62 protein-coding genes and 1 riboswitch (1 of these 63 running past the window's edge) are annotated in these 57671 nt (G+C 34.7%); of the genes, 8 read left to right on the top strand and 54 right to left on the bottom strand.

Translation table 11 applies throughout. From position 1 onward, the window contains the following. The 25 genes from BCR24_RS12915 to BCR24_RS12800 form a co-directional block, all read right to left on the bottom strand. Positions 1-775: the 5' portion of a conjugal transfer protein gene (locus tag BCR24_RS12915; protein ID WP_069640936.1), read on the bottom strand. It extends 254 nt beyond the left edge of the window; 775 of the gene's 1029 nt are visible here — the first part of the coding sequence; its start codon is at positions 773-775; the stop codon falls past the left edge of the window. Between the two features lie 3 nt (positions 776-778). After that, the gene (locus tag BCR24_RS12910; RefSeq protein WP_069640935.1) at positions 779-988 is read right to left on the bottom strand and encodes a hypothetical protein; all 210 of its coding nucleotides are present in this window, start codon (positions 986-988) and stop codon (positions 779-781) included. 23 nt (positions 989-1011) lie between these two features. Next, positions 1012-1194, bottom strand: a complete 183-nt coding sequence (locus tag BCR24_RS12905) for a hypothetical protein (protein ID WP_069640934.1) — start codon at positions 1192-1194, stop codon at positions 1012-1014. After that, positions 1194-1655, bottom strand: coding sequence for an RNA-binding protein (locus BCR24_RS12900; protein ID WP_069640933.1), 462 nt, complete (start codon positions 1653-1655; stop codon positions 1194-1196). The genes BCR24_RS12905 and BCR24_RS12900 overlap by 1 nt, the downstream gene beginning before the upstream one ends. Next, positions 1645-2211 (bottom strand): hypothetical protein, encoded by a 567-nt coding sequence (locus BCR24_RS12895; RefSeq protein WP_069641068.1) that lies wholly within the window; start codon positions 2209-2211, stop codon positions 1645-1647. The genes BCR24_RS12900 and BCR24_RS12895 overlap by 11 nt, the downstream gene beginning before the upstream one ends. A 66-nt stretch (positions 2212-2277) precedes the next feature. After that, positions 2278-2802, bottom strand: coding sequence for a Phi-29-like late activator (locus BCR24_RS12890; protein ID WP_239574109.1), 525 nt, complete (start codon positions 2800-2802; stop codon positions 2278-2280). A gap of 111 nt (positions 2803-2913) precedes the next feature. Further along, on the bottom strand, positions 2914-4197 hold the full coding sequence (locus BCR24_RS12885; protein ID WP_069640931.1) for an XRE family transcriptional regulator: 1284 nt from the start codon (positions 4195-4197) through the stop codon (positions 2914-2916). A 297-nt stretch (positions 4198-4494) separates the two neighbouring features. Beyond that, complete coding sequence (locus tag BCR24_RS12880) at positions 4495-4926, bottom strand: hypothetical protein (RefSeq protein WP_069640930.1); 432 nt, start codon at positions 4924-4926, stop codon at positions 4495-4497. 91 nt (positions 4927-5017) lie between these two features. After that, positions 5018-5254, bottom strand: a complete 237-nt coding sequence (locus BCR24_RS12875; protein ID WP_069640929.1) for a DUF3850 domain-containing protein — start codon at positions 5252-5254, stop codon at positions 5018-5020. A gap of 20 nt (positions 5255-5274) precedes the next feature. After that, positions 5275-5790, bottom strand: coding sequence for an ATP-binding protein (locus BCR24_RS12870; RefSeq protein ID WP_069640928.1), 516 nt, complete (start codon positions 5788-5790; stop codon positions 5275-5277). Between the two features lie 5 nt (positions 5791-5795). Further along, the gene (locus tag BCR24_RS12865) at positions 5796-6173 is read right to left on the bottom strand and encodes an ASCH domain-containing protein (RefSeq protein ID WP_069640927.1); all 378 of its coding nucleotides are present in this window, start codon (positions 6171-6173) and stop codon (positions 5796-5798) included. After that, positions 6151-7209 carry a hypothetical protein gene (locus tag BCR24_RS12860; protein WP_069640926.1) on the bottom strand — a complete coding sequence of 353 codons (1059 nt, stop codon included), beginning with the start codon at positions 7207-7209 and terminating at the stop codon, positions 6151-6153. Before BCR24_RS12860 ends, BCR24_RS12865 begins: the two co-directional genes overlap by 23 nt. Positions 7210-7498: 289 nt before the next feature. Beyond that, positions 7499-7894, bottom strand: a complete 396-nt coding sequence (locus tag BCR24_RS12855) for a hypothetical protein (protein WP_069640925.1) — start codon at positions 7892-7894, stop codon at positions 7499-7501. A gap of 27 nt (positions 7895-7921) precedes the next feature. Continuing rightward, on the bottom strand, positions 7922-8161 hold the full coding sequence (locus BCR24_RS12850) for a hypothetical protein (RefSeq protein ID WP_069640924.1): 240 nt from the start codon (positions 8159-8161) through the stop codon (positions 7922-7924). A gap of 18 nt (positions 8162-8179) precedes the next feature. Next, positions 8180-9679: a cell division protein FtsK gene (locus tag BCR24_RS12845; protein ID WP_069640923.1), complete on the bottom strand. Its 1500-nt coding sequence runs from the start codon at positions 9677-9679 to the stop codon at positions 8180-8182. Between the two features lie 10 nt (positions 9680-9689). Continuing rightward, positions 9690-10004, bottom strand: coding sequence for a hypothetical protein (locus tag BCR24_RS12840; protein ID WP_069640922.1), 315 nt, complete (start codon positions 10002-10004; stop codon positions 9690-9692). After that, complete coding sequence (locus BCR24_RS12835) at positions 10005-10289, bottom strand: hypothetical protein (RefSeq protein ID WP_069640921.1); 285 nt, start codon at positions 10287-10289, stop codon at positions 10005-10007. Between the two features lie 161 nt (positions 10290-10450). Further along, positions 10451-10873, bottom strand: coding sequence for a hypothetical protein (locus tag BCR24_RS12830; protein WP_069640920.1), 423 nt, complete (start codon positions 10871-10873; stop codon positions 10451-10453). 6 nt (positions 10874-10879) lie between these two features. Continuing rightward, on the bottom strand, positions 10880-11212 hold the full coding sequence (locus tag BCR24_RS12825) for a hypothetical protein (RefSeq protein WP_069640919.1): 333 nt from the start codon (positions 11210-11212) through the stop codon (positions 10880-10882). Between the two features lie 101 nt (positions 11213-11313). Next, the gene (locus tag BCR24_RS12820) at positions 11314-13818 is read right to left on the bottom strand and encodes a SpaA isopeptide-forming pilin-related protein (protein WP_069640918.1); all 2505 of its coding nucleotides are present in this window, start codon (positions 13816-13818) and stop codon (positions 11314-11316) included. A gap of 139 nt (positions 13819-13957) precedes the next feature. After that, positions 13958-14743 carry a hypothetical protein gene (locus tag BCR24_RS12815; RefSeq protein WP_069640917.1) on the bottom strand — a complete coding sequence of 262 codons (786 nt, stop codon included), beginning with the start codon at positions 14741-14743 and terminating at the stop codon, positions 13958-13960. A gap of 52 nt (positions 14744-14795) precedes the next feature. Continuing rightward, positions 14796-15053, bottom strand: coding sequence for a hypothetical protein (locus BCR24_RS12810; protein WP_069640916.1), 258 nt, complete (start codon positions 15051-15053; stop codon positions 14796-14798). Positions 15054-15149: 96 nt separating this feature from the next. Continuing rightward, on the bottom strand, positions 15150-15329 hold the full coding sequence (locus BCR24_RS12805) for a hypothetical protein (RefSeq protein WP_069640915.1): 180 nt from the start codon (positions 15327-15329) through the stop codon (positions 15150-15152). Between the two features lie 18 nt (positions 15330-15347). Continuing rightward, positions 15348-15518: a DUF6906 family protein gene (locus BCR24_RS16930; RefSeq protein ID WP_167351685.1), complete on the bottom strand. Its 171-nt coding sequence runs from the start codon at positions 15516-15518 to the stop codon at positions 15348-15350. A gap of 104 nt (positions 15519-15622) precedes the next feature. Beyond that, positions 15623-16144, bottom strand: coding sequence for a hypothetical protein (locus tag BCR24_RS12800; protein WP_069640914.1), 522 nt, complete (start codon positions 16142-16144; stop codon positions 15623-15625). Between the two features lie 31 nt (positions 16145-16175). Between BCR24_RS12800 and BCR24_RS12795 the strand changes: the two genes are divergently transcribed. The 4 genes from BCR24_RS12795 to BCR24_RS12780 all read left to right on the top strand — a co-directional run bounded on the left by BCR24_RS12795 (position 16176) and on the right by BCR24_RS12780 (position 21363). Next, the gene (locus BCR24_RS12795) at positions 16176-16484 is read left to right on the top strand and encodes a hypothetical protein (protein ID WP_069640913.1); all 309 of its coding nucleotides are present in this window, start codon (positions 16176-16178) and stop codon (positions 16482-16484) included. 894 nt (positions 16485-17378) lie between these two features. Beyond that, positions 17379-17864, top strand: coding sequence for a helix-turn-helix domain-containing protein (locus BCR24_RS16540; RefSeq protein WP_083244404.1), 486 nt, complete (start codon positions 17379-17381; stop codon positions 17862-17864). A gap of 671 nt (positions 17865-18535) precedes the next feature. Next, on the top strand, positions 18536-19447 hold the full coding sequence (locus BCR24_RS12785) for a helix-turn-helix domain-containing protein (protein ID WP_069640912.1): 912 nt from the start codon (positions 18536-18538) through the stop codon (positions 19445-19447). A gap of 800 nt (positions 19448-20247) precedes the next feature. Beyond that, positions 20248-21363 (top strand): LPXTG cell wall anchor domain-containing protein, encoded by a 1116-nt coding sequence (locus BCR24_RS12780; RefSeq protein WP_069640911.1) that lies wholly within the window; start codon positions 20248-20250, stop codon positions 21361-21363. 192 nt (positions 21364-21555) lie between these two features. On the opposite strand, the gene BCR24_RS12775 is transcribed toward BCR24_RS12780, so the two are convergent. From BCR24_RS12775 to BCR24_RS12760, 4 genes are all read right to left on the bottom strand, one after another. Then, positions 21556-21870 (bottom strand): YbaB/EbfC family nucleoid-associated protein, encoded by a 315-nt coding sequence (locus BCR24_RS12775; RefSeq protein WP_069640910.1) that lies wholly within the window; start codon positions 21868-21870, stop codon positions 21556-21558. A 15-nt stretch (positions 21871-21885) separates the two neighbouring features. Beyond that, entirely contained in the window at positions 21886-23637 is a 1752-nt protein-coding gene (gene dnaX, locus BCR24_RS12770) for a DNA polymerase III subunit gamma/tau (RefSeq protein ID WP_069640909.1), read from the bottom strand. Between the two features lie 203 nt (positions 23638-23840). Then, complete coding sequence (locus tag BCR24_RS12765; protein WP_069640908.1) at positions 23841-24119, bottom strand: YiaA/YiaB family inner membrane protein; 279 nt, start codon at positions 24117-24119, stop codon at positions 23841-23843. A gap of 118 nt (positions 24120-24237) precedes the next feature. Further along, the gene (locus BCR24_RS12760) at positions 24238-25731 is read right to left on the bottom strand and encodes an AcpB/EbpR/MafR family transcriptional regulator (RefSeq protein ID WP_069640907.1); all 1494 of its coding nucleotides are present in this window, start codon (positions 25729-25731) and stop codon (positions 24238-24240) included. Between the two features lie 242 nt (positions 25732-25973). On the opposite strand from BCR24_RS12760, the gene BCR24_RS12755 reads away from it, so the two are divergent. Then, positions 25974-26978, top strand: a complete 1005-nt coding sequence (locus BCR24_RS12755) for an immunoglobulin-like domain-containing protein (RefSeq protein WP_069640906.1) — start codon at positions 25974-25976, stop codon at positions 26976-26978. A gap of 22 nt (positions 26979-27000) precedes the next feature. Here the strand turns inward: BCR24_RS12755 and BCR24_RS12750 are convergent, their stop codons facing one another. From BCR24_RS12750 to BCR24_RS12735, 4 genes are all read right to left on the bottom strand, one after another. Next, the gene (locus BCR24_RS12750) at positions 27001-27987 is read right to left on the bottom strand and encodes a LacI family DNA-binding transcriptional regulator (RefSeq protein WP_069640905.1); all 987 of its coding nucleotides are present in this window, start codon (positions 27985-27987) and stop codon (positions 27001-27003) included. Between the two features lie 4 nt (positions 27988-27991). After that, complete coding sequence (gene galT / locus BCR24_RS12745) at positions 27992-29485, bottom strand: UDP-glucose--hexose-1-phosphate uridylyltransferase (RefSeq protein WP_069640904.1); 1494 nt, start codon at positions 29483-29485, stop codon at positions 27992-27994. 145 nt (positions 29486-29630) lie between these two features. Then, positions 29631-30617 carry a UDP-glucose 4-epimerase GalE gene (gene galE / locus BCR24_RS12740; RefSeq protein ID WP_069640903.1) on the bottom strand — a complete coding sequence of 329 codons (987 nt, stop codon included), beginning with the start codon at positions 30615-30617 and terminating at the stop codon, positions 29631-29633. A 58-nt stretch (positions 30618-30675) separates the two neighbouring features. Next, complete coding sequence (locus BCR24_RS12735; protein WP_069640902.1) at positions 30676-31836, bottom strand: galactokinase; 1161 nt, start codon at positions 31834-31836, stop codon at positions 30676-30678. A gap of 159 nt (positions 31837-31995) precedes the next feature. Between BCR24_RS12735 and BCR24_RS12730 the strand changes: the two genes are divergently transcribed. Next, a complete protein-coding gene (locus tag BCR24_RS12730; RefSeq protein WP_010760505.1) occupies positions 31996-32163 on the top strand; it encodes a DUF3042 family protein in 168 nt (55 codons plus the stop codon). 806 nt (positions 32164-32969) lie between these two features. Continuing rightward, entirely contained in the window at positions 32970-33131 is a 162-nt protein-coding gene (locus tag BCR24_RS16925) for a hypothetical protein (RefSeq protein WP_157804670.1), read from the top strand. Positions 33132-33683: 552 nt separating this feature from the next. On the opposite strand, the gene BCR24_RS12725 is transcribed toward BCR24_RS16925, so the two are convergent. From BCR24_RS12725 to BCR24_RS12650, 15 genes are all read right to left on the bottom strand, one after another. Beyond that, the gene (locus tag BCR24_RS12725; protein WP_069640901.1) at positions 33684-35522 is read right to left on the bottom strand and encodes an FAD/NAD(P)-binding protein; all 1839 of its coding nucleotides are present in this window, start codon (positions 35520-35522) and stop codon (positions 33684-33686) included. A 26-nt stretch (positions 35523-35548) separates the two neighbouring features. Continuing rightward, positions 35549-35917 (bottom strand): DUF488 domain-containing protein, encoded by a 369-nt coding sequence (locus tag BCR24_RS12720; RefSeq protein ID WP_069640900.1) that lies wholly within the window; start codon positions 35915-35917, stop codon positions 35549-35551. 137 nt (positions 35918-36054) lie between these two features. Then, positions 36055-36453, bottom strand: a complete 399-nt coding sequence (locus tag BCR24_RS12715) for a rhodanese-like domain-containing protein (protein WP_069640899.1) — start codon at positions 36451-36453, stop codon at positions 36055-36057. Positions 36454-36468: 15 nt separating this feature from the next. Beyond that, complete coding sequence (locus tag BCR24_RS12710) at positions 36469-37440, bottom strand: ROK family glucokinase (RefSeq protein ID WP_069640898.1); 972 nt, start codon at positions 37438-37440, stop codon at positions 36469-36471. After that, entirely contained in the window at positions 37441-37659 is a 219-nt protein-coding gene (locus BCR24_RS12705; RefSeq protein ID WP_069640897.1) for a YqgQ family protein, read from the bottom strand. Positions 37660-37676: 17 nt separating this feature from the next. Next, entirely contained in the window at positions 37677-38387 is a 711-nt protein-coding gene (locus BCR24_RS12700; RefSeq protein WP_069640896.1) for a rhomboid family intramembrane serine protease, read from the bottom strand. Between the two features lie 9 nt (positions 38388-38396). After that, positions 38397-38936 (bottom strand): 5-formyltetrahydrofolate cyclo-ligase, encoded by a 540-nt coding sequence (locus BCR24_RS12695; RefSeq protein ID WP_069640895.1) that lies wholly within the window; start codon positions 38934-38936, stop codon positions 38397-38399. A 223-nt stretch (positions 38937-39159) separates the two neighbouring features. Continuing rightward, on the bottom strand, positions 39160-40092 hold the full coding sequence (locus BCR24_RS12690; protein WP_069640894.1) for an alpha/beta fold hydrolase: 933 nt from the start codon (positions 40090-40092) through the stop codon (positions 39160-39162). Positions 40093-40382: 290 nt separating this feature from the next. Then, positions 40383-42116 carry a Na/Pi cotransporter family protein gene (locus BCR24_RS12685; protein WP_069640893.1) on the bottom strand — a complete coding sequence of 578 codons (1734 nt, stop codon included), beginning with the start codon at positions 42114-42116 and terminating at the stop codon, positions 40383-40385. 280 nt (positions 42117-42396) lie between these two features. After that, positions 42397-43116 carry an MIP/aquaporin family protein gene (locus BCR24_RS12680; RefSeq protein ID WP_069640892.1) on the bottom strand — a complete coding sequence of 240 codons (720 nt, stop codon included), beginning with the start codon at positions 43114-43116 and terminating at the stop codon, positions 42397-42399. 1 nt (position 43117) lies between these two features. Beyond that, entirely contained in the window at positions 43118-44953 is a 1836-nt protein-coding gene (glpO, locus tag BCR24_RS12675; RefSeq protein ID WP_069640891.1) for a type 1 glycerol-3-phosphate oxidase, read from the bottom strand. 17 nt (positions 44954-44970) lie between these two features. Beyond that, entirely contained in the window at positions 44971-46479 is a 1509-nt protein-coding gene (gene glpK / locus BCR24_RS12670) for a glycerol kinase GlpK (protein ID WP_069640890.1), read from the bottom strand. Positions 46480-46791: 312 nt separating this feature from the next. Further along, on the bottom strand, positions 46792-48264 hold the full coding sequence (locus BCR24_RS12660) for a helix-turn-helix domain-containing protein (protein WP_069640888.1): 1473 nt from the start codon (positions 48262-48264) through the stop codon (positions 46792-46794). Further along, positions 48254-49588: an FAD-dependent oxidoreductase gene (locus tag BCR24_RS12655; RefSeq protein ID WP_069640887.1), complete on the bottom strand. Its 1335-nt coding sequence runs from the start codon at positions 49586-49588 to the stop codon at positions 48254-48256. Before BCR24_RS12655 ends, BCR24_RS12660 begins: the two co-directional genes overlap by 11 nt. Positions 49589-49756: 168 nt before the next feature. Further along, complete coding sequence (locus BCR24_RS12650) at positions 49757-50671, bottom strand: LCP family protein (RefSeq protein WP_069640886.1); 915 nt, start codon at positions 50669-50671, stop codon at positions 49757-49759. Between the two features lie 150 nt (positions 50672-50821). Then, positions 50822-50991, bottom strand: a riboswitch (M-box (ykoK) riboswitch). Positions 50992-51242: 251 nt separating this feature from the next. Between BCR24_RS12650 and BCR24_RS12645 the strand changes: the two genes are divergently transcribed. Then, a complete protein-coding gene (locus tag BCR24_RS12645) occupies positions 51243-51740 on the top strand; it encodes a DUF4303 domain-containing protein (protein WP_069640885.1) in 498 nt (165 codons plus the stop codon). Between the two features lie 164 nt (positions 51741-51904). Here BCR24_RS12645 and BCR24_RS12640 read toward each other — a convergent pair whose 3' ends face one another. The 6 genes from BCR24_RS12640 to BCR24_RS12615 form a co-directional block, all read right to left on the bottom strand. Further along, a complete protein-coding gene (locus BCR24_RS12640; RefSeq protein ID WP_069640884.1) occupies positions 51905-52297 on the bottom strand; it encodes a DUF4809 family protein in 393 nt (130 codons plus the stop codon). Between the two features lie 349 nt (positions 52298-52646). Then, the gene (locus tag BCR24_RS12635; RefSeq protein ID WP_069640883.1) at positions 52647-53408 is read right to left on the bottom strand and encodes an alpha/beta fold hydrolase; all 762 of its coding nucleotides are present in this window, start codon (positions 53406-53408) and stop codon (positions 52647-52649) included. A gap of 95 nt (positions 53409-53503) precedes the next feature. Beyond that, positions 53504-54421, bottom strand: coding sequence for a hypothetical protein (locus BCR24_RS12630; RefSeq protein WP_069640882.1), 918 nt, complete (start codon positions 54419-54421; stop codon positions 53504-53506). A 248-nt stretch (positions 54422-54669) separates the two neighbouring features. Then, on the bottom strand, positions 54670-54819 hold the full coding sequence (gene rpmG / locus BCR24_RS12625) for a 50S ribosomal protein L33 (RefSeq protein ID WP_002296119.1): 150 nt from the start codon (positions 54817-54819) through the stop codon (positions 54670-54672). A gap of 126 nt (positions 54820-54945) precedes the next feature. After that, positions 54946-57063: a penicillin-binding transpeptidase domain-containing protein gene (locus BCR24_RS12620; RefSeq protein ID WP_069640881.1), complete on the bottom strand. Its 2118-nt coding sequence runs from the start codon at positions 57061-57063 to the stop codon at positions 54946-54948. 172 nt (positions 57064-57235) lie between these two features. Then, positions 57236-57671: IS3 family transposase (locus BCR24_RS12615; protein WP_141707059.1), on the bottom strand; the 436-nt coding region annotated here is incomplete at its 5' end.

The raw sequence follows: 57671 nt of genomic DNA, 5'->3' as shown, positions 1-57671 counted from the left end.
TCTTATCACTGTTAGCATATTTCACAAAAAAGACTTTCAAGAATTTTGTAATAGCAGGCTTTTCTTTCTCTAATGCTTTATTTTCCTCTGTAATTCCTTTGGACTGTTCCAATCCTTTCGTTTTACCTAGAGGTGCTTTATCAGCTACAAAATAAGGTCTAGATATAACTGAAATTAACCGATCTTTAAACTGAAATGGTACAACTAAATCACTTTTAATTTCCTTTTTAGAAGGCACTTTTTTCTTTGTCTTTTCATCAACTTTTCCATTACTTTGCGTTAACGTATATGAAACTTGACAATGCGCCAAATAGAAATTTTCTTTCTCTTCAATTCCTACTAAATGATAGGAGTTTAATTTTCTTGACGTATCAATTGATAGGTTTTCAGCATTTTCAACCAAATCATAAGATACATAATTTTCTAAATTATCTAGTCGTTTTTGACCGTCTTTTGCTTCTTCACCAGTATTGATATAAACTGACACAAAATCGTTCATATATCGATTGACTAAACCATAATCAATCGTCTCTTCTACTGGTTCAGCATCTTTCTTTTTAACAGTCACTACTTCCTTTTTTATTTCATCTAACGTTGATCCAAAACTAATCGCTCGCATTGCTCCAAAAACAGATAGCCCAACGACTAAAACAACACCTCCAGTAACAAGAATGCTCGCTTTCTTCTTTGTCACTTGTTTTACTTTTGGTGCTGGTGGAACTTTCTCTTTTTTCTGAACATTATTTTTTGTGTCTTTGATTTTCTTAAAAATCATTCACTATCCTCCTTTTCTATTCCAGCGTTCACTACCAAAAACTGCTGATACATGTTGATAAGAAACCGAATCAACATCTAATACTTTTCCACTATGAAGATAAATTAAAAAACGAACACCATTTTCAGCATTCGCTTTCCTTAAAAATTCAACATTATCTGCATTTAGATTTAACCTTCCTAAGTTCTTTTCAGTTACTAGTACCGTTGCCACTTTCTCATCCTCCAATCAAGCTTCTATTTTTGACCTCTTAGATAAAGAACACCATTCTTAATTGCGAGTCCAATCAATAGTTGAGAATCTTCATCAATGATTGTTTGATCTCGTATGCGATTTTCTTTTCTCTCCTCTACTGCAATTCTAACTTCTAAACTATTATCTAATGCATCCAATAAATACCTTAAACTTTCTATATTCACTACTTGCTCCTTAATTCATTTTTTTTGAACATAATTGCTTGTTTTTCAAAAGTTCTCAAAAACGTTAATCTGGTCACTCGATCGGCATATATCCGCCCATTTACTTTTCTACCTGATGACAAGAAGCCTTCTTTATAGAAATAATAGAAATAGCTACCATACATTTTTTCACCAGTTAACGTTCGGGTATATCGTCCTTCTACAAAAACACTAGTTATAGCTGATAATGAGTATTCTGCACTAAATTCTTTTTTTACATTAAAAGGAACATCACTAAGTCCGATACGTTCTTGAATCATTTTCTTATGATCTTCAAAATGAACTATATCTTCATCATCAATAGGTGTTTCATCTACAATAAACCCATAATCTTTTAGCATTTTAACGACAGGTATTGGACCATATTTTTTATAAAATTCACTTCTCGGCTTCAAAATCGGCATAATATTTTTAAAGCTCATGCATACTATTCCCCCTTATATAACCTCTATAGAAGAAATTAAAACTCTCTATAAAATTATTGGCTAGCTTTTCTAAGCCACAATTAACCGCTGTAATCGATCGACTAATGATTAACTCCTCATAACCTTCTGGGTAATCATCATTCTTTCTAAAGTAGTCCCTAGCAAGCTTTTTCTCTCTTTCTAAAATATAAGAGTAGCCACCTTCTACAAAGATTTCTCGTTTCATTTCTTTCATTCTTTTTACTTGATCCACATGAGACAAAATAAAATGTTCTTCATCAATGACTTGCGCCGAACGTTTGAAAAAGTGTGATCGTTTCAAAAAATTTACTTTTACTTGTTCCAGCAAACTATCTTCGTCTGGCGCACGTCCATGTTGTTTTAGAAAAGAATCAAAGAACAGCTCACTAGATTTCTTTTCTAGCTCTAACAAAGATTCTTCACGAGCAGATAGTTTATTGGCATCACCAACTAATAAAATTCGTTTAAATGATTGGATATATTGTTTCACAAAATAGTCTTTATCCAGTTCTTCCGTTAAAAAACGAACCATCAAATAACCTCTCTTTCTAAAAGAAAAAAGTAGCCACTCAATCATGACTACTTCCTTCTATATTTTTTAATCTTTTGTTTCAAGCAATTCATTATTCGCAATTTCCCATTCAAACCATTCTGAAAAATCTTGTTTGAATCCATTTTGACTATATTTTCCTTGAAGTAAATATTCTTCATGATTATTGGCATCCAAATAAGTTGGCTTATCTTTTGGACGAGCATACACGCCAATCCATGTTGCATAATCACCTTCAAAATAACTATCTGGTACAAAATTTTTCGCTAACAACAGCTTCCTTACTTTCGCTTCCAGTTCACCTTTGTTTTTCGGCTGATAATGTTTATATTTTTTACGAATATCACAAAAATTAGCAACCCTAAAACTATAATATTTTAAAGTATTAAAATATTCCTCCCAAACTCCTTTATCTACATTCTGAATGTCTTTTTCATACACAGAGAATAAATGACGAAATCTCTTACTCTCTTTTTCGCGCTCTTCAATTTCAAAGAAGCAATTTTCAAATGTTTTTTTCAAAAACGGAATGGTCAAATCGTCTCCATCATCTAGAGTTTTGATATCTTCCATTGTCCTTTCCAATAAACTATTTGTCATTTTTACTAGCTCTACTTTTTGACGAACTTCTCGTGTAAATTTTGTAGCAAGTTCTTGACTCATAAATACCTCTCCTTTAATTTTTTAGAAAGCATATTCTTCTTCTAAATCGAACTCTTGGCTCATATACTCCCTCAAATCACTATTGCTTCCGTTCCCTAAAAGTAAATCTTTAGCATCAACACAAACCATGTCAATCATTTCTTCATGCTTTTCTTTTAGTTCTGCTAAATCAATACGTTCCATCAATTCATTTGTTCCCATATAATTATCAATCAGTTTGATCATTTTCAAGGACGGTGCCAGATAATTTGTTAACCAACGAAGTGTTTTTTCGATACTTGGTTTTTCTCCTTTGACAGAGAGTTTTAAACCCTCCATTTTATCAATGACGTTATACCAAGACTGACAAAAAACTTTTAAATCATTTTCAATTTCATATACAGTCAATGATGCGTTAATAATTTCCTTAACTAACCAATCCAAACTTTCGCCACTAGATAAAAAGTATTCAATAAAAAGAAATGCTTTTTCATCAGCTAAACGAATCTCATATCTATTCTTTATTTCATGTTTAAGTCTTGTATCTTCCACCGACATTTTTTCTTTTCGTGCGAGTTCATAATCTTTTTGATAAAAGTTAAAATAGAGAGGTGATTGACGACTACCAAAATAAAGAGATAGTCCTTTATTCACCATTTTTCCACCTTCATAAGCAAAACCACCGTTGAAATCAAAATTTTTAAAGGTTGTATCAACTAACCCTTGTTCCATTTTCTCTTTTAAATCGTACAAATCAAAATTCACTTCACCATCAACAATCAATTCATCTAATGCAATATCGATTCGTGTTATTTTTGTATCAATAACAACCCCTTGTCCAAACAAGTCATCTTCATACAGCGACCAGAAAAATTCTGTCCACGATCGATCATTGTCCTCTTCAAAAATTTGTTCTAATTGACGGCAACCTTCACCAGATAAATCTAACATGATACCCATATTGCTATCTTCTGGATTTCTGAATATCCTGATTGAACCGTAATAAAATGTTTCGGTGTAGTGATAAAATCCTCTATTTTCATGAGTAAACCAATTCATATCCATATGCAGAATTTTTTCAATGACAGTTTGTACATCCAATGTTTTAAATCGGACACGCAAAAAATCAATTTTGGCTTCAACGGAATTTACACCGCCATTCAGGTGTAAAACTGTTTTAATTTTTTTCTCCATCGTTTTTGAAATTGTTCGTTTACCAGATTCAATTTTTGAAATTAAGCTTCTTTCAATCTCTAGCCTTTCGGCTAATTCATTTTGCTTAAGTCCTAATTCATTTCTATATCGCTTTAAATCAATACCTCTCACTTATACAAACCTACTTTCAAATAATGTGACAAACTACTGTAAAAAATGTGACAAAATAATAATCGCTCAATCCCTTGCCAGACAAGGAGTTACAGCGACTACTTTACGTTATTTTTTAATTTCTACCCCCATATTATAAAACGGGGGTAGAAATCAAAAGGTGGGCTTCGCCCACCTGCACCTAGTATTACTTGGGATATACGGTACGACTTGCATTCAAAGTAATAGAGAGGGCATGTGCCTTACGGCACCGCCCTCTCTATTACTTATGAAGTACGTACCAATCCCTAGCGAATACTAGGTGGCAGCTTGCTTATTTTTTACCATTTCTTCTATCGATAAAATCTTACTTTTGAGCTGTTCATTTTCTTCTAGTACCTTTTTTGCCAGTTTAATCAGTTGTTTTGTATCATTTCTGAACTCCTCATACTCTTTCTTTCTAATTTCGATTGTTTCCATTTGTTCTTTTTCTTCATTAGAAAGAAAAGCGCTTAGAATTGCTTTTTCTAGCGAGATATTTTGTTCCCTCATAAAAACTAATTTTTTAAACTGTTCAATTTGATCGAAACTAAATACTTTGTACCCATATGAACGACCAGTTGTATTTTTTTCATATTTTCTTACAAAACGAGTATCTGTTAATTTTTCAATTTTATTTGCCCAGTTTTTTAGTGTTTTTAAACTGATAACAAAATCGAGCTCTTGAATTACATCATCAAATGTATACATAACCTTGCTCTCCCTTAAGTAGTTTTACAAAGTTTACTACAAAAAAGACTACTGAACTAAAATAGCTATCAGTAGTCTTTATTATATAAAATTATACTTTTTCTATTCCAAACACTACATAATTATTTTTTTGTTCATAATTAGTAATATAAGTAATTTTCGTTTTTATTTGTCTCCCAGTAGGCTTTCTATTAACTTTATCAATCTCTTTCAAGATTACAATGTCGCCAACTTTAAAATCTCTATCATTAAATCTTATTTCAAATTTTTTCAAATCCTCAAGTACAGCAATGAAGTATTCTCTATCAATCTTCAATTCGTGAACCATTATAGTCACCTCGATATTACTTAAAACACAAAAAGCATCAATTCCTCAAAATTTGATTCATTGTTATAAACAAAGATAGGAATGTCATTTTCTTCAGAAAATTTAAAAGCTTGTAATTTTTCAGCTTTCTGAAATTCTCTTATCACTTCAAGATCATATTTTTTTCCATCTCTATCAAACAACCTCTGACAAATAACAACTGGATTTTCTTCCAAAAAAACTATTTTTTCAAGTTGAGTTCCTTCAAAAGTCAAAAAAGAGATATTTTCAATATTCCCCTCTTTGTTAAGCAAGCAAAAATGACCATCTAGAAAGATTCTTTGATCCTTATCAGCTATTTTCAGCAACTCTTGTTTTAATAACAATTGATTTTCATCAATATCACTAGTAAATTTTTGATTCTTAATAATACTTTTCCCTGAATTTCTAATTAAATCACTGGCTGAGAAGCACTTTATTTCTTTATTCTTTTTCAATCTACTCATTAAGGTAGTTTTCCCAACGCCATGAACTCCTGAAAAAAAAGTATATACCATTAAACTTACCTCACATAACAAAAAGATTGTGGTGCAACTTTTATTTTTTCATCAAATTCTTGTAGTTCGAGTGGTTCATCATATGCAATAAATTCTTTAATTTGAATAGCAAAAGCTGTATCTCTACCTTTAAAATACTCATTAAAAAAAGTTCTTGTTATACCCGAATATGCCTTTGTTTCTTTCCATAACTCAGATGGCTTATTTTGCTTTATACTATCAATTTCAAACTCACCGACTACTTTTCCATAAGGCTTAGTAGCGTACACTACAACAGAAGAAACATCATCTCTTTTGAAGATATTTTTTCTATACTCAAATTTCTTCCTACCTTCGACTATTTCCTTTACAAATTCTGGTTTAATTGATAATAAAACTTTCATTAACTCCACCTATTTCTATTATTTTTTTAAAATAATCATTATCCATTTCAAAAAACCCAAAGTAAGGAATTTCTCTACTTAGTCCAACCTTCTCAAAAAGATCATGTCGAACTATTCTTTTACTTAATGAGACATTATACAACATTTTGATGATAAATGGATATTTTTTTGTTCTCCAAAATGATCTCAATTCGGATTCAGTAAAAATTGACCCCTTTCCACAATATTTCAGAAATTTATCTTCATTCTCAAACGTATTAATGTTTATTTGTTCAACTACAGTGCAAATAGTAGTTGCACAAGCATTCCACTCTGCAACTTTTCCTCCTTCAGCAGTTCTATATATCACCAATAAGTCGTTAGGCTTCAACTTAGCTACATCCGTTATTCCAGTAAGATAAATTTTTTCAACTGTATTCGTAAATGACAAATCTTCTACAATATGATTTTTTTCTGTAACTAATCTAGAATCTGGGAATAGCTTAGTATGAAAACTTGGCCAGATTGATAACAGATACTTTTTACTATTCACTACATCGAATTTAGGATAATACTTATATATATCTTCCTCATATATAGGATTTTCATTTTTACGAATATAAACTAGTTCATCGTCAGCCTTTTTCCCCCACAAACGAAATCCAAATTTTTCAAAGAGTTCAATTAGTTTTCTTTGTTTAGGAAAAACCGTAACATATGCTTCTTCAAAATTTTCTTCTATCATTTTTTTCAGCAAAATTCCCAAGAAACGGTGACCTAAGACTGTACCATGAGCATCTATTTTGAATGTACTTACTTTCAATCTTCGCTTAAGATCAAATCCTGGAACAATAGTTGAATCTTCTTCTGTTTCATCTTTTAAACTGAGAAACCCTTGCAGTAAGCCTTTATCATTGTACATCACATAAGCTTCTTGATTTTTTTTTGATAAAAACCATCCTTCAAATCCCTGATAATCAGCAATCAAACTAGAAAAAAATGGATCAGACAAGTCTAATTCCCCAAACTTCTTTTTCTGAATGTAATCATTTTTCACCTTAAATTCCTCCTCAACAAGAACGAACGTTCTTATTATCACAAATTTTTTGATGTAATGCAAACTCTCACAACTGATTATACAGTATTGTTTTCATATATTAAACAGATAAAAACATATAGAAATTTATTTTTCTCTTTTTCACTATTTAAATTGTTTCAGCTTACAAATGTTTATTATCATAAATTTCTCCTCTATACTAATTCTTCAATGATCGCCGTAACATCTCCAGCAAGTAAAATTTCAAAATCATCACTACGGATAATACCTTCTGCATCCGCTCTTTGTTTTACAGACTTTCCATCAACTTATAATTTTCAGCATCATAGTAGCGATCATCAAATTCAGTTCCATCAATTCTGCCATTTTTCAAAACCGCCTTCACTACTTCTTTTTTCACTTCTGCAAGGTATTCTTCAACCGTTTTAGACGGAACTTTATTTAACAATACTAGAATTTCACTGACAATTTCATCAACAAATAAGTCTTGATATTCTGAATAATCTTCAAAATGATACTCTGTTAATCCGTCCATTCTTACTCGTGCCATTAAATCAGCAAATCCATTTGTTTTGCTATAAACAAGATCAAAACGCTTATCCAAATCTTCAACAGTATACTTTGCTCCTACTCGCTTATAAATATCCATTTTCAATTTTTTTAGCAATTCATTTTGACTATACATATTTGTTCCTCCTAGTTTTAAAATTATCTACATTGAGTTCATACCACGATATCTAAGATACAAAATATGACCTCCAGTATCTTCATATTCTTCATAACCTTCATCAAACTTAAAACTTGCACCTTTATAATTAAAATCACTAATATCTTGTTCTCTTGCCTTCTTCATGTATATTTCTTTTAATTCATCTGCATTTTTTTCATTCGCAAAAATGGAATTAAAATCTTCAAAGAAACTAGCAAAACTATATCTATCAAAAATTTTCATTTCACACCTCAAATCTTCTTAATATTTTTGACTTAATTCTTCAAGAAATGCCTTTTCTTTACTTTCTTCATCATTTATTGATAACGCTTCTCTATCAAATGTTTTTTCAATTGTTTTAGATAGTTTTTGAACTTCTGCTTCTGCAATTCGTTCATATCCTAGTTCATCACTAATTTTCAAAAATTCCTCGATAAAATCAAAATCGCTAGGAACAAACGGACTATAAAGTTCACTAGCCACATCTCCGCCTTTAGCAACGTAGCCACGACCATAAACAACTTCACCGTCAACTTTTTCAACAAATTTGAAATTCTTGTTTTTATTTTCATCACCAAAAATCATCCAGTTACCAGTTTCACTTAAACGTCCCACAGACATACGGAACATAAAGTTATCTCGTAGAGCCGTTTTGATAAACTCACCATCTGGACGTTGCATTGCAACAATAAGAAAAATACCGCATTGACGAGCCTTCAACACAATTTGTGTTAAGTATTCTTCTACTTCTCCTGCTGTTTTAAAATCATTGGATAGTTCAGCCATCCATGCAGCAAACTCATCAATGACTATAAATTTAGGTTTCAATCCATAATAAGCATAATTTTTGCCCATTTTATACTTTGCCGAAGTATTCATTTCTTCAAAACGATCATTCATTTCTGATACAGCATTTTTTAAACACATAACCATATCTTTGCCACTATGAACTTTCCCTTCAAACAAAGGTAATTTCCCTAGCGCCATTAAGTCAGAACGTTTTGGATCACAAATCTCAATATCTGCCACTCGAACTAATGCATAAATAAGCGATAGCAACGTGAACGTCTTACCTCCACCTGTACCACCGCCTAATAATAAATGTGGGTCTTTGTCAAAGTGCCAGTATAAACCTTTCATTAACTGAACTTTCCCTTTGTCAGCAACCATTTCCCGAATGGAAATTCGTTTATTAAAGACATTCGCCCTCAATTCATAGATAACAAAGCCTTTTTCATCCACTTTTTTTATCATATCAGCAGTTAAAGCCGTTTCTAAAAAGCCCCCAATCGTTAAAAATTTGTCCTGAAATTTACTACCCTTTGTTTCAAAAACAACTTCAAAAGTTTCTTTCCTTTTTCTGTAGTAAATCTTTGGAAATTTAATCTTTTCTTTGGTTTTCCCATCACTAGTTTTTGATTGTTCTCTATTGTAATAGCCATTATCTATAACCATTTTTGCTAAAATTTGTCGCTGTTCCACTCGAGCAAAAAATCCATCACGAATAATTGATACTCTTTTTAACAACAAAATAAGCAAGTTCGCTACAACAGATACGCTCAAAAATAAAACTGCTGGCAGAATAAAAAGTTTCCAATCTGTTTCACCTGAACTTACTAAAGAGTATACTTGCTTATATCCGACAAAATAACAAATAGCAATTAATACTGGAATAAACAGAACAAATTGATAAACAGTCATAAGCTTTCTACTTGAATAGCGAATACGTTTACCACGATATTTAAATATCTTTTTTAACATTTATCTCTCCTTACTTCCACGCACTACCAATAAACCAATTCCCAACGAACTCATTCACTTTCGCTTGCAATCTAAATTCCAGATTAGCGAACACCTGACGAACTCTTTTGTCATTTAAGTTTTTATCATGCATTTCATCTGACAATCTACTCAAATATTGTTCCATTTCATTTCCACACTTTTCTTTCAATTCATGAATTTTCGTTTCTTCTAAAAGTAAATCCATGCCAGTACTTCTTAACACCATGTCCAATCGATTAAAAAAATCTTCTTCTAAAGAAATCCAAAACCTTTCCAATTCAGAATAATTAGTTATTTCGCTCATTCACTGAACCCCCTTTTCTTTAAAAAATTGTGTCGCTTGTGTACAAATTTCATAATTTGCTATCTCAAAATAGCTAGAGATTAAATCAGTAGCATTTTTTTTATCCCAGTTTTTTTCAGACGAAAATAATTCCTTTTTGAACTCTTGACACCCATTTGAGATATTAAAAAATGCATCAAAATATTGACGTCTTCTTTCTGATTCAAATTTCATATTAAACACTTGCTGCAATCTTTTTTTAAAACTGGTGTATACATCTTCTTGCGACTGAATCAAACCTGACACGTACTTACCTCCTCCTTTCAAAATACTTTTTACTATCAGTCATGCTTCACCCTCTCTCTTTATATAAACTAATATCTAACTATGCTGTACATAATCACAGATTAATTTATATAAAAAAGGAACACCCTATTATTTCAGAATGTCCCTTTTTCAATCTTCAATTATTGATTAGTTTTTTCTTCTTTTTTTGGTGGTATTTGCTGACCAGAAGAGTTAGTTGGCTTAGTATTAGTAGTACTAAAATCTGATGCCATGAACTTCAAACCACTTTCGGCACTAACAAAGCCATTTGCCTGTTCTAACGAAGCATACCATCCAAAAGCACTTACATCCCCTTTTAAAACTACTGCTTGCTTCCGTTTCAATCCTTCAATTTTTTCTTGTAACTCACTAGGAAATTCAATTTCCACAAAATCTTTTTTACCAGTTGAATAAAATAAGACTTTGACAGATTTTACATCTGTTCCAACTTCTCCATTCATCCCATTTTCAAATCCTAATGTAAATGATCGGAATGTTAAATCTCCAAATGTTGCTACTTCATCGATTTTTGGTACTTTTCTATTTTCAAATCTTACTGTCATATTTTTCTACCCCTTCACTCTAAGTTCTTTTGCGTAAACTTCATAAGCTTGTCTACGTTCTTGTTTATCACCAAACACTGTTGCTTTGAAAGTATTAACAATCTCGACACCTTTTAAAATAACATCTGTTAATTCAGTAATTGCATCTGCATTTTTAGCTGGATTCAACACTACAATATCAAAATCTGCTTGTAACTCACTACTCGCCGAAAATCTACGTGCTGGATATCTCACACCATCAACTGTAATGGGTCTATCTACAAATTTTGGAGCTACCTCAATATCTTTTCCTAAAATAATTTCTGGATCAATAAAACATCTGTTTTGTTTGTCTGCCATTTCTTTTCCTCATTTCTATTTTCTTATAATATTTTTGTTGTTAATAAAAATTGAATATACTCATTTACAATAAAAAAAGAAGAAGCTTTTTCCACTTCTTCTTAGTCGTTTTCTTCTGTTGTTTTTTCTGTTTCTTCATTTGATTTCTTACGTTTTAAGAACATAGCACCAGCAACACCAGCGATCAATAACACCCCAACTACAGTAGCACCACGCATCATTTCTTCACCTGTGTATGGTAATGAACCTTTCGGCGTTTCTTTTGGTGTATCTGGTGCTTTAGGTGTTTCTTTTACATCTGGTGTAATATCCTGTGTTTTTTCTTTACCGTCAAAGTTGTGTTCAGCAACTTTTTCATATTCTTTTTCCGATTTCTTAACATATACTAACTCTTTAAAGTAGTAACGCGTACCTTTCGGGTCTTTTTTATAATCATATTCTGAAAGAACACGCTCAGTAATTTTTTCATCTGTTTCTTTCAAATCAACTTTACCTGACGTCCAAACATCTTTTTCTGTCTCTTTACCTTCGTTGTCAGTATAAACAGCAACTTGAATTGTTTCATACGCTAAGATAGTGTTTTCTGGAAAGTTTTTATGCGTGATAGTAACATCATCATAAAACTTAACATTTTCACCCCACGTAAATGTTTGTGTTTTACCGTCTCCAGTATGTGCTTGTGTAGAGATACCTACAATTGATTCTTCATTTACGACAGCTTTGTCTTTAAGCGTATAAGTACCTAAATCAACGTTCTCGCCTTTAGAAAGTTCTTCTTGTGTAAACGTTTCTTGATTCAAGATATTTCCGCTTTTTTGATCGGTTACTGTAAATGTAAATGATCTCGTTTCTTTGTCATACACATGTTTGATCAGAATAGGATCAACTGGATCATATCCTTCAACGCCTTTTGTTTCCGTAATTAAATAATCATCAATTGCAAGGTCAGCAAATTTTAAGTAGCCTTTTTTACCATCAACCGTTGCAGTAGTTTTTACAATTTCTTCTTTGGTGCGCTGATTTGTAGCAGTAAATTCTACACCATTTTTAAACATTTCATTTGTTTTATTTTGGATCAATTTTTGCCAATCAATATCCATACGAATTGCATCGTCCTTACTCTGACTGTCTTTAATAACAACTGGTGTATCTTGATCTTTGTAAGTCAATTCGACAACATGTTTTTCTGGATCAAGTGCATAACCTATTGGAGCAACTGTTTCTTTCCAATAATATGTTGCTAATGGCTGTCCCTCGATAGTAGCCGTTTGATTTTTGTCTAATGTAAATTCTTTAACTAACTTACCATCTTCTTTAAACCAGCCGTATTTTGCACCAGTCATAGGATAATTAGAATTCAATGGTTTGTCTGTTTCTGTTGTTTTATCAACTTTTGTTAGTGTTGATTTACCTGTTGCACGTTCATTTCTAAATTCAACTGGTGTTACTTGACCAGCTTTAACCGTTACCTCTTTTGTATTATTCTTAGCTTTAACATATGGAGCTGGTACAAAAGTCTCTGTTACTTTAGCTTTAGAATCTCCAGTGATACCTTTTACAGTACCTTCACCTTTGGCATCTGTTTTGACTTTTTCCACTTTACCATCATGTTCCACATCAAATTCAGTATGTGGAACTGGTTCACCTGTTCCTTCATCAAGTTTTGTGATTTTCACATCTCCAGTACGAGCAAAGAAATCAACATTAAGCTCCATCATTGGTACAGGATCACTAAAAGAACCTTGCACTAGTCGTTGATACCCGACAGGAAAAGGCTTAAACATAATCGGAATAAATTCACCTTTTTCTGGTTTAACTTTTCCAGTAGTATATTTCTTATTGTAATTCAACGGCGCTTTAACTTGAAATTTCTCTCCAGCTTTTACCGTTGCTTTTCCATTAGTTACTTTTTTTCCAGTTGTTAGATTCGTAAAAGTCACATCAATCGGAACATTAACAGTTACCTGATTGTTAGTTCCATTAAGAGTTACCGTTTCCGAAACTTGTTCATTACCTACGATATCGCTTTTTACATCATTTTTTGAAAATTTTACTTCCGTTCTTGGATAATCACTATTAATCGCTTTTTGGATCAACGCCCAAACATACGGATGAGAATTTGCTACTGACGATTCAGGAGTGATTTTTTTCTTAAGCCAATTATTCATAGCAATTTCAGTCAATAACACATCTTCGTCAGTTGGATTAGGATTAACAGAACTAAAAGCACCATAACTCATAATTGATTTAATCCCAATGTCATCATAAGGATTACCACCATCATATGGAGTATCTGTTTCCCAAGGAGCCCTCAGCTCATGATCAATACAAAAAGCTGGTTTACCATCAATTGTAATTCTAGCCCCTTCATACAAAACACCTCCAATAGTGATTCTAATTACATCTCCTTGAACATTCCCAACTGCTCGGCTATTTTTCAACTTTTTAGCACTGGACAAAATAACTTTGCCATCTTCTGTTTTTCCTACTTCATACATTTCATTTTCATTCTCTTCTGCAAACACAACTTTTCCTAATGGCACCAACGTTTGAAATAAAGTTGATGCTAAAACAAGACTTGTTAACACTAAATTTTTCTTCTTCAAAAATATATCCTCCTATTTTTTTGTTTTTTATCGATACAAATTATTAGTAGGCGCTCGTATCATCCTAATATTCCACATCCTTTCCATTTTTAGGCATAAAAAAAGAAGCATATTTTTTATATGCTTCTAAATCAATATATTATTTTACTTCTTCCCAGCCACCTGTCCAACTTCCTCCATTACCATCAATATCACCAGTTTGTTCTCCCCATCCCATATCAGGAACCCATTCCCCATGATCTTGTGATCCACCACTTGATGGAGGTATTACTGGTTGTTCTGGAGCTTGATTCCCACCACTAGACGGTGGAGCTGGTACAGACTGTACTTGCTCTTGTACTGGTTGTTGTTGATCTTGACCGCCCCAATCATTATTGCTTGTTGGAGCAACTGCTTCTTGATATACTGGTTGTTCTGCTACTTGTTGTTGTGAAACTGGTTGTTCTTCTTGAACTTCTTGTTGTTTCGCTTGATTCTGTTTGGTATCGATTTGCTTAGATTCGTTTTCTGTTTTCTTTGCTACTTCTTTAGCCTTTTTGTCCATTTCTTGTTTCACTTTTGCTAATTGTTGAAGCAATTCTTTTTTTACTTTATCATCTTTTACAGATTCAATTTCCTTTTTTGCCGATTCATAAAGTTTAGAATCGGTGGAAATCACTTTATTATCTTTATAGATTTTTAAAAGTTTTTGTTTGGCTTTTTCCACCTGTTTTGCTTCTTTGTTCTTTTCTTCTTCTTGAGCTTTAGCAACCATTTCAGATTGTAATTTCGCTTGTTTTCTTTTCTCCACTTTAGCTATTTCTGCCTTTTTTTCTTGTTCTTTATCTGCATAAACTTTACCACCTACGGCAACACCAGCCACTAACAGTACTACAATACTTGCTGTTACAATTTTTTTATTCTTGATCATTTCTTTTAAGTTCATTTCTTATTCCTCCTCATACATAGTTTAACAAATGTTTGCTATTATTTCCATTTTATCCAGAACTTGTTAATTGATATAAACTAACTTCATCAACGATTCTTCTTACATAATCCGCCTTCATTTGATTCATTGTTGTTTCAGACTTCAAAAAGAATCTCATTTCACTAGATAAAAGTAGTTCTTCAAAACTAGTAGATTTATTCTCAATGAAAGTTCTCAATTCTTCCTCTTTCAGTTCAGGATATTTACTCATCAATCTATTAAAAGCCCTAGAATATACATCCTTAATCGTTTGATTAAACAAAGACATCTTAAAATTCTCCTTTTGGTTAAGACATTTTTTTTAGCATCCATTATCAATTGAACAACACCGTCAGATAATTCACGTACCTCAAATTCATCTTTTTTAACATTCATGTAGCTTCTGATACCCTTCTCTGCTCTTTTTTTTAGATTTATATAATTTTATTCTTGCCGTTGTACTTCCATCTAATCTACTTGTTGTGACAAAAATTCCTCCTTGATGAACTAATTGTCCAGTTACAAATCCTGATAAATTAACATCCTTGCAATAGATAGCAAACACAGTTTTAACCTCCTTTTTTTAGCCAATTTCTACTTTTCTAGTTTTACCAGATACTCTATGAATAAGAAGAACATCATTTCCTGATAATTGCCTTACTAACCATTTTTCTGGATTGAGATATTGATTTCCAATTCTTTGTTCCCCAATCAATTCTTTTTGTTTTCTTGTTGGTCTTTTTCCTTGTTTCATTAAAATCATCCTTTCAATATTAAGATTGAACGTTTTTGATTAAAGCACCTATTCGTTAGGTACTTTTTTGTCTCCTCTCTTTATTTGCCTTCTTACTACATTTATTAAGGAACTAAATAGAATAGTTCCGTTTCCTCATTAAACGCTACATTAGCACCTTTTTGTAAACACGAACTTAAATAACCTAGTTGATCGAATTGCCACCTTAATTCAGCGTGCTCAATTCTTTCTTGCTCTGTCCATGATTCATTTAAAAAAAGTTTTGTAAGTCTTTCATGAATAATAATGGCATTGTGGTAAATAATTTTAGTCGGCTCCGTTATTTGTAAGTAATCATATTCGCCTTCTGCTGGTTGCTTTACCATATCCCAAACATCTTCCGCTTCTATTCCATCTGCTAAGAGTATGTCAATACCATTTAAAGATGGACGTTTTACTCCTTCATGCTCTTCCATCAACGGAGCGATACCTTTTATCCAACGTAATTCAATTAGTTCTGGTAAATCTCCTAAACAGTTCAACTTCATTTTTTTCTCACCATTTGATATAATTAGATTATTTGATAGAACACAATCTTTTTTATCTTTATTATCTTTATAAACAAAAAAATCAACATCGCTTCTCATCTCACATCACACTCCTAAAGGTGGTTAAATTATGGTATATATATCTGATACAGTTAAAGATCAAGAGATTTTGAAACACATCGCTAAACAATTGGAAGCTCTTTTGAATAGCCAAGCTTCAAGAGGTGAACACTATTACGTTTCTAAAAAGGAACCTAGCGTTCTTTTTCCTGAATCGTATTCAATTTCCATTACAAGAAAAAGTGTTCAACCTGAACAAAAGTGGTGGTACGATTGTGGGGAATTAAAATTAAGAAAGGATCGACATTTACTCGCTAGCCAATTAGTCACTAGAAACATTTCGTTCTTAACGAAAGAACTTAAGTATTACTTTGATTAATAACTTTTTATTTCTAATAGATTTCCTCCTTTTTAGTGATTTCTAAATTCTACTAAAAGAAACCTACTATTTAAATTTCCTTTAGTAGAACATAGAAAAAGGACACCCTTTAGAGAATGCCCTTCAAAATATGTTCTTTCAAAATCAATCAGTCTCTGAAAAAAATCTTTTCCATCCTGTTTTGACCAATGATTTTGATTCGTTTAAGTGATTCTTTAATTCATGGTAGAACATAGAATCATCGTTCAACGGCTAATAGATTTAATAAACCTATATCACAGCACGTTAGATAGACCTACCACATACGGTGTACAACTTCTCCTCCTCTAATTTTATGTTGATACACTTCTTTTGAAATGTATCAACCTTTATCGTCAGCAGTATCATCACAACACGACTATAGACTTAAAGTGATCTTGTTCCATTAGACACTGATTTACCTTAAGCGAATCTTATTCAATGTTTTCATTGCCCTTCTCCTTAATTAGAAGTCAAACAGAAAACCTAGCCCTTAGGAGTAAACAAGAAATTCTAATCTCGAAAAATCAATAAAATATTCGGCTTCATTTACGAATACTTGTTGCCACCTTGAAGATTGTTCATAGGTCAATCCTCAACACCTCAAAAAGATTTATAACTCAATTGGAAAATTTCATCCTTGTATTATTTAGCAACATCCATTAGAATAAAAGTGTCTAGGTTTTATCTAAGGTGTTTGCGAAACAGAAATTCATTTTCTTTTCGGGAACACTTTTTTGTTTATTTTTGTTAAACGTTTCGTTTAACTTATCTACATATTACACCTTTTCCAAAAGCAAGTCAACACTTTTTGTTTAACTTATACATATTAATACTCAAAACGTTTATAATATTCAAAAAAAGGAGGACATTATTTTGAATATACTAGCTGATCGATTAACTAAACTTAGAGAAGAAAGAAATTGGACAAAAACACATGTCGCTAATTTATTAGGACTTAAAAACTTAGGTACTTACGCAAATTGGGAATACGGCACTCGTGAACCAGATTCTGAAATGATTACTAAAATAGCCTCCTTATATAAGGTAACAACTGATTACATTTTAGGGCAAACTAATAACCCGAATGTACAGTATCTGAACCTAACTCCTGAACAAGAAAATTACTTAAAACAGTTATCTTCTGCTAATAACGAGGGTTTTAAAATAGAAGATAATAGAATTGAATTTAACAACAAAAAACAAATCAAAGCAAAACTTTCTGACCCAAATTACTTAAACAAACAAAAAGAACGCTATGACAATATTAGAAAAATTCTAAAGTCATTTAACGTCCCTGATACTCCTGAATCACGAGAAGCATTATTATTTTTTATGTTTGAACTAAAAGAAAAATTTTAACTTTCTTTAAATACAATTAAGAACAACGCCTCTTCCAACGTAATATTTAACTTTTGGCAAAATTTCTCTAATAGTATTAGTAATTCTTTATCATCTATCTTCAAATCCGTATCTCCACCTTTTGGGATTTGAGACTACTCAATTAAATATGTATGCAAAAACTACATCCGTATTAATCTAATATTTAACAAATTGTCAAATACTAATGAAATCTCATTAATACTTTGTTATACTAAAATAGTTGTAGCAATTGCTACAAACAAGAGTAGCGCACCAAAGCCACTTACTTTAGTGCCTGTCTTTAGCGTTTGACGTAGGCTACCAACCTACGGATGTTAGAGACAGCTCTTTTTTATGTTGCGCACTTTTTATTAACACTACATAAAGACCTTTTTTATTTTTTTATTAACCACCTACAGTAATCACATAAACAGATATAGCACTTACAACAAAAATTAGTAAATTCATATCACGACCTCCTTCTGAATATTCCTAAAACTTTATTCATGTTAACAAGACAAGATTACCAAACATTTAGGCAAAATTGAAGCACCTTTATTAATAATTGATTGTATGACAAAAAGTATTCACTTATTTTATATAATTAATTAAAATGATAAGATAACAACTATTTTATTTGCTATAATGACAACTGAAAGGAGCTAACTTCAATGAACTTAGGCGATACATTAAGATTCATACGCACTAAAAAAGATATCAAGCAAAAAGAAATGTTACCCAATCATCAAGATTCTTCTACATATTCACGAATCGAAAATAACCAAAGGTTTGTTAAATTAAATGATTTAGCAACTATCCTAAAACAGCTTAATATCCAATCCGAAGAATTTTTCTCTTTAACCAGCCTAGATGATCACCAAGAAACCTTTAATTATCTTTATTATTACTGTGGTAATCACCCAAACAATAAAGCTTCCAAAAAAAAATTATTGGATATCTACTACCAAATAGATAGCAAAACATACAGAAACATACAAGAAATATCTAATTATTATGCAATTAAGTGTTATTTCCATACTATTTGGGAAGAAGTTTCATCAATTACTCTGGATGAAATAAATGTGATTTACTCAACATTATCTAATACGAAATATTATTTTTGTTTTGAATATAAATTACTATCTAACTTGATTTCTTTTTTCAATCCACAACAGACAAAAATACTCATTCAAAAAGCCTATCCAATAAAAGACGAAGATAACAGAGACTACACTACTAAAAAATTCGCATACAACACTTTGATAAACGCAATCACCGTTACTCTTTACAATAAAGATTACGACTCAACTAGAAAATACATAAAGATTGCCAAAACTTTAGATAAGTCAAATAGTAACTATAGCTATCGAATGAATTTGAAGTATTTAGAAAATCTAACTGATTGGCTACTAACAGGAGAAATAAAATACATGCAACAAATCAACAATTTCATAACTATATTAAGTGATATTGGAGACACCACACATGCCAACAACATAAAACAAGAGGTAAAAGAATTAACTCACAGCAAAGATAGTAATGAAAATGTATTGTATGCCATCGGGTTGATCAAAGAGAGTTAAAACAAATTGAAAAAAATTACCTACTGAGAATATTCATGAGAAATGAAAAATACACTATCAATTTAATCAAAGACACTTACTAAAAATTATAAATAGAAAAAACAATGATTGCTAATACTCACATTAACAGTCATTGTTTTTTCTATTTATTTACTTAAAAGGTAACAATAAGGGTAACATTAACCTATGTATAAACTTTTCACTAATAACCACAAAAGTTGAAAGTCCTTTAACATCAACATTTCAATCAATAACAATACTTAACTCTTACACAAACTTCATTGGTTCTGGGTAATGCATTTCAACAAATCCTTTCAAACACAAACGATGGACGATTGGTTGTAAATTATATATTCATTGTAGAACTAACATATATTATACCATTTTTTATAAGTGTTTTTACAGAATATTAACTTTTCTCTGCTTATAAATCCTCTCTCTTAGTTCAACCAATAATAAAAAATTCTCACTATTTTTTCATAAGTGCTGATGCATTTAAATTAAAAGGAATCAAAAAAAGGACTAATCTTGAACAATCTATTTTATCAAATGTCGTTGGTCTAAAGTACATTCAATAAATTCATACGTTTACTTTAACATTTTGTTCCATTAATATATATGACTACTTTCACTCATAAATCCGGTGTTACATTCTTTTTAATACATAAATGTCAAAAAAATTAAAGTTATCTATAAAATTATATTCTTTTTACTAAATAAATATTGACATTTATTACAGGTGTTATATATTAATTATGGGTGAGAAAATAAAAAATTAGAAATACTAAAGGGGAGTTTTTATGAAAAAGAGTTTAAAATTTTTAGCAGCATCATTATTATTCAGTTCAGTTCTTTTTACAACACCAACGTTAAACACGATTGTTCACGCTGAGGAAACAACAGCTTCTACAAGTGATGACACTAGTGTACAACGTGCGCGATTACAGGATTTAGTAGATCAAGCAAATTCTGTTATCGCAACAGCTGCAGCTGAATACACTGCAGAATCTATTGAAAGTTTAAAACTTACATTATCAATTGCACAAGATGTTTTAACTCACAATACAGAAGCTGGCTATGCTGGTTCTATCCAAGCATTGACATTTAAATTAGAGGCTTTAGTTGCAGCTCCAACTGTACCTAGTACGACTGAACCTAGTTCAACTGTACCTGAATCGACTGATTCTAGCTCGACTACACCTGAGTCGACTGATTCTTCAACTACACCTAGTTCAACTGACTCTAGCTCGACTGATTCTAGTTCAACTACGCCTAGTTCGACTGGTTCTAGCACGACTACACCTAGTTCGACTGACTCTAGCTCAACTGATTCTAGTTCAACTACACCTAGCTCGACGGACTCTAGTTCAACTGACTCTAGCTCATCAGATGAGTTAAAACCAACGATTAAAATTGCTGACCAAACAATGTATGTTGGTCAATCATTAACCGAAGAAATGATTTTAAGTTGGGCGACTTTTGAAAATGCGGATGGATACATGGTAGGATTTGAAATAATTGGAGCACCTATCCAAGTTACACAAATCGGTAATACCTTAGTTGATCCTGGAACATACTCAATCAGATACTACATCAGTGAACTAACACGTAGTACAGCAAATGTTATCGCTGAACAAATCATTACCTTAACGATTCTTCCAGAAAATGCTAACCCATTAAAACCGGTTGCGCCAATTGAAGAAAATAATGAAACTAAAGCACCTGGTAACGATCTTCTTACACCAGTCGCAAATCCTGTTTCTAATAAAAATCAAAAACCAATTGCTTCAGCTCAAACAAAAGCAAAACAATTACCTTCAACAGGTGAAACAAATAATGGTATGATGGTTGCTTCAGCTGGCGTAATGCTGATTGCAGGAGCTTATATCTTCAGAAAAAAACAATTAGCTAAATAATCAGCTACTTTTTGATTTGATTATGTAATAATTGTGTTGATGCTCCATTGATTCTTGCCCTATCGCACAATTGTCACTAATCATACAGATCATTTTGTCTGCTGGAAATAGAGCAAAACAAAGAGCCAAAGGATAAATGTTTAGGCATTTATCCTTTGGCTCTTTTATTTTTTGGACCACTACTAGCCTTGATTAGAAACCAGGCATTCCTTTAGCATACTTGCCCATGGTCGCTTCTGTTTCTTTTTCTACTTTAGTCAATGCGTCATTGACTGCCATGATTACAAGATCTTGCAGCATTTCTGCATCTTCTGGATCAATAACTTCTTCTTTAATAGAGATATCTTTCATTTTACGATCCCCAGTAAAAGTTGCTGTAACAAGTTCGTTCGTTGCAGCTCCCACAAATTCTCGCACGTTTAGTTCAGCTTGTGCTTTTTCCATATCTTTTTGCATCTTCTGAACTTGTTTCATCATTCCTTGCATATTTCCCATACCACGCATCATAACTATCGTCTCCTCTTAATCATTTATTACTTCAACAAGCGCTTCGCCAAACATCGCGATTGCCTCGTCTACTACTTGATTATTAACTTCTTTAGCTGGTTCTTCTGCAGTCATTAGATGATCCTCATGAGTCGCAGATTGTTCATTACTTGATTGTTCTCCTGAATTTTCTTTATTTTGACTGATAAAGGACTGACGCAATTTTGGCCAGCTTTCTTTTGTGATACAAACCATGTCAGGCGCATAGTTATTTACTAAACGGCTTAAATTATTATGAACCGCTAATTGTAATTCTTCGTCATCCATTGCGCGACCGCAAACAATTTCATAATCGAAAGCGATCACTAAGCCATTCGGACCAGCAGCTACTGGTTCACTGGCTTTGAGCATCGCTCTTTGCGTCACCGACATCATTTGCAATAAGTCATCCCAAACATTTTTAACATTCATTAAATGATCCTTGGTTGCTTCATTCAAGACTTTATACACCAATTCTGTTGGGATCCGAAGTGCATTCTTACTACTGGTTACTCGTGTTGTTTTAACAGGTTCAGTCTCTTTAGCTGTAATACCATTTTTCTTTAGCTCTGCTAATTCTTTTTGTAACTGTTCGACTTTTTGCTGCAAGGCAGTCAGCTCTATGCCACCTGTCGGGTGTGTATCTGGAGCAATAGCGGTCAGTTTTTTAACAGATTTGGCTAGCTTGACAGTCGCTACCTCAAGATAAATATTGGCGTTGTTCGTAAAACGGATATCATTTTGAGTCTCGCTTAAAATTTGAATCATTTGATAGATTTTTTCTGCCTCTGTTTGTTCAGCTAAGCTTTTGAAATTTTCTGTTAGATTTCCAACTTTTTCGGTTAACAAATTTGGTGCTTGCTGAAACATAAGTAAATCACGACAATACAATAATAAATCTTCTAAAAATCGTCTTGCTTCTTTACCAGAGCTAAGAATATTCTCTAATATTTCGAGTGCTTGCTCGACATCACCCGTAACACAGCTGGAGATATATTGATCCATCATTTCATAGGTCAAGCTGCCAGTGACTTGCATCGCATCTATCAGTGTGACTTTTTCATCGCTGAATGAAATCGTCTGATCGAGAATGCTTAATGCATCCCGCATTCCACCTTCGGCTGCTCGTCCGATTACATATAACGCCTGTTCTTCATACTCGATAGTAATCTGATTTAAAATATAACCCAAATGATCAACGATATCTTGAGTACTGATTCGTTTAAAGTCAAAACGTTGTGTCCGTGAAATGATTGTCAGTGGAATCTTATGCGGTTCTGTCGTCGCTAAAATAAAAATGACATTTTGCGGAGGCTCTTCCAAGGTTTTTAGTAATGCATTAAAGGCTCCTGTTGATAACATATGGACTTCATCGATGATATAGACTTTATAATCCGCTTGTGTTGGTGCATATTTTGCTTTATCACGAATATCACGAATCTCTTCAACACCATTATTACTTGCCGCATCGATCTCAATTACATCGTTCAACCGTCCTTCTGTAATCGCAACACAGGTTTCGCATTCATTGCAGGGTTCCCCATCTACACTATGTTTACAGTTGATTGCTTTAGCAAAAATTTTTGCTGCGCTGGTCTTTCCTGTTCCTCTTGGGCCGGTAAACAAATAGGCATGCGAGGTTTTCTTTTGGATGATCGCATTTTTTAATGTCTGGGTGATTGCTTTTTGTCCAACAACATCATCGAAACGCTGTGAGCGCCAGACACGATACAAAGCTTGATACGCCATAATTTACCCCTCCCTCGAAATTTCACTATCTTCTATTATACGTGATTTTTATGGATAAGGCATTAAAAAAAGCAAACGGATTAAAAAAATCTTCAAAAAAAGTGGTTAGGCTATAACTCTACGAGTTATAGCCTAACCACTTGAAAACTGAATAAACGGTGAAAACAAAAGCAAGCCCTTGTTCCTGTCTTCTTTTACATGGATTAAATATGCGTATCGGTGTCTTCTTTTTTTACTAATCCATCATTTGCTCGAAACATTTGATTGTAACGTTCTTCATCTTCTTGATTGTCTCTAATTACTTTTGAAAGTGTAAATGATGAAGAAATCAATCCCACCGATCCCATCAAATAGTATCCTTTAACCATCAATGGTTCTTTTAGTGTGTACAAGCCAATCAACATCAATGCCACAAAAAAGGCAAATGATCCCCAACTTAGAAAGACAAATGCAGGTGTGTTTCTGTACGCTTTCTTTTTCATAATTCTCTCCTTTAAAATTAATAATACTCTTTCAGTATAGCATTAGTATTTATTAAATGACAATAATTATTTTAATTTCAAAAGAAAAATCAGTTTTATAAATTCATTTAAATAACAATCAAGTATTTAAGTAAGCAATATCTTTAGGTAAAACCAAACGTCTTTTATCAATGTATTTCCTTAGGTCTGTCAAGTTCTTGAAAGAAGGAATATCTTCGACGATCATATTGATTTTTTCATTTACGGTTTCAATTGCGTAATTGGATACATACAGATCATATGACTGCTCCGCACAATTAACCGATTGTTCATAAAAATGCGTTTCTTGAACAGACAAACTCACCTTATTCCGAAAGTTTTCTTTTAGGACCGAACTGAGTAATTGCGCATGTTCCTTACCTAGATCACTTAAAACTAAAACAGATAGTTGATGTCTCATTTCATCGGTCAGTCTACTCAAATCTTGCCAGCGAATCGCCATTTCATGCAAGATACCATCCAAATACATCGTTTTCCACGGAAACTTCATTTTCTTTTCCAACACACCTAACGCTTTGGACACTACTGCTGTAAAAACAATAAAATTCTGTTTGATGGCTTTACTTGAATATAAATAGCGGTCATAAACCATAAATTTTTTATATGGAAAAAGCTTATGTTTGGCATAAATATATTCAATCAAACGAATAATACTGACCTTGCTTGGTTCTGAAATAGAAATAGACAGTGCTTCTTGGATCGTTGTCACTAAATTTTCAGCCTGATAAATAACATTGACTTTCTCTTGTTCATTATCCCAACCGAAATCCCACCAAAAAATAGAATAACAAAAATCTTCGTACCAATTATCAGGTAAAACGACGTGGAGCGGCTCAGCAATTTCTTCTACATCTTTCTGATATTTTCTAACATCGATTGTTGTTTGAACAAAACTATTAATTGGATCCTTTCTATTCTGGATCAAAAATCCCTGACGTTCTCGAATAATGGTTACAGCAATCGAATAGGCTAAATGAACGATTTGACTATCATTCAACTCTAAATCGAATTTTTTATTGATCTTACTTGATAATCTAAAGATTTTTTCTCTATCTAAATGAAAAGGCCACTCACGAATACCATAAACCTCAATAAAGTAGCAGGTAAAAAAGTAACGAATTTGTCGTTCATCTTTTCCGTGAACATAATACGGTGAGCGACTCATTTGAATATTCCGATCTTTTAAAGCCGAACTAATTACATTTGATAATCGATAGAGACTGGAATTACTTAAAAATAATTTCTTCTCCCAATATGCAGCCGCCTGTCTTGGTTCAAAAAAAACAGATTCTAATAAAGAAAAGGCATTTGATTCTTGAATGATTTCTATATAAATTTCGTGAATCGATCGATGGGGTGAAGTAATCAATCGAATCCCATGCTTTCTGGATGTCTCTATCGTCAAATAATCTGACCAGCGATCTTCTATGTACTGACAATCCAGCATAATCGTTTTTTTGGAACACTCAATACTCTCAGCTAAATAATCAGAAGTAATCCAGCTATTTGATCCATTTAATAAGTTCAACAACAGCACTCTTCGATGCATAGATGGTGCTAACAATCTTTCCATTTTGTTCTCCTCTTTTCCCCTTTTTAACTGCATTCTTCAAAATTTTCCCTTGGTTAAGATTTTTTTGAATAAATCCCTATATAACAGTCATTATAGCATCTTCCAGTCCTTTTTTGAATTAATCTAAAGCGCAACTCAATTGGTTTATTTAGAACGTGGTCTTATTATAAAAGTATAAAAAACGCGGATTTAAAATTTATCGATAAATGGAAAATCTCACCACATTTTTGGAGGGATTCTACATGAAAAAAAACACAATCAAACAAACGATCATCCTTGGTGTCATCAGTATTTTAGGTGTTGCTTTATTTATTGGTGGCTCTATTTTCACCGATAGCTTAAGCAGAGCTAATCCTTCGAATACGGAACCTAAAAAAGAAAAAATGACCTTGATAAAAAATGTGCCCACAAGCGCACAATTAAGTAAATTGGCAAATGTTTCAAAGAAAAAAGAAAAAATTGTTTCCGTAAACAATACAAAAGATACTACTGCGCCTACTATCATTGCACCAGAGGAAACCATTGAACAAAATGCTCAAGTCAATGTCTATGAAGAAGTTACTGCTGTCGATAATAAAGATGGTGACCTTACAGCAAAAATAACAACTGAAGAAAATCTGGATACCTCTGTTCTTGGAACTCAAACAGTTCACTTCTCCGCAACAGATGCTAGTGGAAATACAGGAGTGGCCGATCGTATATTCCATATCATTCCTAAAAACGAGCCTGTAGCTAATGTTCCACAAGCTGAACAAGGAAATATCAATCCAGAACCTATTCAAGCAGAGCCAACTCCTGAAACCACAACCACAGCTGTTATTGAACCAACCTATGGTGCAACGACACTCACACTCAATGGTCAAACAATTCCTTATCAAAACGGTGGACAAGGTAGTGGACAAAGCATCATTGATTCAAATCCTGGTGGTCTTGCTTCAACTTGGGGAGGTGCAGCCGTCCAATCAGGTGACGATGGTCAAAATACTCACTTCATCGGTCATAATCCTGGTGTCTTTTCAACCGTCTTCTCTTTAAACACTGGCAGTCAAATCGTAGTCACTGATGCAAATGGAACACCTACAACGTATACGGTAAGAACGTTACTTCAACTGGACGATTACGGCGCTGAAGTTGGTACAGGAACGAACTACTGGGACCTTGTTGTAGGAACTGGCGGCGGTGAACGAATCACTCTACAAAGTTGTATCAATGATGATGTTAATTTGTTTGTGATTGCTTATAAATAAATCAACAGAGCATCTACGAGTCTTATCTCGTAGATGCTCTTTCTATCAATTCTGTCGCAATTGTTACTTTTCTTGCCACTGGCGCTCGCCCATGAATAATCGAAAGAAGCGTTTCAACAGCTAATTCTCCCATCCACTCTGTATGAATTTTGATTGTTGTCAATGGTGGACTAACATATTTTGCCACACTGATATCATTGAACCCAATCACCGAAATATCTTCTGGTACCTTAAGTCCTGCTTCATGAATTGCCTTTAAAGCGCCTATCGCCAAAGCATCGCTGGAAGCAAAAAAAGCGCTTGGGAAATCCGTTGGATATTCTAGTAAAAATTGCTTCATCACTTCATAACCACCAATAACTGTAAATGGTGCTTTTAGGATATAATTATCATTTACTATTTTCTTTTGGGTCAGCATTTCTCTAAAAATAGTCAATCGCCTATCCTCAAGTGGCTCTTGGCTTCCAGTCGTATATTCTTCCCCAGCAATCATCCCAATTTTCTGATGACCATGTTGAGTAAGATACTCAAAAACTGACGACATACTTTGATGAAAATCAATCACTAGAGAATTATAACCAAGAGCCAATGCATCAAAATCAACAAATAAAAGGTTGGGATTTAGTTCGAATAAAAAGTCAGCTTGCTCTTTTGTAAACTTACCTAAAGCAAGGATTCCGTCTGCGCCTGCTTGTTCTACCTCTTCTAAAGAACGCTTGATTAGTTCAAGCCCCAATTCTTCCGCTTTTTTCTCGATCCCCAAGCGAATAGAAAGGTAATAAATATCCTCTAATTCCTCAGCTTCATCATACCATTGTACGAATAAGATTTTGGCTTTAGCACTTTTTATATTTTTTTTATGCTTTGTATAATTCAATTCTTCTGCGGCTTTAAAAATTTTTTGTTTCGTTTCAATGCCTACTGAAAGATCTGGATCATAGTTTAAAACTCTAGAAACTGTAGCTGGCGAAACATCCGCTAGTTCTGCAATATCTTTAATTGTTGCCATCTTTTCACCTGCCTTCATTCAAACTTTCAATAAATCGTTTAAAGGCTATTTGACCTTTTGTAGTTCGTTTATAAACACCGGCATCTGCTAAAACACGGGTAAAGATTTGTCCGACTTCTTTTTGAATAATGTCTGTCACATTTTTTTTAGTAAATGAATAAGTATTTTTCATCTGATCTGCCCATTTTTTATGGTGCTCTGCTAGTTGATTTTCTTTCGCTAACACATAATTTTCTACCTCTTTTAATTCTTCATTTAAGCGCGGAGGCAATACCGCTAATCCCATTACTTCAATCAAACCAATATTTTCCTTTTTGATATGTTGAACATCTTTATGAGGATGGAAAATACCATCTGGATGTTCAGTGGAGATATTATTATCACGTAAAACTAAATCCAACTCAAATAGTTGATCTTTGCGGCGAGCAATTGGTGTAATCGTATGATGAGAAGTCCCGTCAGCTGAAAAAGCTCGGATCGATACAGTTTCATCGGAATACTTGCGCCATTTTTCTAATATCAAGGTTGCCGCTGCAACTAAATCCTCTGAGTTAGGGCTTTGCAGTCGAATCACTGACATCGGCCATTTAACGATTCCTGCATTCAACAAAGGAAAATCCTTCAATTCAAAATAGTGTTCGATTTCAGCTTTTTCCATTGGAAAAACGTGTTTACCTGCCTGGTAATGATCATGCGTTAAAATCGAACCACCTACGATTGGTAAGTCGGCGTTGGAACCAACGAAATAATGCGGTAGCACTTCTGTGATTCGAATCAACCGCTGAAACGTTTCTTTTGAAATAATCATCGGTCGATGTTCTTCCGACAAAATAATCGAGTGCTCATTATAATAAGCATACGGTGAATATTGAAATCCCCAGCTCTCGCCATCTAAATTCATTCGAATAATTCGATGATTCGTTCTTGCTGGATAGTTGGATCGACCTTTATACCCCTCATTTTCCATGCATAAGAGACATTTTGGATAATCAATGTGTGTTGCTAAGCGCTCTGAGGCAATTTGTTTTGGATCTTTTTCTGGTTTTGATAAATTGATTGTAATTTCTAGTTGACCATATTCAGTCTCTGCTGGAAAGACAATGTTTCTCGCAATCGCCCGCGTTTTGATATAATCATTTTCTTGACTTAACTTATAAAAATAATATGTTGCTTGTGCCGGATCTTTTTCATAGTGCTGGGCAAATAGAGCATTTACAACAGAAGGCGGGGGGGTTAAGAAATCCATCAATTGTGCTTCAAAAATTTCTAAATCAGTCGAATCTTTTTGAATGACTTCATTGGCTGTAGCCTGTGCTACCAAAATATCTAACAGATCCAACGAGTTTTCGGTCACAGGTCTTGGAGAAGACGATTCGAATGACTCTTCGCCGATCATTGCAAGAATACGGTTTTGTAAATAGAGACGATCTAACTCCATCCACCCACCAGCTTGAATCGCTAATGTCACAAAATCAGTAATCGTTTGGCTAATTGACATAACAGTTCCTCCTAAATTTAAAAGCGAAATGAGCTCATTCTGTCTCGTAGAAAAATAGAAAAATAAGTTTATAGCGCTTGTTATTACAAACTTATTTATCTTCTTTATAGACACTATACCGTCACTCTATTTCGCTTTGACAGAATTATTCATACCCTTTTGGATGGCTGATATGCCAGTCCCAAGCAGTTTTAATAATTTGTTTGATATCTGTGATTTGGGGCTCCCAAGCTAGAGTCATTTTAGCTTTTTCACTTGAAGCAACCAATTTACTTGGATCACCTGAACGGCGAGGTAATACTTTAGCAGGTATTTCTTTGCCCGTCACTTCGCGCGCGGCCTCCAACATTTCTTTAACTGAATAACCATTATTACTACCTAAATTGAAGATATTGCTTTTATTGCCTTTTTGTAAATAATCCAAAGCCGCAATATGAGCCGCAATTAAATCTTCTATATATACATAATCACGAATGCACGTTCCGTCAGGTGTGTCATAATCATCGCCGTATATCCCCAGATACTCTCTTTGTCCTAATGCCGTTTGCAAAATGATCGGGATCAGATGCGTTTCTGGAACATGATCTTCTCCAATTGAAGCATCTGATTTTGCCCCTGCTACATTGAAATAGCGTAACGCAACATAGCGTATTCCATAAGCTTTATCGCACCACTTCATCATTCTTTCCATCATTAATTTACTTTCCCCATAAGGATTTTCCGGATGAGTTGCCATTGTTTCTACGATCGGCATTTCTTTTGGTTCTCCATATGTGGCTGCTGTGGAAGAAAAAACAATATTTTTTACACCAAATTCTTCCATGACTTCCAGTACGATTTGAGTTCCATATACATTATTATTAAAATACAGCAATGGTTTTTCTACCGATTCCCCCACCAATGAACTTGCTGCAAAATGAATCACACCTTCAACTGATTCTTTGGTAAAAACTTCCTGCATAAACATTTTGTCCCTGATATCCCCTTCGTAAAAGATTGCCTTGTCATGAATCGCCTGTTTGTGGCCTGTTTGAAGATTATCTATAACGGCTACTGTATAGCCTTTATTAATCAGTTGATCCACTGCATGAGAACCAATGTAACCTGCTCCACCTAATACTAAAATTGACATGTTTCCTACCTCCTTATTGGACTAGTCTCTATGACTAACCGTTTTCATCTTGTTCATTCTACAACTTTCTAGCGCCATCATCAACGTTAGCAATATAAAAATCTGCAGGATACCCGATTTTTTCTTGATAAGCTTTTCCAACCCGTTTAGTAAATCGATTGAATTCGGATTCTTTGACCAAAGCAATTGCACATCCACCAAATCCAGCGCCAGTCATTCTTGCACCTAATACGCCAGTTTGCTTCTGAGCAGCTTCTACTAATGTATCTAGTTCAATCCCTGTCACTTCATAATCATCTCTTAAAGAGGCATGTGACGCGTTTAATAATTGCCCAAACTTTCTTAAATCATTGTTGACTAGCGCTTTTTTTGCTTTGATCGTCCGCTGGTTTTCTGTAACTGCATGTTTCGCTCTCCTAATCAACCGTTCATCTACAATAACATTTTTATTTTGTTCAAAATATTCTTCAGTTAATTCACCCAATGACTCAATTGATCGTACTGTTTGTAAACGGCTCAAGGCCATTTCACATTCAGCTCGACGCTCATTGTATTTCGAATCAGCTAATTCCCTACGTTTGTTGGTATTCATGATCGCAATTACATACTCTCCAAATTCTGCAGGTACCATTTCATAATCCAAGGTATTTGTATCTAATAAAATAGCATGATCTAGCTGTCCCATACCAATTGCAAATTGATCCATAATTCCTGAGTTTACGCCAATAAAATCATTTTCAACGCGCTTCCCAATAATCACTAAATCTAGCATTGTAACGTTTAAATCAAACAAATCATTTAGAATAACACCTGTCAGTAATTCGATTGAAGCTGATGACGAAAGTCCTGCTCCATTTGGAATTGTGCCATAAAAAAGAATATCCATTCCCTGATCAATAACATGCCCTTGCTCTATTAGAAAGTGAATCATTCCTTTCGGGTAATTTGTCCAATCATCCTCATCTTTATAAGCTAGATTAGATAATGAAAGTTCGATAATTCCTAATTCAGCAAAATTTTTTGAATACAATCGAATCATTTGATCCTCACGTTTTCTAGCAACACCATATGTTCCAATCGTAATCGCTGCTGGAAAAACATAGCCACCATTATAATCGGTATGTTCTCCAATTAAATTGATTCTTCCAGGAGCAAAATAAACATCTTTTGACTCTACTCCAAAAAGTGTATGAAATAGTTCTTCTAATTCATTTTCCATCCTTGTCACCTCTTCATTCATTTTAGTAAATATATTGTAAAACATTTACTAAATTTTTACAAGTTTTTTTGTAAAACGATTACAAATTTCACTCTATTGGATTTTTTTCTTACTTTAGTTCATAATAGAAGTGTATAAATAACAGAGAGGAGAATGTATATGAAAAAATTTATTTCAGGTATGCTTGTAGGAACAGCCGTAACATGCGCTGCAGTCGTTGGCTTTGCAGCTACCATCAAAAAAACGGTTCTTGATCCAATCGAAGAAAAAGAAGATATGATCGAGGAAAACCGTAAAAAAGCCATGCGTAAACGTATCTCTCGATAATAAGAAAAGCGAAACACGTTTGCTCAGATTTTGAGCGATATAAGAGAAATAATTTTAGCAGGGAGATTTTTCCCTGTGAATTAATTCTCGTTATCGTCGAAAAATCTAACGTGTGTAGCTAGATCAACGAAAAGCGAAATACGTTTGCTCAGATTTTGAGCGATATAAGAGAAATAATTTTAGCAGGGAGGTTTTCCCTGTGAATTAATTCTCGTTATCGTCGAAAAATCTAACGTGTGTAGCTAGATCAACGAAAAGCGAAACACGTTTGCTCAGATTTTGAGCGATATAAGAGAAATAATTTTAGCAGGGAAATTTTTCCCTGTGAATTAATTCTCGTTATCGTCGAAAAATCTAACGTGTGTAGCTAGATCAACGAAAAGTGAAACACGTTTGCTCAGATTTTGAGCGATATAAGAGAAATAATTTTAGCAGGGGGGTTTTCCCTGTGAATTAATTCTCGTTATCGTCGAAAAATCTAACGTGTGTAGCTAGATCAACGAAAAGCGAAACAAAATGTTTAGCTTTCTTGAAAAAAGATAACCTGACTATGGACTGCTTCTTGTTCCATAGTCAGGTTATCTTTTTTCCGAAGAGTTAGTTTATGCGAAACAAAGTGTTTATCTGGGGTGAATAACTAAAAACGAACAACTATTGATCTGATTCCAATTAGCAATCGCTTTCTTTTTCTCAATAAATAGTTTTAGGTAGCAAATACTGGACCATCCATGTTTTTTTCAAAATAGAAGTTTATAGTTACACTACATTTCTTAAACTACAAAATGAAAATCACAAGGAGTAGACACATGAAAAACACGACCCAATTCGTTATCATAGCAGTATTATTTGCTTCTGCTCTTTTTCTTACACAGGCAAAACAAACCTTTGCACAAGGAGCAGACAAAACGACCATCCATCTCGATGGACAAAACTTTATTATATACGAAAATGGGGACATCATAGCCTAAAAAAAGTGATACAGTTATTGGAGCTGGCTTAGAAGCGGATATTTTAGGCGTTGCCAGATCACAAAGTCCAGATAAAGAGCTTTCGTCTTCTGAAGAGACAAATGAAACGTCCACATCTACTGATACAACTATTGAAACAACTGAGCAAAAAGTCTCCAAGCCAAAAACATTACAAACTAGTTCTGAAAAAAACGTAGAAACAACGAAAGAGACACCTGAGCAAAATGCTCCAGTTTCCAAATCAACAGAAAATAGCGCAAATAACCCCTTAACCTCACAATCTACTTTGTCAGAGCAACAAAGTTCGACTTCTGACACAACACCCAAAAGTGCTGTTACTGAAACTAAAAATTCCAAAGAAATTATTGGAAAGTAAAAAAAATAATAATTCTAGACAACCTGGTGTTTTTATCGTTTAATCTTCTGAGTCTGTCATAAGAAACACTCCTTTTTCCAATTAACTAGCCTTAATGTATACGAAATTTCTAGAAATTGAAAAAAATCGCTTATTTGATACCCTAAAAGTCGTATACCTTTCGAACAGTTTTTATCTTATTCTTCTTCAAAAATTTTACTAGCAATTACATCTGCCTCCCGCAAATTCCAAGCATCCGTTCCCGGCCTAGCTGTTGCTGCTGTCAACCAATGAATTCCCTCTGTTGGAATACCATAACAAAATAACTTAGCAATTATCGAACCGGTTTTTGTCTGTATTTGATTGGTTTTTCGATCAACTAAAAGTGCACCAGTTTGATGTTCTTTGCCTGAAGCTAGTTTCAATTGATGCAGACACGCTATTTCATCGCTTAAAAGCTGCTGTACTAAAGGATTTAAGCTAAATTGATTCGCCGTTTTTGGTAGTCTAGCTTCAATTAAAAAATGTGTTTTGTACTTTTTCAATGGGCGTCTATCAGAGTAGCCAACAAATCTGCCTGCCTCAGTTTCTATCTTCATTTTTGGTCCAATCAATGTGACAATTCCTGCGTTGATCAAGGCTTGAAGCTCCTCAATTCTTTCAACTGGGGGACCGATCGACAAAAATGAATTTAGTGGTGTGAACCAATCCCATAACCATTTTTTGGTCTCTTCATCTGAAAACAACTCTTGATCCAACATAAAACGAACTTCATCACGCAAATCCTTCAAACTATCCAAAGCCGCTGCAAAAGGTCCAAATAGCGTTCCTTTCTGTGCCTCCAAAAAATCACGATGTAAATAATCAACGATAAGCTTCTGAAAATCTGTATGATCTTCTACTTGTTGTACAGGTTGTTGAATCATCGACCAGTTCCAAAAATCTTTAGACTTAATTCCATATCTTCCTAAAACTGATTGCTCACCTTTTGTTCGAATAAATGCTTCATTAAATCGTTGCTGATTTATGTTAGGATAAGAAGTCTCGATCAAGGTGGAATAATAGGCAAACTCAACTTCTTTTTTCATAAGTTCAAAAAATTGTTCAGCAGAAAAATGGCCTTTACGTTTAATCTTATTGAGACTCTTTTCTTTTAAAAAACGGGGTTGGTATTTTTGTCCATAGCCTTTTTGATTACGCCCCCTAGCATGATAAGGAATACCTCTGCCAGAACCCGCAATAATTCGAGGCTCCTTCCCTGAAGGTCGATAAATCAATTTTCCATCCAACTCTTCAAATATGCCCCCGCGATCACTTGTTAATAGTGTAAGATAATCAAAAAAGACCAAGCCTAACCCCCTAAGTAATACTGAGGTATTCTCCGTTATTGCTTCAAGATAAGCATCAGCCGCATTTTTAGGTGAGGCATAAAACAAGCGATGTTCACTCGCATATGTTGCTAGCTCTTTTTCATTTCCGACTAATTCGTTTTCTTGATGACCTAACGCTAGAATAACGGTCTCTACTGTAGTCTCTACTGATTTTGTATAGACTAAAAATTGATTATCTTGCATTTTTACAGCTCGCACAGTATCTTTAAAGAATTTCACAGATGTTTGTTCTGTCATTCGAGTCTGCACATATTCATAAAACCATTTTTGATATACCCCATAAAGGACCCTTGTACAATGATCATTCGGTCCTAAGGTCTCACACTCTTCTAGCAATGCTGATTTATTTTTAATATTATGATTTTTGATAAATGGAATAGCGTCACTTTGTACCCATTCATAAAGATTTGGTCCTTTCGCTATAGGTCCTTTTGTACTCAGTGTTTCATCTGTAAATAAGGTCACATGAGCAGCAATCGAATTCATCAATAAAGATAAGGATTGATCTTCTCGCCAGATTTTGCCTCCTGGACCATACGGATCGAACATTGTAATCTGTATTACTTGCTCTCCTCTTGACCATTCAACTATTCGCTCTAACACTGAAAGGCCTCTAGGCCCACCGCCAACAATCGCAATTTTCATTTTTTCCTCCTTTCAAACCTGTATCATTATGTAGTTTCTGACTGTATTGTTTCTAGCAGCTCTTTTAAGATTACTGCATTATTAAATTTTTCATCTTTGGCACTATAAACTAGCGTAATCACAGGATACTTTCTCGTAATATCCAGAAGTTCTTGAAGTGCAGATTGTGTCTCATCAGATTGCAATTCAGTTAGATATTTCTTCTTAAATACAGGAAATTTATCAGCCTCATGATTAAACCATTTACGCAATTCATTACTTGGCGCTATTTCTTTTAACCATAAATCTAAATGTTCTTTTTCTTTAGACATGCCTCTAGGCCATAAACGATCGACTAAAACTCGATACCCATCTGTAGGTGCTATTTGCTCATAAGCTCGTTTAATTTGAATCATTCTGATCACCTCATCTTTATTTTAACGTAATTAATCAAAAAAGAAACGACTTATGATTATCCTATAGATAAAAAAACACAGAAAGACAAGCATTGTTCGGCTTTCGAACCAAGGTTTGTCTCTCTGTGTTTTATTGGTTAAGCATTTTTCTTTTTCGTTTTACCAGTCCAGCCTTCATAGCCGCCCTTTAAAATATAAAGATCTTTATAGCCATTTTTACGCAATTGATTTGCCGTACGAATACTTAATGATTTTTTTTGATCATAAATATAAACAGGTTGATCTTTACGAAGTGAATTCAATGTTGTTTTGATCGTTGTGTAAGGCATGCTGCGCGCACCAAGGATATGGCCTGCATCGAACGAGTCTTTTTCACGAACATCAATGATTTGCGCTTTTCTCATCCCCTCTTTAAATTCTTCTTCTGTAATGGTTTTAGCTGAGCGTTTTGCCATAATACGAAGATATAGCTCATTGATCCCCATTGCTAATAATATTGCTAATAGTATTCCGTTGATAATCCATAAAACGTTCATTCCAAAATCCCTCTCTTACACTTTCTCCATGAATTGTAAAGCTAGTGAAGCAGCACCAATAACGCCAGCTTCATTTCCTAATTGAGCCAATTTGACCTGGGTACTATTACGAACTTCTGGGAAAGTAAATTCTTCAAAATAGTTTTGAACACGGCTGCGTAAAAATTCACCAGCCGCAGATACTCCGCCACCGATTACTACGCTTGAAGGGTTCAAAGTGTTGCTTACATTCCCAACAGCGAGACCTAAGAAATAGCAGACACGATCAACCACCATCAAAGCAAATGCATCCTCTGCCTGCGCATAGTCAAAAACATCCTTGCTAGACACATCTTGCCCATCGTCGATTGCTTGTTTAAGCTGAGAATCTCCAGCATATTCTTCAGACATATGACGTGCAACCCGAACAACACCCGTTGCACTAGAAACAGTTTCTAAGCAGCCACGTTTACCGCAAGTACATTCAAAACCACCAGGATCAACTGTTACGTGACCAATCTCGCCAGCACAACCGTTAACGCCATGTAATAAATTGCCCTCAGCAATAATACCGCCACCAACACCTGTTCCAAGTGTGATGAAAACAACATCAGGATTGTTCTCTCCAGCACCTTTCCAGCGTTCACCTAAAGCGGCTACATTGGCATCATTATCTAAAACAAAAGGAATTCCTGTTGCCTCTTCGATTTGTATTTTTACATTTTGCTTTTTTGTCCAGTTAAGATTGTAAGCACCGACTACGGTACCTTTTTTTATGTCTACACTGCCTGGGGTGCCCATCCCGATTCCGATAAAATCTTCCTGTTTCATCTCATAAAGAGAAATTCGGTGATTGATTGATTCGATGATATCTGGCACAATATGACGGCCTTCATCTAGACTATTAGTTTCGATACTCCATTTTTGCTGAACATCTCCATCAGTTGTCAAAATCGCAAATTTGATCGTTGTTCCGCCTAAATCAATCCCGATCAATTTCTTATCCATTTACTCGATTCCTTTCTCAGTCGTCCTGCTTTCTTCAATCCGGTGTTCTCTTTGCAAGATACTTCTTGCGTGTAGATAAGTGTCTCTATCAATCAAGTGACCTTCATAAATGTTTTTCAATTCAATCATCATCAACTCGATATCATAAATTCTGGCACCTACATAAATGTAAATGCCAAATTGTTTAAATAACTGTTGTACATCATATAACGTTTCCATTTGAATGCACTTCCTTATTATACAAGTAAACTGTAATTTTTAAAACCCAAGACTAAGAAAACACCTAACAAAAATACGAATAGAATTCCAGCTATGATTCGTTCGTGGATATTAAACTCTTCCGAGCGCTCAGGAACCGCTAGAGCAGATGCTGCTAAAAGTCCGCCAATCAAACCACCGATGTGCCCCATGATATCAACAGAACTACTGAATAAATTAAAAATCAAGTTGATTCCAATGAACGTTGCATAACGTTGAACCATGAATGAGATAGCCGGATTCGTTCGGAAATGACGTCCAAGAATAATAAAAGCACCAAACAATCCAAATAAAGATGTACTTGCTCCAGCTGAGATACTTGTTTGCGTACCAAAAGTAAAGCTTACAATATTTCCAGCCACACCACTCAATAAATAAATTGCAAGATAACGCCAATGACCATAAATACTCTCAACTTGTGACCCAACATAATACAACGTCACCATATTTACAACAAAATGCAGCCAGCCAATATGAAGAAACATAGGCGTGAAAAAGCGCCAATATTGATGACCATAAAAGATATGTGGACGTGACATCGCCCCCCAATCAACTAATACTTGTCCGACTGTTGAACCTCCGGAAACTTCAGTTCCTAAAAAAACAATCGTTGTGATCCCTAATAAAATATACGTGACCAACGGTTGCTTCAATATTCTTTTGATCTTCATTTGCGTTTGATAATTCATGTGTTCCTCCTAGCTGATAAATAATCGTTTCACAGGTAGATCGAAAGGCTCTACCTGCCAGTTTTCTTGGATCTGTTCACTAAATACCAAACTACACGTTTCCCCCTGATACTGTTCTAAAAAGCGATCATAATAGCCACCACCAAAACCAATTCGAAAACCTTCAAGGGTAAATACAATTCCCGGCACGACAACTAAATCAATTACCTCAGCTGATACTTCCGGCGCAGCTACTGGCTCTTCAACACCAAATAGCGATTTTTTAAAAATAGTTTCTGGGGTTATTGAATGAAACGTTAACTGACGTTTAGCCCCTGCGATCGGCATCACTATTTGTTTGCCTTCCTGCCACCCTTGATCAAGTAAAATATGAGTATCAAATTCAAAATCTAATGGTTTCGTGACAGCAATCGTTTGGGCTTTCTTCCAATAAAAATCGTTGAATAACGCTTGACTGATGTCCTGTTCCTTTTTTGCTTTTACTTCAGACTGTTTATGGAGCCATTTCAAATTTGCTAACCCTAATTTTCTTAAATGTGTCTTCTCCACAACAAACCCCTCCTAAGTTTAGATATTTGCTGGGATTGATTCCGACCAGAAAAATAAGGAAAACTGAGTTCAATATCCTTCCATCTTGCGTTTTTCTAAGAGAATCGCCCGAGAAGCTAGATTGAAAAATCCCCACAATAAATTGGCTTTAATTTTAACTCCTATATCTTTTTAACCTTACTCTGTAGTTTATAGAAAAACTGCTAAAATAGCAAACGGATTTCTAGTCTTTTCCTTTGAATTGTAGTCTTTTTTGCAGCCAGTTAGTAATTGCTTTATAGACCTCCAACTTTTCCTCTTCCAATAAAATTTCATGACGCAAATCGGTGAACAAAGCAAGTGAAACATCCTTTATTCCAGCCTCATTCAATTCTTTAGCGATCCGTCTAGGTCCCTTGCCAAAATCTCCTACAGGATCTTGTTCTCCGCTAATAACTAAGATTGGTAATTCTTGTTCAATATTATTCGCCCAACCGCTGCGATTTGCGCCATCAACCAAACGGAATAAAGTATAAAAACCATTGTTTGTAAATGTAAAGCCCGTTAACGGGTCCTCTTCATAGCGTTTCACATTTTCCTGATTTTTACTTAGCCAGTTGAAGCTACTTGCTTCAGGAAATTGTTTGCTAAAATTACCAAAAGCCATTCTATCCAACCATTTGTTTTGTTTTTCAGGTGCGGTTTTATTTAAACCTTTTGTTAAAGAAAGAGCTAATGGCAACATAGACGCTTTTTGACCTGTTCCCATAAAAATAGCTCCTTGAATAGCTGCTTTGTACAATTGTAAATAATTGCGTAATGCAAAAGAACCCATGCTATGTCCTAACATAAAATGCGGCAAATCAGGATAGCTCGTTTCGATCCATTCTTTGATTTGATCGATATCCTCTAAAATGAATGTCACAGGATCATCCTTGCCAAAATAACCGTGTTTCGGTTCTATCTCGGAAACAGATGCACCATGTCCCAAGTGATCATGTCCGACCACTATAAAACCTAAGTTATTTAAAAACAGAGCAAAATCATGATAGCGTTCGATATATTCCGCCATTCCATGGATGATCTGAATCGTTCCGATTGCTTTTTGTTTAGGTTTCCAACAGATAAAATGACTGGTTGTTTGTTGATCTGATGACAAAAAAGTATTATGTTCCATATTTTTCCCTCTTCTCAATTGATACCTTCTATTATAAAGTATTCTTAATAAATGAAATAGTCAAATGGGCTTTTTTAAGTATTATTCTTTTAAAGCTAACTTGAAAAGAATAAACATGAAAATACAACGAATCGGATACTCTGACATTGGTTGGATCATTAGTGTAACTAAATCAAGCATTCTAAAAAAACAGTTTTGATACTTGACAGCATTCAATCACCAGCAATTTCACAAATAGATCAAGCGAAAAAATCCTTTATGACTTTCTAGACAAGACATAAAGGATTCTTTTATTTTTGTGACTGGAAAGTAATCAAGGGATTGACCGATTGATCCACCGAGATTTCTTCTGTTCCATAACGTTCACCTAAAACATATTTAGCAATATGAATCGTTCGATCGCTCATACGTTCTAAATTGGAGGCAGTATCAATAAACAAGACCCCATCTGCTGCACGCCCTTTTCCACTATTCATGATCGAAATATATTTTTTGCGGAGCATTTTAACCATTTGATCAATTTGTGCTTCTCGACTCAGCATATGCTCAGCCATCTCTTTATCATCCTGTTCAAAAACAATCAAGGAATCTCGAATATTTTTCAGAACTTTTTCAAACAAATCTACCACATCTTCATCATATAAAATCAAGGTGTCACGGTCAGAAACCTTACCGGCTTTTTTCTCTTTTGCTTGTTGTTTCTTTTCAAGTTGAATCGCTTCATTAAGATTTTGAATGATATTGCGGCAGTGATCGCCGATTCGTTCTAGGTCTTTGGTCAATTCTAACATCATTGTCTGCTCATGGCTTTCAGAAATGGTTAATTCGGTTGCTGAAAGCTGAACTAAATATTCAGTCAAACGATTGTCAGTATCATTGATCGCCGTTTCATACTGACTTGCATTTTCCATATCGATACTATTTTGATTTTCATAATAAGCCTTCGTTGCTTCAAAAGCACCTAAGACGTACTCACCCATTTGCAGCAATTCTATTTTTGCCTGATTTAAAGCTAAAGTAGCTGAGTTTTGAATAATCGATTCATTCAAATTGGATGGCTTAAAATCAATGCTTTTGTCTTTTCCAGGAATAATTTTGCGCACAAGCAGCTCGATTTTATCGATAAACCAAAATTGAATCAGTAAATTAGATACATTAAACAATCCATGGGCTACAGCAATCTGCATTGCTGGTTTCAAATTTAGCACAGTAGAAATACGAACCACCACTGCTGTAAACGGAGTTAATAGTATTGTGAAAATAATCGCACCAACTAGGTTAAATACAACATGAGATGCTGCCGTTCGCTTGGCAGCTACACTAACGCCGAATGCAGCAATCACAGCGGTGATCGTTGTACCAATATTATCGCCAAACAGAATCGGTAAAACCGATTCAATTGCCATACTTCCTTGACTATACAATTGTTGTAAAATACCAATCGTGGCACTGGAACTTTGTAACACCATCGTAAGGAGCGTACCGATTCCTACTCCTAAAACTGGATGATGAGAAACATCCACCATTAAATCTGCGAATTGCGGTAACTGGCTTAGGGGAGCCATGCCTTCACCCATTAATTTCAGTCCATAAAATAGACAACCGAAACCAAATAAAATCTGTCCAATATTATTGACTCGCTCTCTTCTCGAAAAGAAAAGCAAGATCGAGCCCACACCAATAATCGGTAAAGAATAAGAGCTTAAATTAAATCCAATGATAAATGCGGTGACTGTGGTTCCCACATTAGCTCCCATAATGACACCAATTGCCTGGCGTAAAGTCATGAATCCAACACTAACTAAACCAACCGTAAGTACTGTAGTACCTGAACTACTTTGAATAATAGCGGTGACGATCAATCCTGCTAAGACTGAACGTAACGGCGTTGATGTAAACGTATTTAAAATTTCCCGCAGCGAATCTCCCGCAGACTTCTGCAGGCCATCCCCCATATACTTCATACCAAATAGAAAAATCCCTAATCCACCGAGAAAAGGAAATAATATTTCTTGATAGGACACATTTGTTCCTCCTTTATATTAGAAGTATCATAGACTAGTCATGTACTCTTTAGCTATCAGAAAAAGCAACTTCTTTTTAAGGGTACAAAAAATCAAGCCTTTTGTAAATGGAATATTGAATTCTTTCACATAAAAATTAATCAGAAGCTAACTTAATAGTAGTATAAAACAAAATAAAGAGACTAAGACGCAACTCTATGAGTCACACCCAGTCTCTTAAAATCTCCCTAAATCTTGAAGTAAAAATAACAACTAGTCAGGTTATTTTATATGAAAACAATCAAACCATCATCATATAGACGCCAGAAGCCACAACTGCTCCCACAACTGGTCCAACAATAGGAACCCAGGAATAGCCCCAATCAGAATCACCTTTAGTCGAAATCGGCAATAACTGATGTGCTAAACGAGGGCCGAAATCACGCGCTGGATTGATCGCATATCCTGTTGGGCCGCCTAAAGACAAACCAATTGATAAAATCAACGCTCCCACAACCAATGGATTTAACCCATCTGTAAAACTATGTTGTGAAAATGACAGCAATCCTAAAACTAAAACAAAGGTACCAATCACTTCAGTAATCATATTCGCTGGATAATTTCGAATAGCTGGACCTGTGGCAAATGTTCCCAATATTGCACCTTGATCTTTTGTGACCTGCCAGTGAGGTAAGTAAGCTAACCACACTAAAACTGCACCTAATAGCGCACCTAATACTTGTGCAATGATAAACGGTACAACCAAACTCCAGTCAAAACTACCCGTCATCGCCATTGCAACCGTCACTGCTGGATTCAAGTGCGCTGGTCCCATGTACCCTGCAACATAAACAGCAATCGTCACAGCCATCGCCCAACCAAAAGCAATCACGATCCAGCCAGAAGCTTCAGCTTTACTTTTCTTTAAATTAACAGCCGCACAAACACCATCACCTAAAAGAATCAAAATCATTGTCCCTAAAAATTCACTGAAAATCTGTGTCATATTGGAAGTATCCATGTTACTTCGCCCCTTCTTTCAAAGTACTCAAGTCAGATTCTGCTATCAATTGATTTAACTCACGTGTATAGTGTTCTTTTTGTTCTTTAGACCACTCATAATAATGACTCATTTCTAAAATCACGCCTTGTTTGACTTCATCGAGCGTATCCCTCATAAAGAGCAAGTGATTCGTTCTACGCACAAGATAATCGGCTGGTGTCAGCACCATCTCATTATCTAAAGCATAGTGTAAGGCTAACGTTTCAGCTAAACTTAAACCGGCTACTGGTTCAGTTACTTTGATTTTTTCAAAAAGTTCAGTCACGTTTGAACCATAGAGATGAACCAAATATTCTGCTGCATCTTGGCTCAACCCTTTTTCCAAACCAATTGTGGCAAGATTATTTAATTCTGTCTCCACGTTTGCTGCATCAAGATTTCCTCCAGAAACAGGATATGTTTTAGAATCGATCAACTCAAATACACAATCAAATTCTTCTTTCAAAATACGTTGAATTTCTTTCAAAGCACCCTCAGCCATCTTACGGTAATCGGTAATTTTACCACCAGATAAGGTCAACAAACCATCATCTGAGCGTTCTAACAAACTACCACGAGAAACTGCAGAAGGATTTTCTTTACTTTCAGCCAGTGAATCTTCTAAGTGATTCAAAACATTTTCCACATCAAAACGGGTTGCTTGCTGATGTTTATACTTATCAACGATATCAATTACTTGATTGAAACTTTCATCGGAGACTTTGCCATTATTACCGCCGTTGTAATCTGAGCCGCCATTTTCTGAAATCAACGGTCTAAGTCCCGCCCAGCTTGCTTCGATGTCATCGATCGTCACGTTTGCTTTAGGATAATGACTATTGACGATTTCTAACAAATAATCGACATCTTCTTGGGTAACAGTAGGATGTTCATAATCTCCAGTATAATCTGTATCCGTCGTGCCAAAATAGGTTTTCTTTTCTCTAGGAACAACGAAGACCATCCGCCCATCGTGTTTACCTGTATCAAAATAAGTTGGTTGTGGGACATACAATTTGCTACTATCTACCACAAGATGGACCCCTTTTGTCGGACGCAGTTGCGGCACTAGCTTCTCTTTCGCATCCAAACCACGAACTTTATCGGACCAAGGCCCTGTCGTATTGATAACAACTTTCGCTTTGATGTCAAATTGTTCACCAGTCAGTAAATCTTCTGCTTTTACACCGATGATTTTGCCTTGAGCATTTTGAATAAAGCCTACCGCTTTAACTTTACTGACCATTAATCCACCATCTGTTGCAGCACGCTTGATATTTTCGATGACAAGACGAGCATCATTATTTCTAAAATCTAGATAGACGCCGCCACCTTGTAAACCTTCACTTTTCAACTGAGGTTCTCTTTCTAATACTTCCTCTTTGGTCAGTGTATAATTCTCATATTTAGTGCCGATAACATTTGCTAGGCGGTCATAAAGATCCATTGCCACTTTGACCGAAAACATATTGAATGTTGCTTTTGGCTCATCATAAATTGGTAATAGCATTGGATCAGGCTTTGGAATATGAGGTGCAATGGCTTGAACAACTGACCGCTCTTGAACTGTATCTGCAACAACTTCTACATCAAAATTTTTCAAATAACGAATCCCGCCATGGACTAATTTCGTCGAGCGTGAAGAGGTTCCTTCCGCAAAGTCCTGCATTTCGATCAACCCTGTTTTCATGCCAGCAGCACTAGCTTGTAAGGCAACACCCGCACCTGTAATACCACCGCCAATGATCAATAAATCTAATTCTTCAGACTTCATCTTTTCAATGGATGCTTGTCTGTTTTTAATTGAAAATGACATACCACTCACTTCTTCCTTTATTTTGATTTATGTTTGAACATTTGTGTGGCAGCGACAGCTTGTTGCCAGCCTTCGTATAAATCATCACGTTCTTCATCAGACATTTTCGCTTCAAACACTTGGCCATCTTCGTAGAACGCTTTTAATTCATCAAGATCTTTCCAAAAGCCAACCGCTAAACCTGCTAAAAAGGCTGCGCCTAAGGCTGTTGTTTCCAAATTTTGGGCTTTTTGAACAGACGTATTTAAAATATCTGCTTGGAATTGCATCAATAAATCATTATTAGCGGCGCCTCCATCTACTTTTAAGATGGGAATAGCGATACCTGTATCTTTTTGCATCGTATCAATGATATCCCGCACTTGATAAGCGACCGATTGCAGTGTTGCTTTTACAAAATCTTCTCTGGTTGTTCCACGAGTTAAACCGAACACAGCACCTCTTGCATCTGAGTCCCAATAAGGTGCCCCCAAACCTGTAAATGCTGGTACGACATAAACTTCATTTTTATTATGTGATTCATTTGCTACAGCTTCTGATTCTGCAGCCGTTTGAATCATCTTCAAACCATCACGCAGCCATTGAATCGCTGAACCAGCTACGAAAATACTTCCTTCCAAAGCATAATAGACTTTTCCATTGATACCATAGCCTACTGTGGTTAATAAATTGTTATCAGAAAGCTGTGGTTTTTCTCCTGTATTCATCACAATAAATGAACCTGTGCCATACGTATTTTTGACCATTCCAGGTTCAAAAGCCATTTGTCCAAACAATGCTGCTTGTTGGTCACCTGCCATACCTGAGATGGGAATTTCGCTTCCATAAAAATGATAATTTTTTGTCAGTCCATAAACTTCAGAATTTGATGTGGCTTTTGGTAACATTACACGAGGAATGTTTAAAATATCTAAAATCTCTTGATCCCAATCTAAATCATGGATATTAAATAGCATCGTTCGACTCGCATTAGAATAATCTGTTACGTGCGTTTCCCCACCTGTCAGCTTCCACACTAACCAAGAATCAATGGTTCCAAATAACAGTTCACCTTTTTCAGCTCGTGCTTGGGCTCCTTCAACATTATCTAAAATCCAGCGAATCTTTGTTGCTGAAAAATAAGCATCAATAATCAAACCAGTTCTTTCATGAATCATGTCCGCATGTCCATCTTCTTTTAATTGATCAGCGATTGGTGAGGATTGTCGAGATTGCCATACAATCGCATTATAGATCGGCAAACCTGTTTGCTTATCCCAAACGACGGTCGTTTCACGTTGGTTCGTAATACCAATACCTGCAATATCAGAAGGTTTAACTCCTGATTCAATCAATGCGCCCGCGATAACAGACTGAACAGAATTCCAAATTTCATTTGCATTATGCTCTACCCAACCAGCCTTAGGAAAAATTTGTGTAAACTCTTTTTGTGAACTACCAATATTATTCCCTTTTTTGTCAAAAATAATTGCTCTTGAACTCGTTGTCCCTTGGTCGATCGCCATGATGTACTTTTGCTCTGTCATTGATGATTCCTCCTAATTTTAAAGCTGAACGAGCTCGTCTTACCTCGACTGAAAAATAGGAAAAATTGATTGAGGTGTTCTTTGCCTCACTCCATTTTTATCTTTTTTCCGAGAGGTTAGCTCGTAAAGTCAGCTTTTTTGTAAACGCTTTATATCCTATGTATTCATCATATCGCAAATGCTTTCTTAAAAACGTCATTTTTTTTTTTATTTCCAAAATAATTGAAAGTTTTTCCGTGGATCGCTCTTTTAGCAACAAAGAACCAAGAACAAAATCAACCAGCATTTTGTTTTTGGTCCTTTTAAACGAATTTATTTTTTATGACGCAACGCTCGAATTTTCATTCTAATTTGATTGATATCATAGGTCGAACCTAATTCGGACAACACATAAACCTCTTTTACAGAACGATAAGCATTCGGCTTACTAACATTTGTAATAATCAAATCATACTTTTTTTTTGAATCATATGTCTCTATTGTTAACCCATTCAAATTTTTCAAACTCAAAACTAATACTTGTGTCAGCACTTCTTTATACAAATGATCCATTTTCAAGTCAATACCGATCCATGTTTCACCAACAATCTCAAAATCAATGATTGCTAAAACGCTTAAATATGTTACTAATGACCATTCATGTAAACTATTGCCCTCTTCATAACTTTCATCAAAATATTCCAAACTTTTCTCCAAAAGTACATGTGAGAAGTCTGCTAATTGATAACTAGAAAAGTTTTGTTCTTTTTGCCAAATATTTTCTCGATCAAACAGTTCCAATTCACCCTTAAAAAAGTACAAACGACTATGAATTTGAGAAAAATAATAAAAAATCTTTTTCTCTAATGCTGGAAAAAATTTTTGTGGACGATAATATAAAATCACATGTTCCAACACAAACGTATCCGCCAAAGATGTTGGTGTCCGTCGCCCTCGAATCAAACTATAGTCAGCAAAATCCGTCTCTGTCAACACTGACATGCTTGTTAAAAAAACAAAATGAAGTAAGCCCTCTTCTTCATCGATTTCTAATGGATAGCGACTAAAAAAGCGTAAAACAAAAGAACGAACTATTTTAAAAAAGGGGTCCTGTTCATATAACTGACTTTTACTAGACAATTCTTTAAATATTTTGTGTTGCACTACGATTCGTTTTTTACTGATTGTCAGCCATAAACTGATTTTTAAGCGACTATGCTCTTCAAATGAAAGATTCAACGCTTTTTCTAAAGATTCGATAATTCTAGCATTTTGAACCGTCAGTGTTTTTTCTTGATGAACTTCATATGGCGTTAAAAACCAATAGACTTGAAAGTAAAAATAACGTATTTGTAGTTCTTCCCCTTTTAACTGACCATTGCGGATTTTAAGACCAAACTCCTTTAATAGTTGGTTTAGCTCTTTAATTTTTCGAAATAATGAAGACTCACTGGTCATAAACTTCGTGGTCAACTGAGCGATTGTAAATTCACGATAATGGAATAAATAATCGATCAGTTCAAATTTGATTGAGGCACGAAGATAATCGTCCAAGACTTGACTTATAGAAAACTGGTCTGACATCTGAACGACCACCCATTGTCCATCATAAAATAGCGAGCATTTATTTTCATATGGTTTTAAATGATAGGCTAGTTCTTTTAAATCACTTTCAAAAGAAGCCTTTGAAACACCTAAATGATCCAACAATTCAATATCAGTGATTCGTCCGCCTGCTAAAATCACCTTTTTTAAAATCTCAACTTCTCTTGCTTCTTTTTTATCTAATAATTCTTCAATTTTCATCCGCTTCACTCCACAAACCTTCTAAGCCTAACTGATTCGTGATATCGAGAACATTTGAATAATAAGGATGATATAAAAAATCTTTCTGATAAAGTTCCTCAAGTGTTTGCTCCATTTGAATACTCATTGCTAACGTATTGATTTTCTCTAATATATCGGCTTTTGAAACCAGCTGTGCCCCTAAAACCTTGTGACTTTCCTTTTCAAAAATAATTTTTCCGTAAATCGTTTCACTTCCCAAAAATAACGAACCTTTTTGCTGTACATGTGCTGTAGAAATAGGCTGATCATGAAAAGAACCTTCTGCTTCCGTCAGTCCAGTACTTGCTATGTAATAATCAACAAGTTTTGTTCCAATCGTTCGAATCGAACCAACAAATGGTCTTGTAGGTTGCATTAGATTTTCAGCCACGACTAATCCTGTCCTAACTGCATTGTTGACTAAGGGGATATAAAAGGACTCATCTGACAGACTATAAGGTACCTGAATGCAGTCGCCTATTGCAAAAATATCCACATGAGAAGTTTGTAAGTACTCATCCACAAAAACTGTCTGATCCGTATGCATTTTAATCTGACCATCCAAATAAGCTAAGTCTGGGCGCACATTCATGGCAAAAATTGCACTATCACATAACAACTGGGATTTTTTGGTTTCGATCATAAGCCCCTCATCTCCATCTGTTATCTTTGCAATAGTTTCATCGAAATGAAACACGACACCGCGGTTGGTCATTTCTTCTTGGACCGGTCTAATCATTTCTTCATCAAAATATTTAAACAATAAGTAATCCATACGCTCAAAAAGATGAACTGCTTTACCCATCTTTAAAAGCGTATCTGCCGCTTCTCCGCCAATTTGTCCCCCACCGATTACGGCTACTTTATCACTGTTTTGTAATTGCTCAATCGCCTTTAACACACCAGACAAAAATTTATATTTTAGCACTTTCTCCGAATCACTTCCCGGAATATTCTGAGCCCATTGACTAGAACCTGTTGCTAAAATTAATTTATCGAACGACATCACACATTCTTTATCTTTTTCCATGTATTTAACAATATGTTGTTTTGAATCTATGCTAATTACTTTTGCACTTAGTAGTAAAGAAATGCCCCATTCTTCTAGTTGTTGCTCCGAAATAAATTGCGCTTTTTCAATAGGATCGATCGTTTCATTAAAATAAAGATTGATGCCGCCAGGTAGATAGCCAATCGTTGCTTGCTTTTCAATTAAATGAATTTCAGCTGCAGGGTGTTTTTTTCTGATTGCCACAGCAGCCGACACTCCTGCAAAAGAAGCCCCAATGATGACGATTTTCACAATAAGACCTTCTTTCTGTATAAGTAGAACGTTTTCTTAAAGGATAGCATACGCTTGACCTAAACGTATAGACATACGCTGATTTGAGTTGATTTTTTAATAAAAAATGACCTGTTTGCTCTATTCTACTCCAGAGTCAACAGGTCATTTTAATTTTCCAGCTATGTGTTAATTGTCTTTCATAAACGCTTTGATCGCTTCAGCATTTTGCTGTTCATCTAACTCGATCACGCTGCCAGAATCTGTATAATCGTTAAATTGCCATGATCCTTCGACTGGAACGGATAATGATTTTAAAGGTTTGACCTTGCCAGTTAAAAAATCTTTTGCTAAATCGATCAAAAGGCTGGTCGGTACATTCGTATCGATTTTCCCAACCATTTTCCCTGCTACTTGAGGCAATTCCCAAATCGGAATCAAATCCTTTGATTGTTCAACTAGCGCATCCATCACTTGCTGCTGACGTCTGATACGGCCGAAATCGCCTTCTTCATCCATCCTAAAACGCGCATACTGCAATAAACTATTACCATGTAATGTTTGCTCACCTTTAAAAATATCCACACCATCTAAATTGATATCTTTTTCAGCTTCGATCGTGACACCCTTAGGATAAAGCTCATCAATAATATCACTGAACTCTTTAAAATCCATGACCACATAATAATTGATTGGTAAATCAAAATTATTTTTTAGTACATCCTTGGTCATTTGAGCCCCGCCATATGCATAAGCTGCATTGATCTTGTCTTGTCCACCATCGGGAAATGTTACATAGCTATCTCTCATGATTGAAATCAATTTGGGTTGCTTCGTTTTTCCATCATAATGTGCGACCATCAAGGTATCCGAACGACCTTGATCTTCATCATCATCTCTAGAATCATTCCCAACGATCATCACGGTTAATTCCTTATCACTTGTTTGTTCGTCACCAGTAAAATTTTGGTTTTTAGTAGGTAGTTTTGCTTCACTCTCTTCTTTGGCTGTTTGAAATGATACTGCTGCATAACAGCCTGCACTCACAACGATTAGCAAAACCGATAGCAAGCTAATGATCATTATTTTTACAGATTTTTTCATTGTACATTCCTTTCTAGACTTCAGCGTTAGATGGGCTAGCTCAACTATTTTCTTGACTAAAAGAAAAAAACTTCACCAAGAAAACTCAGCGAAGGGATTAGATTACAGTCTCTTAAACACATGACAAACAACATGTATCGACAAATTACCTAGATCATCTCTTCGTGGAGTTTTAGCACTATATAACGTAAAAAGCATTGCTTTTAGCTACTTTGAAACACGCCTTAATTCGACGAATTTTGTCCTACCCGTGCCAGTCTTTCGACATTTCTGAGCAGTAGCCTGTGTTTATATAGGAGCCTCACCTAACAAGTATTTAATTCATTTTAAACTATAAGCGTATCCAATCACAAAGTCAAATTAAATTCTACCTGAAACCTTTAGGATAATAAGTCCGCTACCCCGTTATCATTGCTACAACGTAGCTGGGGGGTAGAAGAATAAATTTTTTTTAAGAGTAATCTTTACCCTTTCTTAAAAATTCGTTTATTCTCTTTAAATTCAAATTTTAGATAGACATTCTTTGCGTTATCTGTTTCAATGTTTAAAAGACAGATACTTGGAGGATACCATGGAAAATTTTTTAGAAAAACAACAAGCATTCTTTTTTAATTTTTTAACAGATAGTATCGATAACTTTTTACTCGATCATTCTGATGAAACCTACTATGCATTTGCCTTAGTTTGTAATATTCATGAAGAAGGCGAAATCAACGTATACCTTAATACTGTTGAGCTTTGGCAAGACACAACTGACTATTATGCAACTAAAGGATACACTGACCAACAATTACAAGAGATGAAATATAATGCAAAGGATTGGGATGAAGACCAACAATTTGCTTCTCTTCACCTATTCGATGATTGGGTGGAAGATCCGCAAGCCATTGAAATGGTTCTTGAATGGATTAGTCAACAACTCATTTTGCTAGTTGATAGCGACACCTTTGAACGTATTCCTAAAGCAGCTGATTTTAAAGTATTAGTTTGCGATCATGATGAAGAAGCAGCTGACTCGCAAGAACGCTTTGAAAAATTAACAACATCTGACTATTTCCAATTAAATTGATCAAAAAGCGAGCAGCAGATTTTATTCTTGGGCTCTTTTCAAAAATGCCTACTTTAGCTCAAGGATAAGAAAATTCTTGTTTCTGCTCGCTCTCTTTAACGTAAGCCGACATTTGTAACTCTCTTTATCTAAACAATGTTTGCTCTTCCTATACTAAACCACTTCTAAAAACAAAGCATTAACTCTTCGATTCCAAAAAGTCTAATCGTTATTTCATTCACCTTTGTGATTAATTCCTTTTTATCTAAAATTTGATCTTTTGTTTCAATTTTGATTGTTTCGTTTGCATAGGTTAAAAAATCATACTCCTCTTTCATTCTGACTTGATAATCCTCTTTTTTATATAACGTATAATCATCGAGAACGTCTATCTCATATTCTCGTTTATAACCATTATTTAAAGCAATCGCAGTAACAAGTGAATTGACAGTCAGCTCATCTAACAGAATAGACTTTTCATCTATTATTAATGTATAGTTTTCATTTTCAATTATCCCGCAAACATTACAACCACCGTCTAATAAATCAACTGTTTTAGTAATTGTTGCTTTTTTCATTTTTACTGCTCCTCTCCTACAGCTTCTATTTCTTCTTTGACTATTATATCAAAGATGAAGACATCATGAAAAACAAATTTAGTTTTTCCACTTTGCTATTTAATACGACAAGGTAAAGTGTTAAATTCCCACAAAAATCAATATATTCAGGTCATTATAACGATCAAATCATTTATAGTTATTTTATATTTCTTTTGTATAAATATAGGTAATCTACTACATACAATTAAACCGTAAAAAAAAGTAACTTATAGGAGCTGCCATACTTGAGCACATTTTCTTAGAAATTTAATCGACATCTTCTTCTCTCAATAAGATGTGTGCACTTCTAAAACACAAGGTCTTCCTATTACTTTTTTAATTCTCTTTCAAAAAATGCTGCTACGACATCCATCATTTCTCCCTTGACCAAATGCCCCTCACCTTCACCTACAATAAACTGACTATTTTCAGCATAAGGTTCCGCTTCAATCATTTGATAAAAGTCCGCTGTATCTTCATAAGGAATTTTAGGGTCATCCGTTCCATGCCAAAATAGGACAGGACGTTGTGCCAGCTTTTCAGGTGCTTTTGAAAGATCATAATTTACTACCCAACTAAGTAATAGGGGTAAATCTTGCGGCACAAAAAAATCCATTTCAACTGAACGCTCCATTACCCGTTCAACATAACGCAAAGGCGCTGGTGTCCCCATCATACAAGCAGCAACACTGATTTCTGGATGCTGAGTCAATAAAGCACTGGTTGTGATCCCTCCCATTGACACACCACCTACGCCAATTTTTCCATCTTCGATCAGCTTTTGTTTCTCAAAATGACGCACTAACTGAACAAATTCAATAATATTGTATTGAATACTAGACCAAAATGTCACTGAAGGAATCGATGAAATAGGGCCCGATTTTCGTTCCCCATGATTCATTGCATCAGGTAAAATCACACGGATTCCTTTTCTTGCCAACTTCCTAGCTTGAGTCAGAGATAACTCTTTTGCTGACTGCCAGCCGTGATAATAAATGACAAGTGGTAAAGCATCACTTTTCTTCTCTTCTAAAACAACTTCCAGTAATGGAATTTTTTTGATATAGCGATGTCTAATACTAATTTTCATCCTACTCACTCCTAAAAATGTACTCATTTATTTATCTAAGTATACACCTCAAACTAAAATAGACCATCACCTTTTGTTTATTCGAAAAAATTATATCATCTGTTTTTATTATATTTTTTTCTTCTATGCCTTTTTAAAATAACTCTTAAGCGTAATAATATTAAAATAGTAACAAATATTCCTAAAAATCTAAGGAAAATAATCTTAACCAGTGCTAAGAGAGACTTCTCCTTTTTCATCTTCTTATAACTCGCCTCAATCACTTTTAAATTTTCTGGCAAAACTTGATAGGTCGTACGCCCTTGCCGTTCAATATCACATGCATCTGCATAATTACCTAATCCATCACTTGCCCGCAAATACAGTTTGCCTTCAATTGCTTCTCTATTTAACTTGAACATAAAATTGCCCTCTCTATCAGCAGAAGTTTCTTGATAATGATATTCATCATTATCTGTATAAAAAAGTTCGATTTGATAGGTATTTTTAGATGCTGGCATTTTGATTTCACCAGATATTATAGAATTTTCTTTAGCAAAATTTATCTCTGAAAAAAAGACAGTAGGTTTATCACTGAAAACAATGTATGGCACATTCTTATAATGATAAATCGTGCCTTCTTCAGAAGTAAAACAGAGATCGGTTGAGTAAAGACCAATTTTATCTGTTTTAACAGGGTTATTCTCATAATACATATCTCTGATTTTAATATTCTCTCGATAAAAAATAGTTTCAATAAAACCACTATAAATATGAACTGGCCCATTTAATACAAAACGTGCAAAACTCATATACGGGCTATGTTCAAAAGGAAACTCCAAATAAACGCCATCTTTCTTTGCCTTAATTCTTGTTGTCTCCCCATTTAGAATTTGTTTTCGAGCATATCGACTCGTCAAATCAAAGGAAGCCTGAAAATTCAATTCAGGAGTAAACTCACCAATTTCTTCTCCATAGCAAATAGTAGGATGAAATACAAATAGCAGACCAAGGACCAATAAACTCTTTTTCATATAAAAACTCCTCCAACAAAACCATGATCTCATTGCACTATAAATGACATTGCATAAACATCAGCAAGAACTTAAATATTTCTTGAGATGGAATCATTAAATAACAAATCATATCATTAACAGTATAAATAAATTCTATCATAAAGAAAAGTTTATTTTTATATTTTCTTCCTTTTTACTGTAAAAGTAATAATAAAAAAGCTTTGAATCCTGTTATATATGGATTCAAAGCTTTTAGGTTAAAAACCTTATTTAGTTTCACGGTGTAAAGTAACTTTTCTTTCACGTGGGCAATATTTTTGTTTTTCCAAACGATCAGGATTGTTACGTTTATTTTTGCTTGTAAGATAGTTACGTTCTTTACAAGAAGTACATTCTAAAGTAATGTTTACGCGCATGTGTTTTCCCTCCTATATCTAATTTCGTATTTCTAAGAATTTCTTAGCCTCAAATATCATATCATGTTTATCTACGAATTTCTACCCTTTTGACGAAATTTGTAAAGGAAAACTACTTTACAAATCTTATTGTGCTTTATATTCAGCGTAAGCATTGACGATCGCTGTGACCATTGATTGGTTTGGTCTAGTACTTTCGCTAGTTAAATGAGGTAAAATGACACTCACAGCAATCTCTGGATCATCTGCTGGGGCATAAGCGACAACGTTACTATTCACTGTAACATGTTCTCCCACATTAGTCTCAGCAGTACCAGTTTTAGCAGCAATATCAAGGGCTGCTCCTTGCATATACCGACCTGTCGTAAAGACACCTGTCCCGTGTACTACATCATAGAAACCTTTTTGAATAATGTTCATTTGTTCTGCACTAATATCAACTTTATTTAATTCCTTTGGTTTCATTTCTTCTTTTAAATCACCGAGTGTTCCATCTGACTTGTTATCATAAATACCTTCAACGACATGTGGCGCAATCCGAGTACCACCGTTTGCGACTGTTGCAGCATATTGCGCCAACTGCATTGCTGTATACGTGTCATATTGCCCAAAGGATAAATCGAGTAAATGTCCTGGCATAGGTGCTGCGTCAGTATCAAAAGCTGTATTAGATAAACCAGTCTCTTCCCCTGGTAAATCGATGCCCGTAGAAACACCCATTCCATATTCACCAAATGTCTTACGCAACACATTAAATAATGTTGGATCCCCTGTTTTGTAAGGTAAAACCATATTGTATTGATAATCTGTGTTCATCATTTTCAAGACTAATTTCATCATGTACGCGTTCGATGAATATTCTAATGCTTGTTCTGCATTAAGTGGTATTTGGTTCCCTAGGGTTTTGTTAAATACAGATGACTTTTGTTCACTTCCATAAATTTGTAATGGCTCATCGATCAGTACATCATTTCCACTGATCACACCTTGTTCATAACCAGCTGAAATCGTGGCACCTTTTACCACAGATCCAGGCTCAAAAGCTTTGTTGATTGTGGCTAGTGGATTAGAGGTCACTTCATTCGTGGCCACATCACGATCTAATGCTACCATCGCCATAACAGCTCCAGTTTTCGGGTTCATAACAACAACGTAGGCACCGTCTGAATAAGCAGCATTTCCAGTTGCTAATAGTTGTTGATATTGCTCCCGCACTACTTCTTCTATTTTAGCCTGAAACGCCATATCGATCGTTAATTTCAAATTTTCACCTTTTTTACCTTCTGATACAGGTGTTTGTGTAACGATTTTACCATTACTATCCAGTGTTACTTCTGATATCGCTTTTTGACCTTGAAGAACGTCTTCATATTGTTTCTCTAAATAACTAGTCCCTACCCGATCATTTAATTCATAACCTTTTGCGATATACTCATCAGCTTCTTCAGCTGGTAAACCAGCTTTTTGAGAAGATACTTTTCCGACTAAATTCGTAAGATCGGTGCCGTTTGGGTATTCCCGGTCCCAATCCACTCCAGTTGAAACACCTGCTATTTCTGAGGAGTTTTCGCCAATTATTGCGATCTCATCTTGAGTGACCCCTTCATTTTTGATAAAGGCTGTGTTTAATTCCCCCACAGAATTCATGCGTTTAAAAATGGTCGCAGCTTGTAACGTTTGCTCATCAAAATTGATTTCTTCAGGAGTGACTTTTTCAACTGTTTTAATATACAACGTTGCTTCATCTGTAATTTTATTGCCTTTTTCATCCACCTTGTCAGCATCAGTCAAACGCTTTTGCGCCGCTTTTAAATTTTCAGGATCTGCTAACCAGAAATCCTTCTTATCGCGTTCACTCAAGTCATCTGCTGGTACGTGGATCAACTCATTTACTTTGAGTGCAATAGGAACGAGGTCTTTGGGTTGAACCTTTTTCCCACGAGTATAGGTAATCGCAAGGTTGGCTTTATTGCCGACCAATATGTTCCCTTTTGCATCGTAAATCTGTCCTCTAGGAGCAGTACTTTTGATTTTTAACGTTGAATTTTCTTCTGCTTTTTGTGCATATTGCTGTCCTTCAGCAATTTGTAAGTATCCTAAGCGAACGATCAAAGCCACAAACAAACCAAAGATCACAAAAAACAGTAGGTTTAGTCGAAAGGGGATATGTGATTTTTTACTTTTTTGTGTCATAGGTTCTTCATTATTATTTTTTAATTTATCTAAAAAGCTCATTTTTTTCATTTATTGTTAATCCTCCATATGAGAAAATTCTCGCTTCTCTATTGTAACGAAAAAACACAAAAAAAAATAGAGGGAATCCTCTTACTAAGAAAATATTTAACTTTTATTGAATAAAAACGTCTGGGACATAACTCTACGAGTTATGATGTGCGCCCTAAAAGTTGTACGTAGATTAACCTGTCATTCGACTGGTATGAATTCGGTATTGAACCGGACTCATACCAGTCAATTTTGCTTTTATCCGATGATGATTGTAATAATCAATATAATTTGTAACTGCTCGTTTTAATTCCTCAAAGCTAGAAAAACTACGACCATAATACATTTCTTGTTTCATTAGACCAAAGAAATTTTCCATTAATGCATTGTCCAAACAATTTCCTTTTCGTGACATACTCTGGTATAACTTTGCTTGCTTCAATTGTCTGACATACTGTTGATTTTGGTAATGCCACCCTTGATCGGAATGGATTGTTGTTCGAAAGTTGGTCTTTTTACTTTCTTTAATGGTTGTTTTTAAAGGAATCAATACGCAATCCAACGTTGGTTTTTGCTGAAATTGATAGGCAATGATTTCTCCATTAAAACCATCAAGAAAAGGACTGAGA

The sequence above is a fragment of the Enterococcus ureilyticus genome (assembly GCF_001730315.1).
Taxonomy (GTDB): Bacteria; Bacillota; Bacilli; order Lactobacillales; family Enterococcaceae; genus Enterococcus_L; species Enterococcus_L ureilyticus.
This window is presented reverse-complemented; position numbering and strand designations above follow the sequence as displayed.

What these genes read in the sequence shown, in the direction of transcription:
- BCR24_RS12900 (WP_069640933.1), bottom strand. Translation starts at nt 1,655, where the DNA reads ATGAGCTTTAAAAATATTATGCCGATTTTGAAGCCGAGAAGTGAATTT.
- BCR24_RS12895 (WP_069641068.1), bottom strand. Translation starts at nt 2,211, where the DNA reads ATGGTTCGTTTTTTAACGGAAGAACTGGATAAAGACTATTTTGTGAAA.
- BCR24_RS12890 (WP_239574109.1), bottom strand. Translation starts at nt 2,802, where the DNA reads ATGGAAGATATCAAAACTCTAGATGATGGAGACGATTTGACCATTCCG.
- BCR24_RS12880 (WP_069640930.1), bottom strand. Translation starts at nt 4,926, where the DNA reads ATGTATACATTTGATGATGTAATTCAAGAGCTCGATTTTGTTATCAGT.
- BCR24_RS12875 (WP_069640929.1), bottom strand. Translation starts at nt 5,254, where the DNA reads ATGGTTCACGAATTGAAGATTGATAGAGAATACTTCATTGCTGTACTT.
- BCR24_RS12870 (WP_069640928.1), bottom strand. Translation starts at nt 5,790, where the DNA reads ATGGTATATACTTTTTTTTCAGGAGTTCATGGCGTTGGGAAAACTACC.
- BCR24_RS12865 (WP_069640927.1), bottom strand. Translation starts at nt 6,173, where the DNA reads ATGAAAGTTTTATTATCAATTAAACCAGAATTTGTAAAGGAAATAGTC.
- BCR24_RS12855 (WP_069640925.1), bottom strand. Translation starts at nt 7,894, where the DNA reads ATGTATAGTCAAAATGAATTGCTAAAAAAATTGAAAATGGATATTTAT.
- BCR24_RS12850 (WP_069640924.1), bottom strand. Translation starts at nt 8,161, where the DNA reads ATGAAAATTTTTGATAGATATAGTTTTGCTAGTTTCTTTGAAGATTTT.
- BCR24_RS12845 (WP_069640923.1), bottom strand. Translation starts at nt 9,679, where the DNA reads ATGTTAAAAAAGATATTTAAATATCGTGGTAAACGTATTCGCTATTCA.
- BCR24_RS12840 (WP_069640922.1), bottom strand. Translation starts at nt 10,004, where the DNA reads ATGAGCGAAATAACTAATTATTCTGAATTGGAAAGGTTTTGGATTTCT.
- BCR24_RS12830 (WP_069640920.1), bottom strand. Translation starts at nt 10,873, where the DNA reads ATGACAGTAAGATTTGAAAATAGAAAAGTACCAAAAATCGATGAAGTA.
- BCR24_RS12825 (WP_069640919.1), bottom strand. Translation starts at nt 11,212, where the DNA reads ATGGCAGACAAACAAAACAGATGTTTTATTGATCCAGAAATTATTTTA.
- BCR24_RS12815 (WP_069640917.1), bottom strand. Translation starts at nt 14,743, where the DNA reads ATGAACTTAAAAGAAATGATCAAGAATAAAAAAATTGTAACAGCAAGT.
- BCR24_RS12810 (WP_069640916.1), bottom strand. Translation starts at nt 15,053, where the DNA reads ATGTCTTTGTTTAATCAAACGATTAAGGATGTATATTCTAGGGCTTTT.
- BCR24_RS16930 (WP_167351685.1), bottom strand. Translation starts at nt 15,518, where the DNA reads ATGAAACAAGGAAAAAGACCAACAAGAAAACAAAAAGAATTGATTGGG.
- BCR24_RS12800 (WP_069640914.1), bottom strand. Translation starts at nt 16,144, where the DNA reads ATGAGAAGCGATGTTGATTTTTTTGTTTATAAAGATAATAAAGATAAA.
- BCR24_RS12795 (WP_069640913.1), top strand. Translation starts at nt 16,176, where the DNA reads ATGGTATATATATCTGATACAGTTAAAGATCAAGAGATTTTGAAACAC.
- BCR24_RS12785 (WP_069640912.1), top strand. Translation starts at nt 18,536, where the DNA reads ATGAACTTAGGCGATACATTAAGATTCATACGCACTAAAAAAGATATC.
- BCR24_RS12780 (WP_069640911.1), top strand. Translation starts at nt 20,248, where the DNA reads ATGAAAAAGAGTTTAAAATTTTTAGCAGCATCATTATTATTCAGTTCA.
- BCR24_RS12775 (WP_069640910.1), bottom strand. Translation starts at nt 21,870, where the DNA reads ATGATGCGTGGTATGGGAAATATGCAAGGAATGATGAAACAAGTTCAG.
- dnaX (WP_069640909.1), bottom strand. Translation starts at nt 23,637, where the DNA reads ATGGCGTATCAAGCTTTGTATCGTGTCTGGCGCTCACAGCGTTTCGAT.
- BCR24_RS12765 (WP_069640908.1), bottom strand. Translation starts at nt 24,119, where the DNA reads ATGAAAAAGAAAGCGTACAGAAACACACCTGCATTTGTCTTTCTAAGT.
- BCR24_RS12760 (WP_069640907.1), bottom strand. Translation starts at nt 25,731, where the DNA reads ATGGAAAGATTGTTAGCACCATCTATGCATCGAAGAGTGCTGTTGTTG.
- BCR24_RS12755 (WP_069640906.1), top strand. Translation starts at nt 25,974, where the DNA reads ATGAAAAAAAACACAATCAAACAAACGATCATCCTTGGTGTCATCAGT.
- BCR24_RS12750 (WP_069640905.1), bottom strand. Translation starts at nt 27,987, where the DNA reads ATGGCAACAATTAAAGATATTGCAGAACTAGCGGATGTTTCGCCAGCT.
- galT (WP_069640904.1), bottom strand. Translation starts at nt 29,485, where the DNA reads ATGTCAATTAGCCAAACGATTACTGATTTTGTGACATTAGCGATTCAA.
- galE (WP_069640903.1), bottom strand. Translation starts at nt 30,617, where the DNA reads ATGTCAATTTTAGTATTAGGTGGAGCAGGTTACATTGGTTCTCATGCA.
- BCR24_RS12735 (WP_069640902.1), bottom strand. Translation starts at nt 31,836, where the DNA reads ATGGAAAATGAATTAGAAGAACTATTTCATACACTTTTTGGAGTAGAG.
- BCR24_RS12730 (WP_010760505.1), top strand. Translation starts at nt 31,996, where the DNA reads ATGAAAAAATTTATTTCAGGTATGCTTGTAGGAACAGCCGTAACATGC.
- BCR24_RS16925 (WP_157804670.1), top strand. Translation starts at nt 32,970, where the DNA reads ATGAAAAACACGACCCAATTCGTTATCATAGCAGTATTATTTGCTTCT.
- BCR24_RS12725 (WP_069640901.1), bottom strand. Translation starts at nt 35,522, where the DNA reads ATGAAAATTGCGATTGTTGGCGGTGGGCCTAGAGGCCTTTCAGTGTTA.
- BCR24_RS12720 (WP_069640900.1), bottom strand. Translation starts at nt 35,917, where the DNA reads ATGATTCAAATTAAACGAGCTTATGAGCAAATAGCACCTACAGATGGG.
- BCR24_RS12715 (WP_069640899.1), bottom strand. Translation starts at nt 36,453, where the DNA reads ATGAACGTTTTATGGATTATCAACGGAATACTATTAGCAATATTATTA.
- BCR24_RS12710 (WP_069640898.1), bottom strand. Translation starts at nt 37,440, where the DNA reads ATGGATAAGAAATTGATCGGGATTGATTTAGGCGGAACAACGATCAAA.
- BCR24_RS12705 (WP_069640897.1), bottom strand. Translation starts at nt 37,659, where the DNA reads ATGGAAACGTTATATGATGTACAACAGTTATTTAAACAATTTGGCATT.
- BCR24_RS12700 (WP_069640896.1), bottom strand. Translation starts at nt 38,387, where the DNA reads ATGAATTATCAAACGCAAATGAAGATCAAAAGAATATTGAAGCAACCG.
- BCR24_RS12690 (WP_069640894.1), bottom strand. Translation starts at nt 40,092, where the DNA reads ATGGAACATAATACTTTTTTGTCATCAGATCAACAAACAACCAGTCAT.
- BCR24_RS12680 (WP_069640892.1), bottom strand. Translation starts at nt 43,116, where the DNA reads ATGGATACTTCCAATATGACACAGATTTTCAGTGAATTTTTAGGGACA.
- glpO (WP_069640891.1), bottom strand. Translation starts at nt 44,953, where the DNA reads ATGTCATTTTCAATTAAAAACAGACAAGCATCCATTGAAAAGATGAAG.
- glpK (WP_069640890.1), bottom strand. Translation starts at nt 46,479, where the DNA reads ATGACAGAGCAAAAGTACATCATGGCGATCGACCAAGGGACAACGAGT.
- BCR24_RS12660 (WP_069640888.1), bottom strand. Translation starts at nt 48,264, where the DNA reads ATGAAAATTGAAGAATTATTAGATAAAAAAGAAGCAAGAGAAGTTGAG.
- BCR24_RS12650 (WP_069640886.1), bottom strand. Translation starts at nt 50,671, where the DNA reads ATGAAAAAATCTGTAAAAATAATGATCATTAGCTTGCTATCGGTTTTG.
- BCR24_RS12645 (WP_069640885.1), top strand. Translation starts at nt 51,243, where the DNA reads ATGGAAAATTTTTTAGAAAAACAACAAGCATTCTTTTTTAATTTTTTA.
- BCR24_RS12640 (WP_069640884.1), bottom strand. Translation starts at nt 52,297, where the DNA reads ATGAAAAAAGCAACAATTACTAAAACAGTTGATTTATTAGACGGTGGT.
- BCR24_RS12635 (WP_069640883.1), bottom strand. Translation starts at nt 53,408, where the DNA reads ATGAAAATTAGTATTAGACATCGCTATATCAAAAAAATTCCATTACTG.
- BCR24_RS12630 (WP_069640882.1), bottom strand. Translation starts at nt 54,421, where the DNA reads ATGAAAAAGAGTTTATTGGTCCTTGGTCTGCTATTTGTATTTCATCCT.
- rpmG (WP_002296119.1), bottom strand. Translation starts at nt 54,819, where the DNA reads ATGCGCGTAAACATTACTTTAGAATGTACTTCTTGTAAAGAACGTAAC.
- BCR24_RS12620 (WP_069640881.1), bottom strand. Translation starts at nt 57,063, where the DNA reads ATGAAAAAAATGAGCTTTTTAGATAAATTAAAAAATAATAATGAAGAA.